The 57,079-nt window shown below is 60.5% G+C and carries 50 protein-coding genes and 2 pseudogenes (2 of these 52 running past the window's edge); 26 read left to right on the top strand and 26 right to left on the bottom strand.

The window, feature by feature from the left end; translation table 11 throughout:
* The 3 genes in view from araA to I6L36_RS03415 are tightly spaced (at most 14 nt apart) and all read right to left on the bottom strand, a layout consistent with a single transcriptional unit that may run on beyond the window.
* On the bottom strand, positions 1–626 hold the start of the coding sequence (gene araA / locus I6L36_RS03425) for an L-arabinose isomerase (protein WP_041211348.1). 874 nt of this gene lie to the left of the window's left edge; 626 of the gene's 1,500 nt are visible here — the first part of the coding sequence; its start codon is at positions 624–626; its stop codon lies beyond the left edge, outside the window.
* A 14-nt stretch (positions 627–640) separates the two neighbouring features.
* Positions 641–1,339 (bottom strand): L-ribulose-5-phosphate 4-epimerase, encoded by a 699-nt coding sequence (locus I6L36_RS03420; RefSeq protein ID WP_042863753.1) that lies wholly within the window; start codon positions 1,337–1,339, stop codon positions 641–643.
* Entirely contained in the window at positions 1,336–3,012 is a 1,677-nt protein-coding gene (locus I6L36_RS03415) for a ribulokinase (RefSeq protein ID WP_109112933.1), read from the bottom strand. The genes I6L36_RS03420 and I6L36_RS03415 overlap by 4 nt, the downstream gene beginning before the upstream one ends.
* 360 nt (positions 3,013–3,372) lie before the next feature.
* Between I6L36_RS03415 and I6L36_RS03410 the strand changes: the two genes are divergently transcribed.
* The 4 genes from I6L36_RS03410 to araC all read left to right on the top strand — a co-directional run bounded on the left by I6L36_RS03410 (position 3,373) and on the right by araC (position 8,013).
* Positions 3,373–4,356, top strand: coding sequence for an arabinose ABC transporter substrate-binding protein (locus I6L36_RS03410; protein ID WP_216986962.1), 984 nt, complete (start codon positions 3,373–3,375; stop codon positions 4,354–4,356).
* 66 nt (positions 4,357–4,422) lie between these two features.
* Complete coding sequence (gene araG, locus I6L36_RS03405; RefSeq protein WP_109112931.1) at positions 4,423–5,919, top strand: L-arabinose ABC transporter ATP-binding protein AraG; 1,497 nt, start codon at positions 4,423–4,425, stop codon at positions 5,917–5,919.
* A gap of 48 nt (positions 5,920–5,967) precedes the next feature.
* The gene (araH, locus tag I6L36_RS03400; RefSeq protein ID WP_124814455.1) at positions 5,968–6,969 is read left to right on the top strand and encodes an L-arabinose ABC transporter permease AraH; all 1,002 of its coding nucleotides are present in this window, start codon (positions 5,968–5,970) and stop codon (positions 6,967–6,969) included.
* A gap of 132 nt (positions 6,970–7,101) precedes the next feature.
* Positions 7,102–8,013 (top strand): arabinose operon transcriptional regulator AraC, encoded by a 912-nt coding sequence (gene araC / locus I6L36_RS03395; RefSeq protein WP_109112258.1) that lies wholly within the window; start codon positions 7,102–7,104, stop codon positions 8,011–8,013.
* Between the two features lie 68 nt (positions 8,014–8,081).
* Here the strand turns inward: araC and ykgO are convergent, their stop codons facing one another.
* Together ykgO and I6L36_RS03385 are read right to left on the bottom strand one after the other, a co-directional pair.
* Positions 8,082–8,207, bottom strand: a complete 126-nt coding sequence (ykgO, locus tag I6L36_RS03390) for a type B 50S ribosomal protein L36 (protein WP_010674479.1) — start codon at positions 8,205–8,207, stop codon at positions 8,082–8,084.
* Complete coding sequence (locus I6L36_RS03385) at positions 8,204–8,473, bottom strand: type B 50S ribosomal protein L31 (RefSeq protein ID WP_039040091.1); 270 nt, start codon at positions 8,471–8,473, stop codon at positions 8,204–8,206. The genes ykgO and I6L36_RS03385 overlap by 4 nt, the downstream gene beginning before the upstream one ends.
* Before the next feature lie 225 nt (positions 8,474–8,698).
* On the opposite strand from I6L36_RS03385, the gene I6L36_RS03380 reads away from it, so the two are divergent.
* Complete coding sequence (locus tag I6L36_RS03380) at positions 8,699–8,953, top strand: DinI family protein (protein ID WP_010674481.1); 255 nt, start codon at positions 8,699–8,701, stop codon at positions 8,951–8,953.
* A gap of 265 nt (positions 8,954–9,218) precedes the next feature.
* Here the strand turns inward: I6L36_RS03380 and I6L36_RS03375 are convergent, their stop codons facing one another.
* The 5 genes from I6L36_RS03375 to dcuC all read right to left on the bottom strand — a co-directional run bounded on the left by I6L36_RS03375 (position 9,219) and on the right by dcuC (position 15,701).
* A complete protein-coding gene (locus tag I6L36_RS03375; protein ID WP_109112259.1) occupies positions 9,219–9,968 on the bottom strand; it encodes a DUF2927 domain-containing protein in 750 nt (249 codons plus the stop codon).
* An 83-nt stretch (positions 9,969–10,051) separates the two neighbouring features.
* Entirely contained in the window at positions 10,052–10,555 is a 504-nt protein-coding gene (locus I6L36_RS03370) for a M48 family metallopeptidase (RefSeq protein ID WP_010674483.1), read from the bottom strand.
* 130 nt (positions 10,556–10,685) lie between these two features.
* Complete coding sequence (locus I6L36_RS03365; protein WP_109112257.1) at positions 10,686–12,329, bottom strand: hypothetical protein; 1,644 nt, start codon at positions 12,327–12,329, stop codon at positions 10,686–10,688.
* A gap of 279 nt (positions 12,330–12,608) precedes the next feature.
* On the bottom strand, positions 12,609–14,258 hold the full coding sequence (locus I6L36_RS03360; RefSeq protein ID WP_109112256.1) for a bifunctional UDP-sugar hydrolase/5'-nucleotidase: 1,650 nt from the start codon (positions 14,256–14,258) through the stop codon (positions 12,609–12,611).
* A gap of 90 nt (positions 14,259–14,348) precedes the next feature.
* Entirely contained in the window at positions 14,349–15,701 is a 1,353-nt protein-coding gene (gene dcuC / locus I6L36_RS03355; RefSeq protein WP_010674486.1) for an anaerobic C4-dicarboxylate transporter DcuC, read from the bottom strand.
* A gap of 323 nt (positions 15,702–16,024) precedes the next feature.
* Between dcuC and I6L36_RS03350 the strand changes: the two genes are divergently transcribed.
* On the top strand, positions 16,025–16,630 hold the full coding sequence (locus I6L36_RS03350) for a DUF922 domain-containing protein (protein WP_109112255.1): 606 nt from the start codon (positions 16,025–16,027) through the stop codon (positions 16,628–16,630).
* Between the two features lie 117 nt (positions 16,631–16,747).
* Here I6L36_RS03350 and mnmC read toward each other — a convergent pair whose 3' ends face one another.
* Positions 16,748–18,763 carry a bifunctional tRNA (5-methylaminomethyl-2-thiouridine)(34)-methyltransferase MnmD/FAD-dependent 5-carboxymethylaminomethyl-2-thiouridine(34) oxidoreductase MnmC gene (gene mnmC, locus I6L36_RS03345; RefSeq protein ID WP_174213879.1) on the bottom strand — a complete coding sequence of 672 codons (2,016 nt, stop codon included), beginning with the start codon at positions 18,761–18,763 and terminating at the stop codon, positions 16,748–16,750.
* Between the two features lie 90 nt (positions 18,764–18,853).
* Here mnmC and fabB point away from each other — a divergent pair, with 90 nt between their 5' ends.
* Positions 18,854–20,065 (top strand): beta-ketoacyl-ACP synthase I, encoded by a 1,212-nt coding sequence (gene fabB, locus I6L36_RS03340; RefSeq protein ID WP_029314417.1) that lies wholly within the window; start codon positions 18,854–18,856, stop codon positions 20,063–20,065.
* 83 nt (positions 20,066–20,148) lie between these two features.
* Here fabB and I6L36_RS03335 read toward each other — a convergent pair whose 3' ends face one another.
* The 3 genes and pseudogenes from I6L36_RS03335 to I6L36_RS03325 all read right to left on the bottom strand — a co-directional run bounded on the left by I6L36_RS03335 (position 20,149) and on the right by I6L36_RS03325 (position 22,465).
* On the bottom strand, positions 20,149–20,673 hold the full coding sequence (locus I6L36_RS03335; protein WP_109112253.1) for a GNAT family N-acetyltransferase: 525 nt from the start codon (positions 20,671–20,673) through the stop codon (positions 20,149–20,151).
* Positions 20,674–20,770: 97 nt separating this feature from the next.
* Positions 20,771–21,085: pseudogene (locus tag I6L36_RS03330) on the bottom strand (DUF4377 domain-containing protein).
* Between the two features lie 93 nt (positions 21,086–21,178).
* On the bottom strand, positions 21,179–22,465 hold the full coding sequence (locus I6L36_RS03325) for a citrate synthase (RefSeq protein WP_010674492.1): 1,287 nt from the start codon (positions 22,463–22,465) through the stop codon (positions 21,179–21,181).
* A gap of 423 nt (positions 22,466–22,888) precedes the next feature.
* Between I6L36_RS03325 and sdhC the strand changes: the two genes are divergently transcribed.
* From sdhC to I6L36_RS03270, 11 genes and pseudogenes are all read left to right on the top strand, one after another.
* On the top strand, positions 22,889–23,278 hold the full coding sequence (gene sdhC, locus I6L36_RS03320; protein ID WP_029314418.1) for a succinate dehydrogenase cytochrome b556 subunit: 390 nt from the start codon (positions 22,889–22,891) through the stop codon (positions 23,276–23,278).
* A complete protein-coding gene (gene sdhD, locus I6L36_RS03315) occupies positions 23,272–23,616 on the top strand; it encodes a succinate dehydrogenase, hydrophobic membrane anchor protein (protein ID WP_010674495.1) in 345 nt (114 codons plus the stop codon). Before sdhC ends, sdhD begins: the two co-directional genes overlap by 7 nt.
* Position 23,617: 1 nt before the next feature.
* Complete coding sequence (gene sdhA / locus I6L36_RS03310; protein WP_042015499.1) at positions 23,618–25,384, top strand: succinate dehydrogenase flavoprotein subunit; 1,767 nt, start codon at positions 23,618–23,620, stop codon at positions 25,382–25,384.
* 17 nt (positions 25,385–25,401) lie between these two features.
* The gene (locus tag I6L36_RS03305; protein ID WP_010674497.1) at positions 25,402–26,118 is read left to right on the top strand and encodes a succinate dehydrogenase iron-sulfur subunit; all 717 of its coding nucleotides are present in this window, start codon (positions 25,402–25,404) and stop codon (positions 26,116–26,118) included.
* 114 nt (positions 26,119–26,232) lie between these two features.
* Positions 26,233–29,043: a 2-oxoglutarate dehydrogenase E1 component gene (gene sucA, locus I6L36_RS03300; RefSeq protein WP_010674498.1), complete on the top strand. Its 2,811-nt coding sequence runs from the start codon at positions 26,233–26,235 to the stop codon at positions 29,041–29,043.
* A gap of 86 nt (positions 29,044–29,129) precedes the next feature.
* A complete protein-coding gene (gene odhB, locus I6L36_RS03295; RefSeq protein ID WP_042863770.1) occupies positions 29,130–30,323 on the top strand; it encodes a 2-oxoglutarate dehydrogenase complex dihydrolipoyllysine-residue succinyltransferase in 1,194 nt (397 codons plus the stop codon).
* Positions 30,324–30,429: 106 nt separating this feature from the next.
* A complete protein-coding gene (gene sucC, locus I6L36_RS03290; protein WP_005300220.1) occupies positions 30,430–31,596 on the top strand; it encodes an ADP-forming succinate--CoA ligase subunit beta in 1,167 nt (388 codons plus the stop codon).
* On the top strand, positions 31,596–32,468 hold the full coding sequence (sucD, locus tag I6L36_RS03285; protein WP_005300222.1) for a succinate--CoA ligase subunit alpha: 873 nt from the start codon (positions 31,596–31,598) through the stop codon (positions 32,466–32,468). The genes sucC and sucD overlap by 1 nt, the downstream gene beginning before the upstream one ends.
* Positions 32,469–32,597: 129 nt before the next feature.
* Positions 32,598–33,938: an IS4 family transposase gene (locus I6L36_RS03280; RefSeq protein ID WP_216986961.1), complete on the top strand. Its 1,341-nt coding sequence runs from the start codon at positions 32,598–32,600 to the stop codon at positions 33,936–33,938.
* Between the two features lie 71 nt (positions 33,939–34,009).
* Positions 34,010–34,150: pseudogene (locus tag I6L36_RS03275) on the top strand (IS1595 family transposase); the annotation flags it as partial.
* A gap of 247 nt (positions 34,151–34,397) precedes the next feature.
* The gene (locus I6L36_RS03270) at positions 34,398–34,865 is read left to right on the top strand and encodes a YcgN family cysteine cluster protein (protein ID WP_109113289.1); all 468 of its coding nucleotides are present in this window, start codon (positions 34,398–34,400) and stop codon (positions 34,863–34,865) included.
* Between the two features lie 654 nt (positions 34,866–35,519).
* Here I6L36_RS03270 and pflB read toward each other — a convergent pair.
* From pflB to ycaO, 3 genes are all read right to left on the bottom strand, one after another.
* Positions 35,520–37,802: a formate C-acetyltransferase gene (pflB, locus tag I6L36_RS03265; RefSeq protein ID WP_010674504.1), complete on the bottom strand. Its 2,283-nt coding sequence runs from the start codon at positions 37,800–37,802 to the stop codon at positions 35,520–35,522.
* 41 nt (positions 37,803–37,843) lie between these two features.
* Positions 37,844–38,692, bottom strand: coding sequence for a formate transporter FocA (gene focA, locus I6L36_RS03260; protein ID WP_160838525.1), 849 nt, complete (start codon positions 38,690–38,692; stop codon positions 37,844–37,846).
* Positions 38,693–39,074: 382 nt separating this feature from the next.
* A complete protein-coding gene (gene ycaO / locus I6L36_RS03255; protein WP_010674506.1) occupies positions 39,075–40,835 on the bottom strand; it encodes a 30S ribosomal protein S12 methylthiotransferase accessory factor YcaO in 1,761 nt (586 codons plus the stop codon).
* A 333-nt stretch (positions 40,836–41,168) separates the two neighbouring features.
* Here ycaO and I6L36_RS03250 point away from each other — a divergent pair, with 333 nt between their 5' ends.
* Positions 41,169–41,852 carry a B3/4 domain-containing protein gene (locus I6L36_RS03250; RefSeq protein WP_109112642.1) on the top strand — a complete coding sequence of 228 codons (684 nt, stop codon included), beginning with the start codon at positions 41,169–41,171 and terminating at the stop codon, positions 41,850–41,852.
* Between the two features lie 226 nt (positions 41,853–42,078).
* Here the strand turns inward: I6L36_RS03250 and sugE are convergent, their stop codons facing one another.
* Positions 42,079–42,393, bottom strand: a complete 315-nt coding sequence (sugE, locus tag I6L36_RS03245; RefSeq protein ID WP_041215293.1) for a quaternary ammonium compound efflux SMR transporter SugE — start codon at positions 42,391–42,393, stop codon at positions 42,079–42,081.
* Between the two features lie 339 nt (positions 42,394–42,732).
* On the opposite strand from sugE, the gene asd reads away from it, so the two are divergent.
* Positions 42,733–43,845 (top strand): aspartate-semialdehyde dehydrogenase, encoded by a 1,113-nt coding sequence (gene asd / locus I6L36_RS03240; RefSeq protein ID WP_042016283.1) that lies wholly within the window; start codon positions 42,733–42,735, stop codon positions 43,843–43,845.
* A gap of 116 nt (positions 43,846–43,961) precedes the next feature.
* Here the strand turns inward: asd and cspD are convergent, their stop codons facing one another.
* On the bottom strand, positions 43,962–44,180 hold the full coding sequence (cspD, locus tag I6L36_RS03235) for a cold shock-like protein CspD (RefSeq protein ID WP_010674510.1): 219 nt from the start codon (positions 44,178–44,180) through the stop codon (positions 43,962–43,964).
* Positions 44,181–44,408: 228 nt separating this feature from the next.
* Between cspD and clpS the strand changes: the two genes are divergently transcribed.
* The gene (clpS, locus tag I6L36_RS03230) at positions 44,409–44,726 is read left to right on the top strand and encodes an ATP-dependent Clp protease adapter ClpS (protein ID WP_005325410.1); all 318 of its coding nucleotides are present in this window, start codon (positions 44,409–44,411) and stop codon (positions 44,724–44,726) included.
* A gap of 60 nt (positions 44,727–44,786) precedes the next feature.
* Positions 44,787–47,039, top strand: coding sequence for an ATP-dependent Clp protease ATP-binding subunit ClpA (gene clpA / locus I6L36_RS03225; RefSeq protein ID WP_109112641.1), 2,253 nt, complete (start codon positions 44,787–44,789; stop codon positions 47,037–47,039).
* 69 nt (positions 47,040–47,108) lie between these two features.
* Here the strand turns inward: clpA and infA are convergent, their stop codons facing one another.
* The 3 genes from infA to aat all read right to left on the bottom strand — a co-directional run bounded on the left by infA (position 47,109) and on the right by aat (position 48,816).
* Positions 47,109–47,327 carry a translation initiation factor IF-1 gene (gene infA, locus I6L36_RS03220; protein WP_005300033.1) on the bottom strand — a complete coding sequence of 73 codons (219 nt, stop codon included), beginning with the start codon at positions 47,325–47,327 and terminating at the stop codon, positions 47,109–47,111.
* A 68-nt stretch (positions 47,328–47,395) separates the two neighbouring features.
* Positions 47,396–48,112, bottom strand: a complete 717-nt coding sequence (locus I6L36_RS03215) for an arginyltransferase (protein ID WP_109112640.1) — start codon at positions 48,110–48,112, stop codon at positions 47,396–47,398.
* Entirely contained in the window at positions 48,109–48,816 is a 708-nt protein-coding gene (gene aat, locus I6L36_RS03210) for a leucyl/phenylalanyl-tRNA--protein transferase (RefSeq protein WP_039039162.1), read from the bottom strand. Before aat ends, I6L36_RS03215 begins: the two co-directional genes overlap by 4 nt.
* A gap of 17 nt (positions 48,817–48,833) precedes the next feature.
* Between aat and I6L36_RS03205 the strand changes: the two genes are divergently transcribed.
* Positions 48,834–49,304 (top strand): glycine zipper 2TM domain-containing protein, encoded by a 471-nt coding sequence (locus I6L36_RS03205; protein WP_109112639.1) that lies wholly within the window; start codon positions 48,834–48,836, stop codon positions 49,302–49,304.
* An 83-nt stretch (positions 49,305–49,387) separates the two neighbouring features.
* On the opposite strand, the gene I6L36_RS03200 is transcribed toward I6L36_RS03205, so the two are convergent.
* Entirely contained in the window at positions 49,388–50,629 is a 1,242-nt protein-coding gene (locus I6L36_RS03200; protein WP_029314438.1) for a diguanylate cyclase, read from the bottom strand.
* A gap of 88 nt (positions 50,630–50,717) precedes the next feature.
* Here I6L36_RS03200 and I6L36_RS03195 point away from each other — a divergent pair, with 88 nt between their 5' ends.
* The gene (locus tag I6L36_RS03195) at positions 50,718–51,680 is read left to right on the top strand and encodes an IS1595 family transposase (protein WP_039039924.1); all 963 of its coding nucleotides are present in this window, start codon (positions 50,718–50,720) and stop codon (positions 51,678–51,680) included.
* Positions 51,681–51,693: 13 nt separating this feature from the next.
* Here the strand turns inward: I6L36_RS03195 and I6L36_RS03190 are convergent, their stop codons facing one another.
* The 3 genes from I6L36_RS03190 to ald all read right to left on the bottom strand — a co-directional run bounded on the left by I6L36_RS03190 (position 51,694) and on the right by ald (position 55,289).
* Entirely contained in the window at positions 51,694–52,896 is a 1,203-nt protein-coding gene (locus I6L36_RS03190) for an ISL3-like element ISAeme19 family transposase (protein WP_081843999.1), read from the bottom strand.
* A 143-nt stretch (positions 52,897–53,039) separates the two neighbouring features.
* Positions 53,040–53,990, bottom strand: a complete 951-nt coding sequence (gene trxB, locus I6L36_RS03185; protein WP_109112969.1) for a thioredoxin-disulfide reductase — start codon at positions 53,988–53,990, stop codon at positions 53,040–53,042.
* A gap of 183 nt (positions 53,991–54,173) precedes the next feature.
* The gene (ald, locus tag I6L36_RS03180) at positions 54,174–55,289 is read right to left on the bottom strand and encodes an alanine dehydrogenase (RefSeq protein WP_109112968.1); all 1,116 of its coding nucleotides are present in this window, start codon (positions 55,287–55,289) and stop codon (positions 54,174–54,176) included.
* A gap of 150 nt (positions 55,290–55,439) precedes the next feature.
* Here ald and lrp point away from each other — a divergent pair, with 150 nt between their 5' ends.
* The gene (gene lrp, locus I6L36_RS03175; protein ID WP_005300047.1) at positions 55,440–55,931 is read left to right on the top strand and encodes a leucine-responsive transcriptional regulator Lrp; all 492 of its coding nucleotides are present in this window, start codon (positions 55,440–55,442) and stop codon (positions 55,929–55,931) included.
* A gap of 189 nt (positions 55,932–56,120) precedes the next feature.
* Positions 56,121–57,079: the 5' portion of a DNA translocase FtsK gene (locus I6L36_RS03170; RefSeq protein ID WP_109112967.1), read on the top strand. Its footprint extends 1,546 nt past the window's final position; the window shows 959 of its 2,505 coding nt (coding positions 1–959); its start codon is at positions 56,121–56,123; the stop codon falls past the right edge of the window.

Below are 57,079 nucleotides of genomic sequence, written 5' to 3'. Positions count from 1 at the left end.
TGGTAGTTCACCTGATAGCCGAACTGGATCTGGGCCTCAATCTTGTCGCCCTCGGTGACCGCCACGTTGCGCATGTTGTCGCCAAAACGGGCGATCTTGAGGTGGCGGCTGTCGTGGATGGCGGCGGCGATGCGCATCCAGTTGCCAATCTTCTGTCTGGCCTCTTCATCCTGCCAGTGACCCACCACCACGGTGCGGGGCAGCCGCAGGCGGGCCCCCATGAAGCCGAACTCGCGTCCGCCGTGGGCGGTCTGGTTCAGGTTCATGAAGTCCATGTCGATCTCGCTCCAGGGGAGATCCCGGTTGAACTGGGTGTGGAACTGCAGCAGGGGCTTTTGCAACTGGCTCAGCGCCGGGATCCACATCTTGGCGGGGGAGAAGGTGTGCATCCACACCATGAGCCCGGCGCAGCGCTCGTCGTGGTTGGCATCCCGGGCCACCGCGCTGATTTCATCCAGGGTGGTACCGGTGGGTTTGAGCACTATCTTGAGGGGCAGGTTCGCCCCCTCGTTGAGCTGGCTGGCGATGGTGTGGGCGTGATCGGCCACCTGCTTCAATGTGGTGGCGCCATACAGGTGCTGGCTGCCGACCAGGAACCACACTTCCAGCTGTTTCATCAATTCCATGAGTTTGTCCTCTTTTAGGCTTTTGTCTGGCCGTAATAGGCGTGTTTGCCATGCTTGCGCTGGTAGTGCTTCTCCAGCAGGTAATCGGGCAGGGGGCGGGCCCCCGGGTTGATCTGGCCGGTGAGCCAGGCCATGCGGGCCACCTCTTCCAGCACCACGGCGTTGTGCACTGCGTCCTCGGCGCTCTTGCCCCAGCTGAAGGGGCCGTGGTTGGCCACCAGCACCCCCGGCATGGTGAGGATGGGGGTCTGCTTGAGGGTTTCGACGATGAGATGACCGGTCAGCCCCTCGTAATCCTCCTCCACTTCGCCCGGGGTGAGCAGGCGGGAGCAGGGGATCTCGCCGTGGAAGTAGTCGGCCTGGGTGGTGCCGAAAATGGGGATGGGGCGCCCCGCCTGGGCCCAGGCGGTGGCGTGGGTGGAGTGGGTGTGCACCACGCCGCCAAGCTCCGGATAGGCGCGATAGAGCACCAGGTGGGTGGCGGTGTCGGAGGAGGGGCGCAAGGCGCCCTCCACCTGCTTGCCCGCCAGATCCAGCACCACCATGTCCTCGACCCGCATCCGCTCGTAGCTGACGCCGCTTGGCTTTATCACCACCAGATTGCGCTCTCGGTCGATGCCGCTCACGTTGCCCCAGGTGAAGGTCACCAGGCCATGGCGCGGCAGATCCAGATTGGCGGCGAGCACCTGCTCCTTGAGGGTCTTGAGGTTCATGCCGACACCCCCCGGTTGTAGAGGGGTTCGGCGGCGGCGCCCCAGGCGAGGTAGCGCTGGTAGAGGCGTTCATACTCGGCGACCCGCTCAGGGTGTGGCTGGTGGGTGCGCTCCACGGCGCTCGCCATGTGGTGCTGGGCCTTGGCCACATCGGGATGGATCCCGGCCGCCACGGCGGCAAAGATGGCCGCCCCCAGGGCGCAGCACTGATCCGAGGCCACCACCTGGATGGGCCTGTTCATCACGTCGGCGCAGGTCTGCATCACGGTGGCGGACTTGCGGGCAATGCCGCCAAGGGCGATCACCTGCTCCACCGGCACCTGCTGACTGGTCATGCACTCCATGATGCTACGGGCACCGAAGGCGGTGGAGGTCACCAGGGCGCCGAACAAGTCGGGGGCATCGGTACCGAGGTTGATCCCCGTGAGGGTGCCCTGCAGGCGCTGGTTGGCATAGGGGGTACGCCGGCCGTTGAACCAGTCGAGCACCACCGGCAGGTGCGCCAGGTCGCGCTGCTGATCCCAGGCGGCGGCAAGGCTGGGTAGCAGGGCCTGCTTGTGGCGCTCGATGGCGGTGCGAAGCTCCGGATACTGGGCGGCGAGGCTGTCCAGGGGCCAGCCGAGCTGGCGCTGATACCAGGCATAGATGTCACCGAACGCGGACTGTCCCGCCTCCAGCCCCACCATGCCCGGCACCACGCTGCCGTCCACCTGGCCGCAGATACCGGCAATGGCCCGATCACCTATGGTGGCCTCGTCGGCGATCAGGATGTCGCAGGTGGAGGTGCCTATCACCTTCACCAGGGCATTGTTGCCGGCCCCGGCTCCCACCGCCCCCATGTGGCAGTCAAAGGCGCCGCCGGCGATCACCACCTCGCAGGAGAGGTGCAGCCGCTCCGCCCACTCCGGGGTCAGGGTGCCGACCGGGAGATCGGCGGTCCAGCTGTCGGTAAAGAGGGGGAAGTCGAGATCCTCCGTCAGCAGGGGATCCAGGGCATTGAGGAAGTCGGCGGAGGGCAGGCCGCCCCAGCTCGGGTGCCAGAGGGACTTGTGGCCGGCGGCACAGCGCCCGCGCTTGAGGGTGGCCGGGGCCTGGGTACCGCTCAGGATGGCGGGTACCCAGTCACACAGCTCGACCCAGTTGCAGGCGGCGGCGCGCACGGCGGCATCGGCGCGGGAGACGTGCAGGATCTTGGCCCAGAACCACTCGGAGGAGTAGATGCCGCCGATGTAGCGGCTGTAGTCGGGGAACTGGCCGCCGTGGCACAGGGCGGTGATGGCCTCCGCCTCCTCGATGGCGGTGTGATCCTTCCACAGCACGAACATGGCGTTGGGGTTGTCGGCAAACTCCGGACGCAGGGCCAGCACGCGCCCCTCTCTGTCGATGGGGGCGGGGGTGGAGCCGGTGCTGTCCACCCCGATGCCGCGCACGGCGGTACGCTGACTCGGCGTGAGCTGGCTCACCACCGCCACCACTGCCTGCTCCATGGACTCCAGATAGTCGAGGGGGTGGTGGCGGAACTGGTTGTTGACCGGTTGGCAGTAGTGGCCTGCCTGCCAGCGCGGGTAATAGACGACATGGGTCGCCAGCTCGGCGCCGTCCTGGCAGCGCACGGCGAGTGCCCTGACCGAGTCGCTGCCGAAATCGAGTCCGATGACGATGTGCTCAGACATAAGTGCTCCTGACCATCAATGAGGGGTGACTGGGGGGAACCATAGGAGATGGGCAGGAGGGGCGGTTAGCCATTGGCTGCTGGAAATATGGATTTTAACGCTGTCAGTGCGACAGGGTGACGGCTCTCTAAAATTCAATATGTGACGAAATTGCTAATTATATAGACGAAATGGCTGCAATCTCATGGCGTGATCCTGCTCTCCATTTTAAATTGTGAAAACGATTACAACTTGGTTCGCTCAACCAGCAACAACAATAAAGTCCTGTTTAAGCATGTTTTTATATGGCTGCGACTTGATTGACTCAACGAGCAGCACTGCGTGAATACATGGATTGATAGAACCGTTGGAGACATTCGCATGAACAAAATCGTTAAAGGCATGATCGCGATGGGGTTCGCCCTTGGTATGGCAAATTCTGCTTTCTCGGCCGAAGCGCTGAAGCTGGGCTACCTGGTCAAGCAGCCCGAGGAGCCCTGGTTCCAGACCGAGTGGAACTTCGCCGACAAGGCGGGCAAGGATCTGGGCTTCGAGGTGATCAAGATAGCCGTCCCCGATGGCGAGAAGACCCTCAATGCCATCGACAGTCTGGCGTCGAATGGCGCCAAGGGCTTCGTCATCTGTACCCCGGATCCCAAACTCGGTGCCGCCATCATGGCCAAGGCCAACAGCATGGATCTGAAGGTCATCACGGTGGATGACCAGTTCGTCAACGCCAAGGGCCAGCCCATGGAGCAGGTGCCACTGGTAATGATGGCCGCCACCAAGATTGGCGAGCGTCAGGGGCAGGAGCTCTACAAGGAGATGCAAAAGCGCCAGTGGGACGTAAAGGCGACCGGGGTGCTCGCCATCACCGCCGACGAGCTCGACACCGCCCGTCGCCGGGTCGAGGGCTCCCTGGGCGCGCTCAAGGTCGCCGGTTTCCCCGAGGGCCAGATCTTCCGCGCGCCCACCAAGAGCAACGACATTCCGGGGGCGCTGGATGCCGCCAACTCCATGCTGGTGCAACACCCCGAGGTCAAGAACTGGCTCATCGTCGGCATGAATGACAACACGGTGCTCGGCGGCGTGCGCGCCACCGAAGGGCAGGGCTTCAAGGCGGAGAACGTCATCGGCATCGGCATCAACGGGGTGGATGCGGTGAACGAGCTCTCCAAGTCCAGCGCCACCGGCTTCCTCGGCTCCCTGCTGCCCAGCCCGGACGTACACGGCTACAAGAGCATCCAGATGCTCCATGACTGGGTCGTCAACGGCGCCGAGCCTGCCAAGTTCACCGAGGTGACCGACGTGGTGCTCATCACCCGCGACAACTTCAAGGCCGAGCTGCAAAAGAAAGGGCTGTGATCCCCATCCCTTGATACCCATGCCGGCATGGCGGAGTGCGCCGTGCCGGCTGGCTGGAGTCATCTCATGAATCAAGTTCCATATCTGGAGTTTTGCGGCATCAGCAAGGAGTTTCCCGGCGTCAAGGCGCTGCAGAACGTCTCCTTCGCCTGCCAGCGGGGCACGGTACACGCGCTGATGGGAGAGAACGGGGCCGGCAAGTCCACCCTGCTCAAGATCCTGAGCGGTTTTCAGGCGCCCACCCGCGGGGTGGTGAAGCTGGCGGGTCAGGAGAAAGTGTTCCAAAACACGGTCGATGCCCTTGAGAGCGGGATTGCCATCATCTATCAGGAGCTGCACCTGGTCCCTGAAATGAGCGTGGCGGAGAACATCTACCTGGGGCAGTTGCCGACCCGGCGCGGCGTCATCGATCGGGAGAAGCTCTATCAGGATGCAGCCAGGCAGCTGGCACGCCTCGGGATGGATGTCTCCCCCGAGACGCCGCTCAAGTACCTGTCCCTGGGTCAGTGGCAGATGGTGGAGATCGCCAAGGCCCTGACCCGGGACGCCAGCGTCATCGCCTTCGACGAGCCGACCAGCAGCCTGTCGTCCCGCGAGATTGAGCAGCTGTTTCGGGTCATCCGCCAGTTGCGTGACGAGGGCAAGGTCATTCTCTACGTCTCCCACCGCATGGACGAGATCTTCGCCCTGTGCGATGCCATCACGGTGTTCAAGGATGGCCAGTTCGTGCGCACCTTCGCTTCCATGGCCGAGGTGGACCGGGATCTGCTGGTCAAGACCATGGTGGGGCGCGAACTGACCGACATCTATGGTTACAGCCCAAGGCCGCTTGGCGAGGCGGGCCTCAAGGTGGAGCACCTGATGGGGCCCGGCCTCAAGGCGCCGGTGTCGCTCGAGGTGAAACGCGGGGAGATCCTCGGCATCTTCGGGCTGGTGGGGGCCGGGCGCAGCGAGCTGATGAAGCTTATCTTCGGTGCCGAGACACCTCGAGGGGGCGAGATATCGGTGTTTGGCAAACAGGTGGTCATTCAGAGCCCCATCGACGCCATTCGCAGCGGCATCATGCTCTGCACCGAAGACAGGAAGGCGCTCGGCATCATCCCCATCCATTCGGTGCAGGAGAACATCAACATCAGCGCCCGCCGCCACCACGCGTGGGGAGGCTTCTGGATCAACCAGCAGTGGGAGGACGAGAACGCGAGGCTGCGGATCCGCGACATGCGGGTCAAGACCCCGTCTCCCCAGCAGGCCATCATGAACCTCTCCGGCGGCAACCAGCAGAAGGCCATTCTGGGGCGCTGGCTGTCGGAAGACATGAAAGTGATCCTGCTCGATGAACCGACCCGGGGCATCGACGTCGGGGCGAAGAACGAGATTTACAACGTGATTTACGATCTGGCCAAGGTGGGCATCGCCGTGGTGGTGGTCTCGAGCGAGCTGCCGGAGGTGCTGGGCATCGCGGATCGGATCCTGGTCATGCGGGAGGGGGAGATCGCCGGCGAGCTTTCCCACGACGAGGCCAACGAGGTCAAGGCGCTCAATCTGGCCATGCCGGCCCGTTGATCTGCTGACCGCAACGAGATAGCACCCGGAATTTTCAGGAGAAATACCATGACAACAACGACCTTGGTCGGCCAAGCCGCCAACGACACCGCGGCGAGCGGTACCCGCCTGCAACTGACCCGCATCTGGGATCAGTACGGCATGCTGGTGATCTTCGCCATCCTGTTCCTGCTCGCCTGCGTGCTGGTCCCCAACTTCGCCAGCCTGATCAACATGCGGGGGCTCGGGCTTGCCGTCTCCATGTCGGGTATGGTGGCCTGCGGCATGCTGTTCTGCCTCGCCTCCGGCGAGTTCGACATGTCGGTGGGCTCCGTGGTGGCCTGCTCCGGGGTTGCCTGCGCGGTGGGCATCAACGCCACCGAGAGCATCCCCCTTGGCATTCTGGCCGGTCTCTCGGTGGGCCTTGTCTTTGGCCTCATCAACGGCCTCGTCGTGGCCAAATTCAAGATCAACGCCCTCATCACCACCCTTGCCACCATGCAGATGGCGCGTGGGGTGGGCTACATCATCTCCGACGGCAAGGCGGTGGGCATCGTGGAGGAGGGCTTCTTCGAGCTTGGCAACTCCGCCCTGTTCGGCATCCCGACGCCCATCTGGCTGACGGCGGTCTGCTTCGTGCTGTTCGGGCTGCTGCTCAACAAGACCACCTTCGGGCGCAATACCCTGGCCATGGGGGGTAACGAGGAGGCGGCACGTCTGGCCGGGGTCAACGTGGTGCGCACCAAGATCATCATCTTCACCATGACCGGGCTCATCGCCTCGCTCGCCGGCATCATCCTCGCATCCCGCATGACCTCGGGTCAGCCCATGACCTCCATCGGCTTCGAGCTGGTGGTGATCTCCGCCTGCGTGCTGGGTGGGGTCTCCATGAAGGGGGGGATCGGCAAGATCTCCTACATCATCGCCGGGGTGCTGATCCTGGGGCTGATGGAGAACGCCATGAACCTGCTCAACATCTCCCCGTTTGCCCAGTACGTGGTGCGTGGCCTCATCCTGCTCGCCGCCGTGCTGTTCGACCGCTACAAGCAGGTGCGCAAAGCCCGTATCTGAGCGATGTCTTTCCTCGTCACCGGGCCGGCCTCGCGCCGGCCCGGTGTTTTCCCCGGCAAGCTGTGAGCCAGTTCAACAATTTCACAACGAACAGCTTGCGAACTTAGGGGGTTCCTACGCCGGATCTCTACAATGGCCCATGTCGACTTTTTTACCGAAACCCTGTTTTCCGCCATGTCCTCGATGCAAAAAGAGAAGCCGAAACAACTCAATCCCCTGCTGCCTGGCTACGCCTTCGACGTCTTCCTGGTCTCGGGGATGACTCCCATCGAGCAGGGGAGCGCGCTGGATTTCACCATCGACAGGCCCCACGGCATGAAGGGGTTCATCGTCAATCTGACCATCAAGGGCAAGGGGCAGATCTTTCAGGGGGACACGGCCTTCACCGTGGAGCCCGGCGACCTGCTGCTCTTTCCACCCGCGGCGGTGCACCATTACGGCCGGGCGCCGGATGCCCGGGAGTGGTATCACCGCTGGGTCTATTTCCGTCCGCGGGCCTATTGGGCTGACTGGCTCAAGTGGCCCCAGGTGACGGAGCAGGTGGGGCGACTGCAACTGGCGGACAACCAGCTGCTCACCGAATTCGACGCCCTCTTCCTCGACATCGAGGAGACCCACAAGCAGCTGCGGCCCATGTCGGAGCAACTGGCCATGAACCTCTTGGAGCGGTTGCTCATCCGCTGCTACGAGGCATCGTCCCAGAATGCCTATCCCGCCATCGATCACCGGGTCCACGAGGCGTGCCAGATCCTGAGCGAGTCCCTCTCGGCCGAGATCTCGGTGGAAGCGCTGGCGGAGCAGGTGTTCTTGTCCCCCTCGCGCCTCGCGCACCTGTTTCGCGAGCAGGTGGGGGTGAGCATAGTGCGCTGGCGCGAGGATCAGCGCATCATGCGGGCCAAGCTGCTGCTGCAGACCACGCCGCTGTCGGTCTCCACCATAGGCCAGCAGGTGGGCTATGACGATCAGCTCTACTTCTCGCGGGTGTTCCGAAAGCGGGTAGGGGTCAGCCCCACCGAATACCGCAAGTGCGCCACCCCGCTATGAGCAGAGCCCAGAGATGACAAAGCCCTCATGACGAGGGCTTTTGTTATCCATGAGGGGCGGATGCGCAATCAGCCCTGACGAGCCTTGAACCTGGGATTGCTCTTGCAGATGACGAACAGCTTGCCGCGCCGACGCACGATCTGACAGTCTGGGTGACGCGACTTGGCGGATTTCAGGGAGGCGAGGACTTTCATTGTTTCTCTTTTCCTTTGCTGAAGAACTGACCGAATCGCTGGCCGAAGCGAGCGACCTGACCTTCCTTGCCGACCTGCTTCTGTTTGCCGGTATAGAAGGGGTGGGACGCGCTGGAGACATCCAGCGTCACATAGGGGTAGGTGTTGCCATCTTCCCACTCTCTGGTGCGATCGGTGGCCAGCGTGGAGCCGATCAGAAAGTAGGTATTGCTGGCGAGATCGTGGAACAGAACCTTGCGGTATTCAGGGTGAATATGGGGGCGCATGATTGCCTCTGTTGTTATGTTATAACAAGGCATGAATAATGCGATGGATGAGAATCAATATCAACTGTTTTTTCCATGATGACAGCGATGGGGGAAAATCGGGGCCGTTCGGCTGCACATCGTCAGCGAGAAGGTGTGAGCGGTGAGGGCCTATGTGCAGCCACCATCTTTACTTTTTAAAATTACTGTATAAAAATACAGTTAATTATCATGGAGACGTACCCTATGCGCCTGGAAATCATCATCGACAGAAAACACCAGATCCCCACCTCGACCATGGAGGCCTTGCGCCAGGAGCTGCTCAAGCAACTGGGTGAGCGCTTTCCCGATCTGCATGTGCGGGTGGCACCGGGTAGTGCCATGGCTCTGACAGTCAGTCGCGCCAGCAAGGAAGACAAGGAGCTGGCCGAAGCCATGGTTCAGGAGGTGTGGGAAAACGCCGATAGCTGGATGCCGGAAGAAGAGGCTCTGGAGGCCTGAAGATAAGCTCTCAGCAGCAAGCATCGTCGTGATCTGCCAGGCCGAGAGGAGGAATCTCCAGCCGGATGATGATCCCTGTACTGGCTTTGCCGAACCGCTCTTCAAAACACGCAGCCATGGGCTGCGTGTTGCGTTGATGGGGGAGGCGCATGACCATGAAGGCGAAAGGCGAAAGGCGAAAGGCGAAAGGCGAAAGGCGAAAGGCGAAAGGCGAAAGGCGAAAGGCGAAAGGCGAAAGGCGAAAGAGTAATGTCTCTGGCTGCGCTCAGAGTCCCGCCCAACGCTTGAGGCTGTCGACCTGCACCCGTTGGGTGGCCTGTGCGATGTCGCCATTGGCACGCAGTGCCTTGAGGGCCGCGGGGAGCGCCGCGCGTACCTCGTCTGATGTCATACCCGGTTGCAATGCCGGGTGGTAGGCAAGCCTGAGCAACACGTAGTCGAGCCCGGTCAGAAAGCTGTCGATGCTGCTGTCATTGAAGATGGAGGGGAACACCTTGTCCGAGTCGTTGGGCAGCCCCATCACCTGGCTCAACTCTTCCACCACGCAATCCAGAAAACGGCCCTTTGCCCGGCTGTAATCCACCGGGATGATGATGGTGGCACGGGTGATCTCGTAGCGAGCGTTGGTGGCGAAATTGGCCAGGCAGATCCCCTCCTTGAGGGCGATGCGCACCGACTCGTCCTGGCGCATGGTGCGTGCAGCCCAGCTCGCCATCTGTTTGTGCCGGGTCATGATGAGGGTGAGATTGGGGTTGTCGTTGACAATCTCGATGGGGTGACCGGTGATCCTGCTCAGGTGACGGGTCTGTACCTTGACGACCTCGGCCTGCAGCGGCTTGTCGCCGAATTCGTTGACGAGCTTGAGACGCACGGGGCCCGGCCAGCGGGAGAAGTGCTCCTGTTGTTCATGGCCATACTCCCGTTTCATGGCGATTTCCATGAAGCTCTGGACAAGGTAGTCATCACGTTGCCAGCGTTCGGTGGCCGACAGCGGCAGGGAGAAGAGCCAGAGCATCAACCCCAGGAGCAACCAGTGCCCATGGCGAACGGGCTGGACAGGTGTGTGCCATGGGCGCATCTTGCCTCCTTGCAAGGGGATCAGCGGGCGGTACGCTCGATATCACGCCAGGTGAGCCAGAGCCTGAGATCGAACTCCAGTTGATGATAGTCCGGTTCCATGTGCTGGCAGAGCTGGTAGAAAGCCTTGTTGTGATCCTTCTCCTTCAGGTGGGCCAGCTCATGCACCACTATCATCTTGAGAAAGGCGGGATGGGCCTCCTTGAACAGGGCGGCGATGCGGATCTCGTTCTTGGCCTTGAGCTTGCTGCCTTGCACCCGGCTGACATAGGTGTGCAGTCCCAGGGCATCCTTGATCACGTTGATCTTGCCATCGAAGATCACCTTGGAAAGCGGCGCCGAGCTTTTCAGGTAGCGGTTCTTCAGCTCCATGGTATAGGCGAGCAGCGCCTTGTCGCTCTGGACGAGGTGGGTTTGCGGGTAGCGTTTGGCCAGCATCTCGCCGAGTTTGCCCGCCGCAATCAACTGCTGTACCTGAGCCTTGAGTGGCTCCGGATAGCCCCCCAGATAAGTCAGCTCCGCCATGATTCTTCCCTCTGCCGCAAAAAAGAGCGCCATTGTAGTCAGGATGGGGCGCCTTGAACATGGTCGGCCCCCTCTTTGTGACGGCAACGAAAAGGGGCCATCACCAGGATGGCCCCTTCTGTGTGCCTGATTAGCGGCGCCGGTACAGGCCCGGGTCCACCTCTTCATACTGACCTGCCAGATACTGGTAGAAGGCAAGGTGGGAGGGGGAGGTCGGCGTCTTGAGCTCCTGTGCCACCCGCTCCGGTTTGGCGATGATGAATTTGGGGTGTTGGCGCTGGATGTCAGCCAGCACCCGCTCGCGCACATCGTAGGGCGGGTTGACGTTGGCAAAGAACAAATAGGCGGAGGCCGGCTGGCGATCGGTCCAGAGGTAGTATTGCGGCTGGATGCCATCGACCCAGATCTTGTCGGTGGGGGTCGTCTCGGCGAGGATACGGTCGACCCTGACCTGGGCGGGGGGATTGAACGGCCTGCCCTTGAGATTGCCTTCCCAGGCGTTGTTGACCAGCAGCGCCAGCATGGCCAGCGAGGCGAGCCAGGGGGTGGCGCTTCGCACGTCCCAGGCGCGCCAGAGCGGGACCAGAATGAGCACGGGCAAGGCCCACAGCAGGCTGTTGCCGAGCACCTCGCGCACCCGCTCCAGAGACCACTCCTTGGTGCTCCAGCCGTAACCGAGCTGCTGGGCCAGCAGCCAGCTGGCGGTCAGCACCACCAGGGAGATGCAAAGCAGCCCCAGGGCATCGGATCGCTGCTCGCTTCTGTCCAGCAGGCAGGCGAGCGGCAGCAGGCCAAGCTGCAGATAAAGCACGTCATAGTGATCGAACACATGGCCGGAGACCGAGTTGGCGATCAGGGTGAACAGCACCCCCAGCAGGGTGGCGCACAGCGCCGGGAGATACCACTCCTGGCGGCGCCCGAGCATCAGCACGAGGAAGGCGGGCAGCAGCATGATGAGGCCGGTGCGCAGCAGACCGACGGCGCCCACCTCAGGAGAGAAGCCGTTGCCGTAGCTCCCTTCAAAGAAGATGCCGAAGGCGTAGTATTTGAACTCTGCCAGCACGTCGTGGTGCTGGAAGTAGGCATAGAGCGGGCCGCCGACGAGAGCCAGTCCAAGCAGGCTGGAAAAGAGCAGGGCAAAGGCGCAGCGCCACTGCTCGCGCAGGCACCAGTGACAGAAGAGCACCAGATACCAGGCCCCCCAGAAGGCGCCGTTGTTGGTGCGCATCCAGGCCACGATGGCGAAGGTGAGTGCGGCGACCAGAGCCGGTCCCCAGCTGAATCGCTTGTCCAGCAGCAAGGTGATGAAAGCCCACTGGGCGATGAGGGCCAGATGGAATGTCCAGTCCTCTGTCATGTTGCCGTAGTAGTAGCGAGTGCTGTAGAGCGCCAGCAGGGCCAGCATGCTGCCAAGTCGCGCCCGCACTGAGAGCCCGAGCTGCGAAAAAGCCTGCCAGCTCGCCATGAGGCCCAGCCAGCAGAGCACCCACTCCAGCAGCCAGATCCCGAAGAAGCCACCAAGGCCATAGCCCAGTGCATCGAGGGCGAAGATCATGGGACCCTTGATGTCGATCATGTCCCGATAGAGTACGCCCCCCTCGCTCCACATCTTGCCCATTACCGCAAACAGGGAGGCATCAAATCCCGGGGCCATGCCGTGGAACAGCGGATTGCGCAGACAGAACAGCAGAGCCATCAGTGCGGTGAGCAAGATGACCGACGGCCTGATCCCGGGATTGTGGCGGTGCGGGGTAAAGCGGATGGCGTGATTCATGGGTGACCTGTTCCTGCGGGAAAGACTGAAAAAGCGGGCTTATCTTGCCGAGCCGGGCTGCACGATGCAATGGAAGAAGTGTAGGCACCTGAAATAATTCGTAAAAGTATCGTTTTCACGCCTCTGGCTGCAGTGGCAGGCCCCATCACAAGACAGGGCCGGCGCAGTCGGGCGTCACAGCCTGAGGTTGCATGGTAGGGGGCCTGCGCCTGGGAGCGGACCAGGATTCCCCTATGCGGCGAAAAGGCGGCACCGACCCGGGATGGGCCGGTGTCAGATTCACTGGCCGTGATACTCCACCAGGGCCGGCAGAGGGCTGAGTTCCGGCAGGTGGCGTGCCCAGCGCAGGAAGGCATCCGCCAGGGTGATGCCGAGCTCCTGATTGTGCTGGGTCAGGGTGCGGGCAAGGGCCGTGTAGCCCTCCTTGCCGGAGGCGGTATAGGCACTGGAGACCCCGCGATAGATGGCATCCGGCTCGACGTGCTGCCACTGATCCGGGCTGGCTTCCCATTCCAGGCGAGTGATCCTCTCCCCTTTGGGCCTGTCGGCCTGATAGCAGAAGCTCACCCCGGCGGTATAGGGGAAGCTGCCGCTGCCATTGCCCGTCACCCCGTTGTTGGTGGCGTTGTCGATGGCCCCCTCCAGCGCCTCGGCCAGTTCATGGCCGTGCACCCGGTAGAGGGTGAGGGGAATGGCAAAGGGCAGCAGGCGTCCGGCAACATCTGCTTCGGTCAGGGGGCCGGGCTCGAGGGAGCAGCGCACGCCCCCGGCATTGTGCAGGGCAAAGTCCACCTGACCCACCTGTTCGCGGGCACTGGCCAGCATGGCACTCGCTACCAGGGGGGCGACCTGGCTGCCGGCGGGCAGGTTGGCATCGGGCAGGCGCTGGTGGTGGAGCGGATCGGCGAGCCGGGTCACCACGCGCCGGGTCATGGTTTCGAGCTCGGGGCGATAGCGTCTGGCCAGATGCTGCTCGAGCTCGGGGGCCGGTTCGCAGAAGTGCAGCCCCGCAGGAGGCGGGGAAGCAAAGGGCCAGGGATCCCAGGGTAACCACTCCAGCTGGCCGCGGCTTTGGCACACGCGTCCCTGCTCGTCGAAGGTTAGTTCGCACACCCCGAGACAGAGGGCGCTGTGGGCGGCGTGCAGGATGGCCACCCCGTTCACCATGAGGGGATAGCTGCCTTCGCTGTCGAGCCCGAGCGGCGCCAGATACCCCAGCAGGCTGTGGGTGTGCCCGCCGACGATGAGGCTGAGCTCGGGGAAGCGGGTCGCCAGTCGCTTGTCCTGCTCCAGACCCAGGTGGCTCAGCAATATGATGTGGTTGATCCCCTCGGCCTTGATCTCTTCGAGGGCGCGGCTCAAGGTTTCTTCGATACCGTGGAAACGGGTGTGGGGATCGGGGCTCGCGATGGCGGCCATCTGCGGCAGCGTTATGCCGAGCAGGGCGAAGGGCACGTCGTCGATGACGCGCTTGTGCCAGGGGCGGCTCGCGTCAAACAGCTGCGGCAGTCCCTGCAGCCGCAGCGGGGCATCGGCGGGCTCCTGACGGTTGTCGATGTTGGCGGCGAGCACCGGGAAATCGAGCTGGCGCAAAAACTCCACCAGCGGCCCGTTGCCCAGATCGAATTCGTGGTTGCCGATCACCATGGCATCCGGTCGCAAGAGGGCCAGCAGGTCCGCATTGGCCCGCCCTTTGAAGCGGTTGAAGTAAAGTGACCCCTGGAAGGTATCGCCGCCATGCAGCAGCAGGCAGGTCTGGCCGGCTGCCTCGGCCTGTTGGCGCAGGGCGGTGAGCCGGGTCAGGATGCGACCATAGCCGCCGCACTGGGTGCGCCATTCGGACTTGCCATCGGGGGAGAAGCGCATGGGAGCGCCATCGAAATGGGAGTGGCAGTCGCTGAAGTGGGCAAGTTGAACCGTCATACTCAAGGCTCGGTCCTCCTTAGGAAAAAAGAGCACCGAGTCTACTGCATGGGGTGGGGGGGATACCAGCCCGGCGGCAGCCGGGCCGGTAAAGAGTCAGGCGGGAACCATGATCTGGGTGGCGAGGATCACTACCAGCAGGCCGACGGCCACCGGCAGCGAGGTACGTTTGACCACCTCGAACGGAGAGAGATTGCCCATCCCCGCACAGGCGACCACCACCCCGGAGACCGGCGAGATGGTGCGGCCGAGGTTGGATGCCTGCAGCATGGGGATCACCAGATAGGCCGGGTTGACGCCGAGGCTGGTGGCCAAATGGGGGATGAGCTCCACGAAGGCGTAGAAGGGGGCGTTGCCGGAACCCGTGGTGAAGGCCGCCAGGGTGGTGATGACCACCAGCACCAGCATGATGACGATGCCGCCGGTACCGAAGCTCTGGGCCAGATCCAGGAGGTTGGCGATGAAACCAAGCCCCATCAGACCCTGGGCAAAGACCCCGGCACCCACCAGCAGCATCACCACGCCGGCGAAAGCGTCGGCCATGTTGCGCCAGCACACCTGCAGCCCGTCCAGCAGCTCGCGGCCGTTGCGCTTGCGCACCAGCTCCAGCAGGGCGGCCAGCACCAGGCAGATGACGATGATGGTGACGATGTCGAGCTTGGGCCCCAGTTTGCCGTCAAACAGCAGCACACCGATGATGGGGGTGAAGGGCAGGATGGCGTAGAAGCCGGGGGCGTCGGTGACGAGATCGCTCGGGGCGACCGCGGCGTTGTGCTCCCCGGCCTTCTGATCCAGATAACGCTGCCAGAAGAAGTGGGTCACCGCCATGGCGGCGATGGCCACCAGGGAAATGGGCAGGGTCAGCTTGAAGGCAAACTCGATGAGCTCCATGTTCGCGGCCTGGGCTGCCATCACCACGTCCCCCGAGGTGGGGGAGAGGATGATGGCGGCCGGCGAGGCGCACACCGCCGCCGCCGCGCCACGGGAGATCCCCATGTTGACCATCAGCGGGAAGAGGGTGGCCATCAGCAGAACCCCGAGGCCGGTCGCGGAGCTCACCGCCAGCGACATGGCGCAGGCGACCAGATAGGCGGCCACCAGCAGGATGTAGGGGGACTTGATGACACCGAGGGGTTTGCTCGCGAGCTTCACCAGTATGGTGTTGGCGCCGATGTGGCTCATGTAGCCGGCAAAGCCGCACAGCACCATGATGAGCATGCCGAGGCCACCCCCCCTGTCGACCAGCAGGAAGCGCACGTATTCGAAGATGTCGGTGGCCATGTGGCCGGTGGAGGGGACGCTCGCCGGCAGCACCGCCTTGCCCATCAGGGCGGTGATCGCCAGCAGCAGCAGGCCGCCGCTGAGCAGTACCCCGGTGGCGGAGTAGCCCTTGAAGATGTAGCGACCCACGGCCAGGGTGACCAGGGTGCCGATCAGGAGTTCTATCATAAAACCTTCCCAAGAGTTGAAATGAGGGGGTGGCCTGCCAGGGCTCACCAGAGGGTTGCGCTGGACTATCCGGCATCGGCCAACAAAAACACTGTGGATATTACCCACTAAGGAGTGTTTCACCATCCGTTCGATGGCAGCTTGTGATCTCGACTGCAAATCCCCGCCTGAGCCGGGGTGATGACTCGCACGTTTGCAGCAACCGGGTGCCAAGAGCGGATGACAGGGGGCTGGATCAGGGGTAATCTCCCAATCGGGTTATTAATTCATTGATTATTAATTGAAATTAAGCCGGGACTCACAAGGAGCAAAGCCGCGGACAGATGGGACTCTTCAGCAAGACAGGGGTGACGGTGGCCCTCATTTATGCCGCCTCAATCGGTGCTGTACCTTCCCACTATGCCGGTGTGAAGGTCGCCCCCGATATCAAGGTCGACTTCCAGTTCTATCGGGTCTCCGGGGCCGATGTGGGGGCCGTGATGCGCCAGATCACCGCCTTGTCGCCCACCCAGGCGGACGGGCACATCGGCAAGGCCAGTTATCAGCTCTCCTGGCAGTTGCAGACGAAGGCGACGGCGACACGCTGCGAGCTGGAGCAGGCCAGCGTTCGTGCGCGCATCCAGGTCAGGGTCCCCAACTGGATGGACAAGTCCCGTGCGCCCGCGAAGGAGCGCCAGAAGTGGGACAAGCTGGTGGCCGCCATGTTTGACTACGAGAGCCGTCACAAGGATATCCTGCTGGAGAGCGTGAGCCAGCTTGGCACGCGCCTCGCCCAGTTGCCGGTGACCCGGGATTGCCCAACCCTGGAGCATCAGGGCTGGCAGGCAGGGCAGGCGGTGCTGGAGGCCACCCGGGCGCGGTTCGACACCCTGGCCAGCCAGACCGATCAGGGGCGCAAGCTGGGGGTCGTCTGGCCCAGGGCTGGCTGATGACACGTGTACAGGCCCATGGCCGCTCATGGGAAACATAAAAAACGGGCTGACTGAGCCCGTTTTTTGTTGGTGCGCCAAATGGTGTGGAGGCGGGCAGCCCCGGCTCCTGGGGAGTTAGTCGCGCAGTGGCTTGCCCTTGCGCAGTCTTCGCACCCAGTAGCGGGCGGGATGGATCGCCTCCAGCAGATCGGAGGCCAGCGGCAGGGGATCGCCGCAGATCTCGCTGGCGACCAGCTCGCCGCACAGGGGCGCCGAGCACAGACCTCGGGAGCCGAGCGCCCCCAGCACGTAGAGGCCGGCGTGCAGGGGCAGCGCGCTCTGCTGATCCGCGGGGGCGTTGACGTCATGATCCGCCAGCGCCGTCAACCGGGCGACGGGTCCGGCGACCGGCAGGTGATCCCGGCTGGCGCAGCGCACCCCGACGCGGGCCTGAGCGCCGCTCACATCCACCTCGGCGGGCCAGCGCTGCTGGGGCACACAGGCTTGCAGCCGTGCCCTGTTCTGCTCCTGCTCGTCGGCGCGGTAGGCAAGGTCGGTCTGGTTGCGGCCATAGCTGGCCCCGATACAGTGCGCGCCGTTGTGGGCCGGGGTGAGGTAGCCATCGTAGCAGAGCACGGTCTTGAGCTGGCTCAAGCCAGCCGTGGTCGGCACATGGCTCACCTGGCCGCGCACCGGATAGAGGGGCAGCTCGGCAAAGGGGAGAAGGGCTGGCAACTGATGCCCGGCTGCCACCACCAGATTGGGGGCGTGCCACTGGCGGCCATCCCGGCTCTCCAGGTGCCAGCCATCGACCTCTTCGGCAATGTGGGTTACAGCGGCATTGAACTCCACCTCCAGCCGCCCGCTGGCCTGCGCCTCCCTGATGGCGGCGCGGGTGAGATCCGCCGGACAGAGCCAGCCCCCCAGGGGATAGCTCACACCATCCGCATCGCAGGGCAGGCCGACCACCTGCTCAACCTCCGCTGCCGAGAGTGGGTGCATCAGCTCAGGGGGGAAGGGGCCCTGGCTCATCTTGGCAAGCTTGGCGGCGGATTTGTCGTCGTAGCCGAGTTGGGTGACGCCACACAGCGAGAAGGCGACGGGGTGGTGCTTTGCCAAAGCCAGCAGCCGGTTTCTGGCAAAGCCGAAGGCCAGCGAATAGAAGCGCGACAGGGCATCGTGCTCGCCGTTGAGCAGGGGGTAGAGGGCTCCTTGTCGATTGCCGGAAGCGCCGCTGGCCGGTTCGCCGTCTTCGCACAGCAAGGTGACGTGCCGACCCCGCTCCACCAGAGAGAGCGCCGTCATGGCGGAAGCGATGCCGCCACCGATGATGAGCACCTCTCCCTCCCGCCCTGCGGGGCGGGCATACCAGGGGGCGATGCTCTGCTGCGGCACTTTGCCTTCCCGAACACCCGCCAGCATCTCCCGCTTGCTGCCGTGGCCCTTCACCTTCTTCATGGCAAAGCCGGCGGCAATCAGCCCCCGTCGCACGAAACCGGCGCAGGTAAAGGTCGAGAGGGTGGCATCGGGGCGGGCGAGGCGAGCGAGATCGTCGAAGAGATCCTGGGTCCACATCTCTGGGTTCTTGGCAGGGGAGAAACCGTCCAGATACCAGGCGTCCACCAGACCAGTTGCCGGATGGGGCACCTGGGGCAGCATCTCCTTGATGTCGCCAAACCAGAGATCGAGGCGGATGCGGCCATCGGCAAAGAGCAGGCGATGGCAGCCGGAGACCGGCAGCGGCCACTGGTCAATCAGGTCCTGGCTCAGGTGGGAGAGCTCGGGCCAGGCGGCCAGGGCCTTGCACAGATCGGCCTGGGTAAGGGGGTATTTCTCGACGCTGATGAAGTGCAGCCGGGATCCGTTGCCGGACAGGGGGGCCTGTTCCAGAAAGGCGGCCATTGTGGCCAGAAAGTTAAGTCCTGTACCGAAACCTGTTTCACCAATCACGAAACTGTCACTATCGTGGTGCGAAAATCGCTCTGGCAGTCGATTTTGCTGCAAAAAGACGTAGCGGGTTTCACTTAGACCGTTATCATTGGAAAAGTACACATCCCCGAACTCACTGGAGACTGGAGTTCCCGCTTCGTTCCAGTCCAATCGGGCATGATGTAAGGATGTTTGACTCACGTTTTCCTCGGCTCGCGTCACAAAATCGCGGGCATTCTACGTGAAAGCAGACCAGTTTGGCAGCCGAAAGCGGGTAGACTCGGTGCCAGTTTTTCCAGACGAGATGAATTAATGAGAAGAGCAGTGATCACCGGTATCGGCGTCATCTCCAGTATCGGCAACAACAAGGAAGAGGTGCTGGCCTCCCTGAAAGCAGGCAAATCCGGCATCACCTATTCCGAGCAGTTCGAGCAGTACAACCTGCGCAGCCGTGTCTGGGGTAACATCAAACTCGATCCGTCTGAACTGATCGACCGTAAAGTCATGCGTTTCATGGGTGACGCTGCGGCCTACGCCTACCTCTCCATGCAGCAGGCCATCGAAGATGCCGGCCTGCCGGAAGAGATGGTCTCCAACGAGCGTACCGGCATCGTGACCGGTTCCGGCGGCGCCTCCGGCAAGAACACCTCCGAGTCTGCCGATATCGCCCGTGAAAAGGGCGTCAAGCGGGTGGGTCCCTACATGGTGCCGCGTACCATGTCCTCCACCACCTCCGCCTGTCTTGCCACCCCGTTCAAGATAAAAGGTGTCAACTACACCATCAGCTCCGCCTGTGCGACCTCTGCCCATTGCATCGGTCACGCCCTGGAACTGATCCAGCTTGGCAAGCAGGACATCATCTTTGCCGGTGGCGGCGAGGAGCTGGACTGGTCTTCCACCATCCAGTTCGACGCCATGGGCGCGCTCTCCACCAAGTACAACGACAACCCGGAAAAAGCGTCCCGCACCTATGATGCGGACCGCGACGGCTTCGTCATCTCCGGTGGTGGCGGCATTCTGGTGGTCGAGGAGCTGGAACACGCCCTGGCCCGTGGTGCCCACATCTACGCCGAAATCACCGGTTACGGTGCGACCTCCGACGGCTACGACATGGTGGCCCCGAGCGGTGAAGGCGCCGTGCGTTGCATGAAGATGGCGATGCAGGGTGTCGGCAAGGTGGACTACATCAACACTCACGGTACCTCTACTCCGGTTGGTGACACCAAGGAGCTGGAAGCCATTCAGACCCTGTTTGGCAGCAATGCCCCCAAGCTCTCCGCCACCAAGGCGATGACCGGCCATGCCCTGGGCGCCGCCGGCGTGCACGAGGCCGTCTACTCCCTGCTGATGATGGAACACGGCTTCATCGCCCCCAGCATCAACATCGAGAATCTGGACGAGAAAGCCGTGGGCCTGCCCATCGTGCGTGAATACGAAGCGGCCGACCTCAATACCGTCATGTCCAACAGCTTCGGCTTTGGCGGGACCAACGCCTCTCTGGTGTTCAGCAAGTTCAAGGCTTGATCTCCCCGTCGGGAGCACAACGCGGAATAGAAAAAGGCGCCGAAAGGCGCCTTTTTTATTGAACTCTTTTTATTGAATTCTTTTTATTGAACTCTGCTGATGGTTCCCGGTTTGGGTCCGCTGTCTGCCAGGGGCAACCGCATATAGACAGCCCCGTCACCATACTCCACCAGCGATTTGCCGGTGTCGGCGGGCACAAACCCCTGCTTGCGCCAGAAGGCGGGGGCATCCTGAACCGCCACCAGGCCTGCATGGCGATATCCTGCATGGCTCGCGAAAGCGAGCGCCCTTGCCAGCAGTCGCTGTCCGATACCCAGGCCGCGTGCCTTGCTCGAGACAGCGAGATCGTGCAGATAGAACTCGTCGTGGCCGGCCAGCGCCTTCATCGGCACCGAGAGGGGCGGGGGCTGGTGGGCACGCCAGGGGTGGCAGAGCAGGTAACCCAGCACCTTGCCCTGACGCTCGGCCACCCAGCAGCAGGCGGGGGCCAGCTCGGTCTTGTTCTGCATCACCTCGAGGGGCTCGGGTTCGAACTGGTGATAACACTCGTGCTGGATGGCCATGATGGCGGGCCAGTCTGGCGTGCGGATGGTGCGGATGGTGATCATGATGCGGGTCGGGTCCGTACTCAAACCGTGGCAAAAAGGGGTGACAGCATACCCCAGAGAGCACACAAACGAAACCGGGTTACCTGTCAGCGACTCGTCAGCGAACCGGCTCCTTGCTCACGACCTTGATCAGCTGGTAGCGCAAGGAAGGGGCATCGGCCGGCACATCGGCAAGTTGCTCCTTGCTCACTTCCAGTTGATAGCGAAAGCCCGGTTCAAAGGTGAAGCCTTCGATCTGCTGATAGAAGAGGCTCCAGTTCTCTCCCGGCTGACTGCGCACCTGCATGCACTTCATGGGGGCGACACCGACGCAGTCTGCCAGTTTGTCCTGGATATAGAGGGTTTAGGTGGTCGGGGCGCTCTGGCAGGCGCTGAGCAGGAGGGCGGAGCTGAGGAGCAGGGGAGATTTCATGATGAGTGTCCTTGGCGTAAAAGGGCGCGATTAAACCTGCAAAAGAAAAGGCGGTCAATGACCGCCTTTGTAACAAACCATGACAGATCGGGCTCAGCGCTGGTCGAGGGGCACGAACTCGCGCAGGGGCTGACCGGTGTAGAGCTGACGGGGACGGCCGATCTTCTGATCCGGGTCTGAGTGCATCTCGTTCCAGTGGGCAATCCAGCCGATGGTACGGGAGATGGCGAAGATCACGGTGAACATGGACATGGGGATACCGATGGCCTTCATGATGATGCCGGAGTAGAAGTCCACGTTCGGGTAGAGCTTCTTCTCGATGAAGTAGGGGTCGGACAGCGCGATGCGTTCCAGCTCCATGGCCACGTCCAGCAGCGGATCCTTGATCTGCAGCTCGGTAAGCACCTCGTGGCAGGTTTCACGCATCACGGTGGCACGGGGATCGTGGTTCTTGTAGACCCGGTGACCGAAGCCCATCAGACGGAACGGATCGTTCTTGTCCTTGGCGCGGCCGATGTACTCGGGGATGCGATCCACGGAGCCAATCTCTTCGAGCATCTTGAGGCAGGCTTCGTTGGCACCGCCGTGGGCCGGGCCCCACAGGGAGGCGATCCCCGCGGCGATACAGGCAAACGGGTTGGCACCGGAAGAGCCGGCCAGACGCACGGTGGAGGTGGAGGCGTTTTGCTCATGGTCCGCATGCAGGGTGAAGATGCGGTCCATGGCGCGCTCGACGATGGGGTTGACCTTGTACTCTTCGGTCGGCACGCCAAACATCATGTGCAGGAAGTTGCCTGCATAGGAGAGGGCGTTGCGCGGCTGCATGAAGGGCTGGCCGATGGAGTACTTGTAACACATGGCGGCCAGGGTCGGCATCTTGGAGAGCAGACGGAAGGCACAGATCTCGCGATGCTCCTCGTTGTTGATGTCGAGGGCGTCGTGATAGAAGGCGGACAGCGCGCTGACCACGCCGCACATGACGGCCATGGGGTGGGCGTCGCGGCGGAAGCCGCGGAAGAAGAAGGCGATCTGCTCGTGCACCATGGTGTGGCGGGTGACCAGACGTTCAAATTCCGCATATTGGGTCTTGGTGGGGGCCTCGCCGTACAGCAGGATGTAGCAGACTTCGAGGTAGCTGGCCTGGGTGGCCAACTGGGCGATGGGGTAACCGCGGTGCAGCAAGACACCCTGGTCGCCATCGATGTAGGTGATGGAAGATTTGCAAGAACCGGTGGCCATGAAGCCGGGGTCGAAGGTGAAATATCCTTGCGTGCCCAGCTTTCTGACATCGATCACATCGGGTCCAACGGTACCGGAGAGGATCGGCAGTTCAACCGGCTCTTTTCCGGGCAGATGTAGGGTGGCTATCTTATCAGCCATAGCACGTCTCCTTTGCTCTTTTATAATTTGGTTCCAGCCCTACTTTATTACGACTGTTATGACGCTGGCAAAGGTTCTTACCCGTACCACGGCGGCTGGAGCGCCTTATTTGAACCAGAGAACCATGTCTTTGTCAATTTTGCTGGATGATCATTAATGAATTGTTAAAGCTGTTGTGAGATCTGGTTTACGGTTTTGGATTTTCTGTGTAGCTATTTGATTGTCATTGGTTAAGGCCGCCGATATACTGCGCCACGTGGGTGATGGTCGTCGGTGTTTGAAACGCTTTCGCAAAGCCAGATGTGATATCGAAAATGTTATTTTTGGCTTTCCTGAGTTGTTTTGGTAACAAAAACCTAACAAATGCCACTCCTCGCCCTCAAAGCGTGTGAAAACAATAACTAACGTGCTCAATGGAGCTGAGTGGGCAAAGCCGTGAAAAACAAACAGAGACCTGTAAACCTCGACCTACAGACGATCAGCTTTCCTGTCACCGCCATCGCTTCCATCTTGCATCGTGTCTCAGGGGTCATCACCTTTGTGGCATTGGCCATCTTGCTGTGGATGCTTGGTACTTCACTCGCCTCTCCCGAAGGATTTGAATCGGTCGTTGCCATCATGGACAACTTCCTGGTCAAGTTCGTGCTGTGGGGGATCCTGACCGCGCTGGCTTACCACATCGTGGGCGGTCTGCGGCACCTGGTCATGGACATGGGCTATTGGGAAGAGCTGGAATCCGGTAATCAGAGTGCCCGTGTGGCCTTCGTGATCACCGCGGTTTTGGCGGTATTGGCGGGGGTACTGGTATGGTAACCAATTCTGCAACTTTCGGGCGCAGCGGTGTTCATGATTACATCCTGATCCGCGCCACCGCCCTCATCATGACGTGCTACGTCCTCTATCTGGTTGGCTTTGTCGCGTTCAACGACATCACCTACGAGGTGTGGACCGGCTTCTTCTCCAACACCTTCACCAAGGTCTTCACCCTGCTGACGCTCGTATGCGTCTTGATCCACGCCTGGATCGGTCTATGGCAGGTGCTGACCGACTATATCAAGCCGGTCGGACTGCGCGGTGCGCTGCAGTTTGTGCTGGTGGTGGTGCTGTTTGTCTATGTGATGACTGGTTTCGTCGTGCTGTGGGGTGTGTAAGGTGACTATTCCAACTCGTGAATTTGATGCGGTCGTGATCGGTGCCGGTGGCGCCGGTATGCGCGCCGCGCTGCAGATTGCCCAGTCCGGCAAGAGCTGCGCCCTGTTATCCAAGGTTTTCCCGACCCGTTCCCACACGGTCTCCGCCCAGGGCGGGATCACGGTCGCCCTGGGCAATGCCCACGACGACAACTGGCAGTGGCACATGTATGACACCGTCAAGGGCTCCGATTATATCGGTGATCAGGAAGCCATCGAATACATGTGCAAGACCGGCCCCGAGGCCATCTATGAGCTGGAGAACATGGGCTTGCCTTTCTCCCGCTTTGACAACGGTACCGTCTACCAGCGTCCGTTCGGCGGTCAGTCCAAAAACTTCGGCGGCGAGCAGGCTGCCCGCACTGCGGCGGCAGCCGACCGTACTGGTCACGCCCTGCTGCACACCTTGTATCAACAAAACGTCAAGAACAAGACCACCGTCTTCTCCGAGTGGTATGCCCTGGATCTGGTGAAGAACCAGGATGGTCATATCGTCGGCTGTACCGCCATCGACATGGAGAGCGGCGAGGTCGTCTACTTCAAGGCCAAGGCCACCGTGCTCGCCACCGGCGGCGCCGGTCGCATCTACCAGTCCACCACCAACGCACACATCAACACCGGTGACGGCGTCGGCATGGCGCTGCGCGCCGGGGTCGGCGTGCAGGACATGGAGTTCTGGCAGTTCCACCCCACCGGTATCGCCGGGGCAGGGGTACTGGTGACCGAAGGTTGCCGTGGTGAAGGCGGCTACCTGCTGAACAAGGACGGCGAGCGCTTCATGGAGCGTTATGCGCCAAACGCTAAGGACCTGGCCGGTCGCGACGTGGTGGCCCGTTCCATCATGATCGAGATCCGCGAAGGCCGTGGCTGCGACGGTCCCTGGGGCCCGCACATCAAGCTCAAGCTGGATCACCTCGGCAAAGAGGTACTGGAATCCCGTCTGCCGGGTATCTGCGAGCTCTCTCGCACCTTCGCACACGTGGATCCGGTCAAAGAGCCCATCCCCATCATTCCGACCTGCCACTACATGATGGGCGGCGTGCCGACCAGCGTGAACGGCCAGTGCCTGACCCAGGACAAAGATGGCAACGACGTGCCGGTGGTCGGTCTGTTCGCGGTGGGCGAGATCGCCTGCGTCTCCGTGCACGGTGCCAACCGTCTGGGCGGCAACTCGCTGCTGGATCTGGTGGTGTTCGGTCGTGCTGCCGGCATGCACCTGGTGGAGACCCTTGGCTCGATGGAGCACGGCGCGGAAGCCACCGACGCCGACATCGCCAAGGCGCTGGAGCGCTTCAACCGCTGGGAAAACAACCGTGACGGGGAAGACCCGGCCCAGATCCGCAAGGATCTGCAGCGCTGCATGCAGAACAACTTCTCCGTGTTCCGGGAAGGGGATGCCATGGCAGAAGGGCTGGCCGAGCTGAAACTCATCCGCGAGCGTCTCAAGAACGCCCGTCTGGACGACACCTCCAAGGAGTTCAATACCCAGCGCATCGAGTGCCTGGAGCTGGACAACCTGATGGAGACCGCCTATGCCACCGCGGTGGCAGCGAACTTCCGTACCGAGAGTCGTGGCGCCCACAGCCGCTTCGACTTCCCGGAGCGTGACGATGAGAGCTGGCTGTGCCACAGCCTCTATCATCCGGACACCGAGTCCATGACCCGTCGCGCTGTCAACATGTCACCCAAGACCCGTGAGGCGTTCCCGCCCAAGGTCCGGACTTACTGATTGCGGAGCCAAGCACAATGAACGTCACATTCTCTGTCTACAGATACAATCCGGACGTTGATAACGTCCCGTATATGAAGGATTATCGTCTTGATATTCCTGAAGGTTCCGACATGATGGTGCTCGACGCACTGATCCAGCTCAAGGAGCTGGATCCCACGCTCGCCTTCCGCCGCTCCTGCCGCGAAGGGGTCTGTGGATCTGACGGTCTCAACATGAATGGCAAGAACGGTCTGGCCTGCATCACGCCGCTCTCCGATCTCTTGAAGAAGGGCAGCAAGGTCGTCATTCGGCCCTTGCCCGGTCTGCCGGTGATCCGGGATCTGGTGATCGACATGACCCAGTTCTACACCCAGTGGGAGAAGGTCAAACCCTTCCTCATCAACGACGAAAAACTGCCGCCCGTGCGTGAGCACCTGCAATCCCCCGAAGAGCGCGCCAAGCTGGATGGCCTGTACGAGTGCATACTCTGTGCCTGCTGCTCCACCTCTTGCCCCTCCTTCTGGTGGAACCCGGACAAGTTCATCGGTCCGGCCGGCCTGCTCGCCGCCTATCGCTGGCTGGCGGACAGCCGCGACACTGCGGCCAGTGAGCGACTGGGCAACCTGGATGACGCCTTCAGCGTGTTCCGCTGCCACGGCATCATGAACTGCGTGAACGTCTGTCCCAAGGGCTTGAACCCGACCAAGGCCATTGGTCAGATCAAGTCGATGTTGCTCAACCGGGCCGTGTAGTATCGGGGCCAGGGCGCCTTGCGCCGGGCCCGACCTCTGGATAGCCATCCCGCCCCGGGATGGCTATGACCCTACAAGCTGCAGTGCAGCGAACAAGATGTACAAGGGATAGAAATGCATAACGGCGTGATGAAGGCCTGGTTGGAGTCATCTCACCTGGCTGGTGCGAATGCAAGCTACATTGAGGATTTGTACGAATCCTTCCTGGAAAACCCCGACTCCGTTGCCGACGAATGGCGCAGCCTGTTCCAGTCGCTGCCCCAGGTCAACGGACATGCAGTAGAACAACCCCACTCCCAGGTTCGCGACTATTTCCGCCGCCTGGCCAAGGACTCCTCCCGTTACAGCGCTCCCGTCTCCGATCCCCAGGTGGATGCCAAACAGGTTCGCGTACTGCAACTGATCAACGCCTTCCGTTTCCGCGGTCACCAGAACGCCAACCTGGACCCCCTGGGTCTGTGGCAGCGCGAGCCGGTCGCCGAGCTGGACCCGGCCTTCCACAATCTGCAAGGTGCAGACATGGAGGCCACCTTCAATGTGGGCTCCTACGCCATCGGTCGCGAGACCATGGTGCTCTCCGATCTGTATGCCTCGCTCAAGAAGACCTATTGCGGCAGCATCGGCGCCGACTACATGCACCTCACCTCCACCGAGGAGAAGCGCTGGCTGCAAGACAGGCTGGAATCCATCGAAGGGAAGGGCAACTATACCCTCGAAGAGAAGACCCGCTTCCTCGAGAGCCTGACCGCCGCCGAAGGGCTGGAAAAATACCTGGGTGCCAAGTTCCCGGGGGCCAAGCGTTTCTCCCTGGAAGGGGGCGATGCCATGGTGCCCATGCTCAAAGAGTTGATCCGCCGCGCCGGTGAGCAGGGTTGCAAGGAAGCCGTCATCGGTATGGCCCACCGCGGTCGCCTCAACGTGCTCATCAACGTACTGGGCAAGCGCGCCCAGGACCTGTTCGACGAGTTCGCCGGCAAGCACGGCGAATCCTGGGGCACAGGGGACGTGAAGTACCACATGGGCTTCTCCTCCGACTTCGCCACCCCGGGCGGCAACGTCCACCTGGCGCTGGCGTTCAACCCGTCGCACCTCGAGATCGTCAACCCCGTGGTCATCGGCTCCGTGCGTGCCCGTATGGACCGCCGCGGTGACAAGGACGGCTCCAGTGTCCTGCCCATCACCATACACGGTGACTCCGCTATCGCGGGGCAGGGGGTCGTTGCCGAGACCTTCAACATGTCCCAGACCCGTGCCTATGGAGTGGGCGGCACGGTGCGCATCGTCATCAACAACCAGGTGGGCTTCACCACCTCCTATATCCGTGACCTGCGCTCCACCGAATATTGCACCGACATCGCCAAGGCGGTGCAGGCCCCTGTGCTGCACGTCAACGGGGATGACCCGGAAGCCGTGGTGCTGGTGACCCAGATTGCCCTGGATTACCGCAACACCTTCAAGCGCGACGTGGTGATCGAGCTGGTCTGCTACCGTCGTCACGGCCACAACGAGGCTGACGAGCCGAGCGCGACCCAGCCCCTGATGTACCAGAAGATCAAGCAGCACCCGACCCCGCGCAAGATCTACGCCGATCAGCTGATCGCCGAAGGAGCCATCGCGCCGGAGCTGGCCACCACGCTAGTCAACGACTATCGCGACACCCTGGATCGGGGCGAGCGGGTGAGCAAGGAGTGGCGCCCCATGGAGCTGCACTCCGTGGACTGGACGCCGTATCTGGGTCACGACTGGGCCATGGCCTATGACAGCACTGTGCCCATGGATCACCTGAAGGCCCTGGGTGAGCGCATCAGCCAGTACCCGGCCACCCATGTGCTGCAACGCCAGGTCGAGAAGATCTACGAAGACCGTCGCCTGATGGCCGCCGGTGAGAAGCTGGTGGACTGGGGCTTTGCCGAGACCCTGGCCTACGCCACCCTGGTGGACAAGGGATCCCGCATTCGCTTCACCGGGGAAGACTCCGGCCGCGGTACCTTCTTCCATCGCCACGCCGTGCTGCACAGCCAGACCGATGCCAGCACCTACACCCCGCTGTGCAACTTGCACGACGAGCAGGGCCCGTTTGAAGTCTATGACTCCGTGCTGACCGAGAACGCGGTCCTGGCGTTCGAGTATGGCTACGCCAGCGCAGAGCCGGCCGGTCTCACCATCTGGGAAGCCCAGTTCGGTGACTTCGCCAACTGCGCCCAGGTGGTGGTGGATCAGTTCCTCTCCTCCGGCGAGCAGAAGTGGGGCCGGATGTGCGGCCTGACCATGCTGCTGCCGCACGGTTACGAGGGTCAGGGCCCGGAGCACTCCTCCGCCCGTCTGGAGCGTTACCTGCAGATGTGCGCCCAGCACAACATGCAGGTGTGCGTGCCCTCCACCCCGGCGCAGGTGTTCCACATGCTGCGTCGTCAGGTAGTGCGCCCCATGCGCCGTCCGCTCATCGTGATGACGCCCAAATCCCTGCTGCGCCACCCGCTGGCGGTGAGCAAGCTCGAAGAGCTGGCAGAGGGCACCTTCCAGAACGCCATCGGCGAGATCGATGCGCTGGATCCCAAAGGCGTCAAGCGCGTGGTCTTCTGCTCCGGCAAGGTCTACTACGACCTGCTCGATGCCCGTCGCAAGGCCGAGCAGCAGGACGTGGCCCTGGTACGGATCGAGCAGCTCTACCCCTTCCCGGAAGAGGAAGTGCGCGCCATCCTGGCCGATTACAGCCATGTCACCGACTTCGTCTGGTGTCAGGAAGAGCCGCAGAACCAGGGCGCCTGGTACAGCACCCGTCATCACTACGACAGCGTGCTGCCAAGCCATGCCCGTCTGCGTTATGCCGGTCGCCCGGCGTCGGCCTCACCGGCCGTCGGTTACATGTCCGTCCACGCCAAGCAGCAAAAAGCCCTGGTGGAAGACGCCCTTACCCTGGAATAACGAGTTGTGGATGAGAGGGCCCGTGTCGGGACCCTCTCTGACCTGGAACAAGCCTGCTGGCCAAGAAGTAACAAGGAACTGATTACATGACTATCGAGATCAAGGTACCGGACCTGCCGGAATCAGTGGCGGATGCCACCATCGCGACCTGGCACAAGAAACCGGGTGATCTGGTTGCCCGTGACGAAGTGCTGGTTGACATCGAAACCGATAAAGTCGTGCTGGAAGTGCCCGCGCCGGAAGCCGGCGTACTGGGCGACATCCTGCAGAGCGAAGGGGCGACCGTGCTCTCCCGCCAGCTGATCGCCATGCTCAAGCCGGCCCCCGTTGCCGGTGAAGCGACCAGCGAGAAGCCGGTGGAAGCCGTGGCCGATGACGCTGCCGATGGCCTGAGCCCTTCCGTGCGCCGCATGGTGGCCGAGCACGACATCGACGTCGCCAAGCTGACCGGCACCGGCAAGGGTGGTCGTGTCACCAAGGAAGACGTGGAAGCCTTCATCAAGAATCTGGGCAAGGCTCCGGTGGCTGCACCGACTGCTGCCGCTCCCGTGGCTGCCGCACCGGTTGCGCCGCTGGCTGGTCGCACCGAGAAGCGCGTGCCCATGACCCGTCTGCGCAAGCGCATCGCCGAGCGTCTGCTGGAGGCCAAGAACACCACCGCTATGCTGACCACTTTCAACGAGATCAACATGGCGCCCATCATGAAGCTGCGCAAGCAGTACGGCGAGATCTTCGAGAAGAAGCACGGTATCAAGCTCGGCTTCATGTCCTTCTATGTGAAGGCCGTGGTCGAATCCCTCAAGCGCTACCCGGAAGTGAACGCAGCGCTGGACGGTGACGACATCGTCTACCACAACTACTTCGATGTCAGCATCGCCGTCTCCACCCCCCGTGGTCTGGTGACCCCGGTGCTGCGCGACTGCGACAACATGAGCCTGGCGGACATCGAGAAGGCCATCAAAGACCTGGCCGGCAAGGGCCGTGACGGCAAGCTGACCGTGGATGAACTGACTGGCGGCAACTTCACCATCACCAACGGTGGCGTGTTCGGCTCCCTGATGTCCACCCCCATCATCAACCCGCCCCAGAGCGCCATTCTGGGCATGCACAAGATCCAGGACCGCCCCATGGCCGTCGACGGCAAGGTCGAGATCCTGCCGATGATGTACCTGGCGCTCTCCTACGATCACCGCATCATCGACGGCCGCGAGTCCGTGGGCTTCCTGGTCTCCATCAAGGAGCTCCTGGAAGACCCGACCCGTCTGCTGCTGGATGTCTGAGCAAGCGTGACTGAAAGATAACGAGGGGCCGCCCAGGCCCCCATTCACAGGGGATTGAGAAACACGAGCCCCGGACGGAAATACCTACAACACGGATAGAGCATCTATGAATCTGCATGAATATCAGGCAAAACAGCTGTTTGCCGAGTATGGCCTGCCGGTCTCCGAAGGTTATGCCTGTGCTACCCCGCAGGAAGCGGCCGAAGCGGCCGACAAGATTGGCGGCAACACCTGGGTCGTCAAATGCCAGGTCCACGCCGGTGGCCGCGGTAAAGCGGGCGGCGTCAAGCTGGCCAAGAGCAAGGACGAGATCCGCGCCTTTGCCCAGAACTGGCTCGGCAAGAACCTGGTGACCTATCAGACTGACGCCAATGGTCAGCCGGTTACCAAGATCCTGGTGGAGTCCTGCACCGACATCGCCAAGGAACTGTACCTGGGCGCCGTGGTCGACCGTGGCTCTCGCCGCGTGGTCTTCATGGCTTCCACCGAAGGTGGTGTGGAGATTGAGAAAGTCGCCCACGAAACCCCGGAACTCATTCACAAGGCTGCCATCGATCCCCTGGTAGGCCCGCAGCCTTATCAGGCCCGCGAGCTGGCCTTCAAGCTGGGTCTGGTCGGCGATCAGATCAAGCAGTTCACCAAGATCTTCATGGGCCTGGGCCAGATGTTCCTGGACTGCGACTTCGCCCTGCTGGAGATCAACCCCCTGGTCATCACCGACAAGGGCAACCTGCACTGCCTGGACGGCAAGATCAACATCGACGCCAACGCCCTGTACCGTCAGCCCAAACTGCGCGAGATGCACGATCCGTCCCAGGATGACCCCCGCGAAGCGCACGCCGCCCAGTGGGAGCTGAACTATGTGGCCCTCGATGGCAACATCGGCTGCATGGTCAACGGCGCGGGCCTGGCCATGGGCACCATGGACATCGTCAACCTGCACGGCGGTTCCCCGGCCAACTTCCTGGACGTCGGCGGCGGCGCCACCAAGGAGCGCGTGACCGAGGCCTTCAAGATCATCCTCTCCGACAGCAAGGTACAAGCCGTGCTGGTCAACATCTTCGGTGGCATCGTGCGCTGCGACATGATCGCGGAAGGCATCATCGGCGCCGTCAAGGAAGTGGGTGTGAAAGTGCCCGTGGTGGTGCGTCTGGAAGGCAACAACGCCGAACTGGGTGCCCGTAAACTGGCCGACAGCGGCCTCAATATCATCGCCGCAACGAGTCTGACTGACGCAGCTCAGCAAGTGGTAAAAGCAGCGGAGGCCAAATAATGAGCGTTCTGATCAACAAAGACACCAAGGTGATCTGCCAGGGCTTTACCGGCGGTCAGGGTACCTTCCACTCCGAACAGGCCATTGCCTACGGTACCCAGATGGTTGGTGGCGTGTCCCCGGGCAAGGGTGGCACCACCCACCTGGGCCTGCCGGTGTTCAACACCGTCCGTGACGCCGTGGAAGCCACCGGCGCCACTGCCTCCGTCATCTATGTGCCGGCGCCGTTCTGTAAGGACGCCATCCTGGAAGCCATCGATGCCGGCATCAAGCTGATTGTCACCATCACCGAAGGCATCCCGACCCTGGACATGCTGGACGTCAAGGTGAAGCTGCAGGAAACCGGCGTGCGGATGATCGGCCCCAACTGCCCGGGTGTCATCACCCCGGGTGAGTGCAAGATTGGCATCATGCCGGGCCACATCCACAAGCCGGGCAAGGTGGGCATCGTCTCCCGCTCCGGCACTCTGACCTACGAAGCGGTCAAGCAGACCACGGACGAGGGCTTCGGCCAGTCCACCTGCGTCGGTATCGGTGGCGACCCCATCCCGGGCTCCAACTTTATCGACATCCTCGAGATGTTCCAGAATGACCCGCAGACCGAAGCCATCGTGATGATCGGCGAGATCGGCGGCAACGCCGAAGAGGACGCGGCTGCCTACATCAAGGCCCACGTCACCAAGCCGGTGGTCTCCTACATCGCGGGTGTCACCGCACCGGCTGGCAAGCGCATGGGTCATGCGGGCGCCATCATCGCCGGTGGTAAAGGCACCGCGGCCGAGAAATTTGCCGCCCTGGAAGATGCCGGCGTGAAAACCGTGCGCTCCTTGGCCGATATCGGCAAGGCCCTGCGTGAAGTGACCGGCTGGTAATTCCTTCAAGCCAGTTATCTCTGATAAAAATGCCGCCCAATGGGCTAATGCCGATCAGTTAAGGATCCATTGACCGATCCTCAGGCTGTGTAAGAATCCGAAACTCCTTGTTGGGTTTCGGATTTTTTTATGCGTATCGACCAAGCTCTCGACTTCATTCACGCCTGTCCTCCCGGAAAGTTTGAGTCCCTGTCTGACCTGCTGTCACCTGAACTGGTGCAGGCTTGCTTGGCCGAGACGGGCTCCGTCTCCTTGCGCCGACGGCGCATGCCCATGGAGCGGGTGCTATGGGCCATTATCGGGATGTCCTTGTTTCGTCATGTCCCTATGGCCCAGCTGGCCAACCAGCTCGATATCCTGTTACCCGGCGACCGGCCGTTTGTCGTCCCCAGCGCCTTCATCCAGGCGCGCCAAAAACTGGCTGACCAAGCCGTTCGACAGGTGTTCCAGCAGACCGCCACACTCTGGCATCAGCTGTGTCAGCACCCCACCTGGGCCGGCTTGCAGCTGCTGGCCGTGGACGGGGTGGTCTGGCGCACGCCCGATACTCCGGACAATGCCGGCGCCTTTGCCAAGTCGAAAACCGTCCAGGGGGAGACGCAATATCCCCAGGTCCGCATGTTGTGTCAGATGGAGCTGACCAGTCATCTGCTGACCCAGACAGTGATGGACTCCTGTGCGGTAAACGAGATGGTGTTGGCAGAGCAACTGATTGAAAAAACACCCGATAATAGCCTGACCCTGTTCGATAAGGGCTTCTACTCACTGGGGTTACTCCATGCCTGGCAACGCCAGGGCGTAGCGCGTCACTGGCTTATTCCGCTGAAAAAGGGGGCTCAATACGAGGTCATCCGCAAGCTGGGGCGGCAGGATGTGCTGGTACGCCTCAGAGCCAGTCCGCAGGCCAAGAAGAAGTGGAGCGAGTTGCCGGAGCAGTTCGAAGCCCGGCTGCTGACCCGGACGGTAAACGGCAAGGAGCGGCAGGTGCTGACCTCGCTCACCGACCCGCTGCGCTTCCCGGCCAGCGAGTTGATGGAGCTATACCAGAATCGCTGGGAAATCGAGCTGGGCTATCGGGAGATGAAACATAGCCTGCAACAGCACCGGCTGACGCTGCGCAGCAAGAAACCCGATGGAGTAAGGCAGGAGCTATGGGGCTTGGTATTGGCCTATAACCTACTGAGATATCAGATGGTTAGGATGGCGGCGAGCTTAAAGGGCTATACGGCCAGCCAGTTGAGCTTTCACATGGCATCGGTGTATCTGCTGCATGAACTCAGTTGCCTGCCGTTTGTGTCACCGGGCATGGTTCCAGGGCGTGTCGCTGAGTTGGACAAACAGGCAGAGCAGTTCAAGTTACCCGCCCGCCGAGAACGAAGTTACCCAAGGTGCATCAAAGCCAAACCACAGAAGTATGCGACGAGAAAACCTAGGGAAAGTGCGAACAAGTATCCCACGAACAAAAAATGAAAATTTTAGTCATTTAATATCAATGGGTTACCAGTAAATGCTCTCGTGCCATATGACTTATTCGCACCTTCCCAAGGCATCTTGCTGAATACTGCTTCCGGTTTAATCATCGTTTTGACCTCAAGAGTATGTTTGTTGAATTGGGGCATGCAGTCGTGGCAAGCCCGCCGATGCCATATCGGCTCTTGAAGCTGGCTGAGGGTCATGGGTAATCAGGAAAACATTTTACAAATATAGATTTGCTCGTAGCTGATAAATCGTTACGTTTGTCTTATCGACTGATTTTCATTGGGTAAAAACAGTTTGCCTGAGAAAAACGATGTGGATGACTGTGGTATCGCAGATTTGCTCCGGAGTGTCTGTCTGAAGCTAATAGGTGAAACTGCCGCCAACCTTGAAAAATCGGGCCATAGGGCGTATAACCACGCGCTTGTCAGCGTATTGAGTGAGCCCATTGCCATGCAGCAAAAAGTGCCGCAGTTAAACGAAGTGCAGACCGCCCCCTTCTGGCAGATAAAAAGCCTGCAACAGATGACCACAGCCGAGTGGGAGTCCCTGTGCGACGGCTGCGGCAAGTGCTGCCTGAACAAGCTGATCGACGAGGACACCGAGGAGCTGGTGTTCACCAACGTGGCCTGCAACCTGCTCAATACCAAGACCTGCCAGTGCTCCGACTATGGCAACCGCTTTAAGAAAGAGCCGGACTGCCTGCAGATCACCCACGACAAGATTGCCGAGTTCAACTGGCTGCCCTCTACCTGTGCCTACCGCCTGCTGGCGGAGGGGCAGAGCCTGCCAGAGTGGCATCCCCTTATCACCGGCAGCCGCAGCGCCATGCACCAGGCCGGTCAGTCGGTGCGCGGCAAGGTGATCCATGAGGTACATGCCGGCGACTGGGCCGACCATATCATTACCTGGGCGAGCTAAGCCTTAAACCACCGTTTATTGCTTACTATAGGGGCAGGGGAGTGAGACTCCGCTGCCCTTGTAGTTTTTGGCATATAAGTGATCAGTTTTTTGCGATAAAGGCAGTTTGAAACTTCATGGTGAGATGAAAGCATCGTGAAGTCGTGAGAGGTCGCCTCTGACGCAGCCAGCACCCGTTAAACCGCATCCATGACACAAGGGCTGCAGAGTTCACACTCTGCAGCCCTTGTTGCTTTCTGGCGCTTGCTAGCGATGTAGAGTGGTTTCCCCTCACCCTGACCCTCTCCCAAGGGGAGAGGGAATATATCGAGGTTGCTATGCAAAACTCGTGGTGGTCGAGCATGGTTCTGCTCTGCTTTTCTGAGTACCTGAGTACCTGAGTACCTGAGTACCTGAGTACCTGAGTACCTGAGTACCTGAGTACCTGAGTACCTGAGTACCTGAGTACCTGAGTACCTGAGTGCCGATGAGCGCATCCTTGCATCAAGTGCGGGAGGGCAGTGGAGAGGCGTGATGGGGGCCAATGTCTGGCGGAGGGGGCGGCTCAGAGCCCACGAGCCAGCGGGCCTGGGAGGTGGGAAGCGGCTTGCACACTGCCAAACAGCCATAAAAAAACCGGCGCCTGGGCGCCGGTTTTTGTTCTCCGAGACTCTATTACAGAGAAGCGGTGAAGGTACGGGTGATGACGTCTTGCTGTTGCTCCTTGGTCAAGGAGTTGAAGCGAACGGCATAACCGGATACGCGGATGGTCAACTGCGGATATTTCTCCGGGTTTTCCATGGCGTCCAGCAGCATTTCACGGTTCATCACGTTGACGTTCAGGTGCTGACCACCTTCCAGGTTGGCTTCATGGTGGAAGTAACCATCCATCAGGCCGGCCAGGTTGGCTTTCTGGGCTTCCATGTCTTTGCCCAGCGCGTTTGGCACGATGGAGAAGGTATAGGAGATACCATCTTTGGCGTAGGCGAACGGCAGCTTGGCGACGGAAGTCAGGGAAGCAACGGCACCCTTCTGATCACGACCGTGCATCGGGTTGGCACCCGGGCCGAACGGCGCACCGGCGCGACGACCATCCGGGGTGTTACCGGTCTTCTTGCCGTACACCACGTTGGAGGTGATGGTCAGCACGGACTGGGTCGCCACGGCACCGCGGTAGGTGTTGAGCTTCTGAATCTTCTTCATGAAGCGCTCGACCAGGTCGCAGGCGATGTCATCGACGCGAGCGTCGTTGTTGCCGAACTGCGGGTACTCGCCTTCGATTTCGAAGTCGATGGAGACGCCATCGGCATCACGTACCGGCTTGACCTTGGCGTACTTGATGGCAGACAGGGAGTCAGCGGCGACTGACAGACCGGCGATACCACAGGCCATGGTGCGATAGACGTCACGGTCGTGCAGCGCCATCAGGGAGGCTTCGTAGCTGTACTTGTCGTGCATGTAGTGGATGATGTTCAGGGCGGCGACATACTGCTTGGCCAGCCAGTCCATGAAGTGATCCAGTCTGTCCATCACGTCGTTGTAGTCGAGGTACTCGGAGGTGACCATTTCGGTCTTGGGACCGACCTGGATCTTGAGCTTCTCGTCCATACCGCCGTTGATTGCATACAGCATGGTCTTGGCCAGGTTGGCACGCGCGCCGAAGAACTGCATCTGTTTGCCGACGATCATCGGGGACACACAGCAAGCGATGGCGTAGTCATCGTTGTTGAAGTCCGGACGCATCAGGTCGTCGTTCTCGTACTGAACGGAAGAGGTCTCGATGGATACCTTGGCACAGTACTTCTTGAATCCGACCGGCAGCTTCTCGGACCACAGGATGGTCAGGTTCGGCTCAGGGGACGGGCCCATGGTGTACAGGGTATTCAGCATACGGAAGCTGTTCTTGGTGACCAGGGTACGGCCGTCAACGCCCATACCGGCCAGGGTCTCGGTGGCCCACATCGGGTCGCCGGAGAACAGTGAATCGTATTCCGGGGTACGCAGGAAGCGAACCATACGCAGCTTCATGACCATGTGGTCCATCAGCTCCTGGGCTTCTTGCTCGGTGATCAGACCCTTTTGCAGGTCACGCTCGATGTAGATGTCCAGGAAGCTGGAGGTACGACCGAAGGACATGGCCGCGCCGTTCTGGGACTTGACCGCCGCCAGGTAGGCGAAGTAGGTCCACTGGACGGCTTCTTTGGCGGTCTTGGCCGGTACGGAAATGTCGCAGCCATATTTGGCAGCCATCACCTTCATCTGGGCCAGGGCACGGTGCTGCTCGGAGATCTCTTCGCGCAGACGGATGGTGGCTTCCAGGTTGACACCGTTTTCCAGATCGGCCTGCAGGGACTTGAACTGGGCCAGTTTGTCGGCCATCAGGAAGTCGATACCGTACAGGGCAACACGACGGTAGTCACCGATGATACGGCCACGGCCGTAGGCATCCGGCAGACCGGTGATGACGCCGGACTTGCGGCAGTTCAGGATGTCTTTGGTGTAGACGTCGAACACGCCCTGGTTGTGAGTCTTGCGGTACTCGGTGAAGATCTTCTCGACCATGGGGTCAAGCTGGCGACCGTACACTTCGCAAGAGGTCTTGACCATCTTGATACCGCCGTTGGCGATGATGGCGCGCTTGAGCGGTTTGTCGGTCTGCAGACCAACGATTTGCTCCAGGCTCTGGTCGATATAGCCGGCATCGTGAGCGGTAATGGTGGAGGGCAGGTCGGTATCAAAATCGACCGGCGCGTGGGTGCGGTTCTCGATCTTGATGCCTTCCATGACCTTGTCCCACAGCTTGGTGGTAGCTTCGGTCGCGCCAGCCAGGAAGGACTCGTCACCTTCATACGGGGTGTAGTTCTTCTGGATGAAGTCACGGGTGTTGACAGAGGTCTGCCATTCACCGGCTGCGAAGCCTTCCCATGCTTTTTGGAACTGTTCGTTAAGTTCTGCCATTTTCATTACCTCTCAAGGTATTTATGTGTCTGCCGCCATCCTTAATGATGGCGACGGAAGATAAACCAGTAAGTCAGCCCAACCATGACGCCACCACCAATGATATTACCGATGGTGACAGGGATGAGGTTGTGCAGGACAAAGTTGGACACGGTCAGGTCGGCAAAGGTCGCCGGATCCTGGCCGATGGCCTGCCAGAATTCCGGGCTCGCGACGCTGTGGATGGCGATACCGACCGGGATCATAAACATGTTTGCAATGCTGTGCTCAAAACCGGAGGCCACGAACATGGCGACGGGAAGCAGCATCACCATCACCTTGTCGGTGGCGCTGCGGGCGCCGAAGGCCATCCACACGGCGAGACACACCATGAGGTTGCAGAGGATGCCAAGGGCCACGGCCTCGAAGAAGGTGTGATGGATCTTGTGCTGGGCCACTTTCATGGCGTTCAGCCCCCACTGGCCATCCGCTGCCGTGTATTGTGCCGACATGATGATGAGGCCGACGATGATGAGACCGCCGATGAGGTTGCCGAAGTAGACCAGTCCCCAGTTCTTGAGCAGCTGGGCCCAGCTGATGCGATTCGCCGCCTTGGCTACCAGGGTGAGGGTAGTGGAGGTGAACAGTTCGGCGCCGAGCAGCACGCAGAGGATGAGACCGAGGGAGAAGCAGATGCCGCCCACCAGCTTGGACATGCCCCAGGCCATGCCGCTTGAGCCCGTGGTGACGGTGATATAGAAGACGAAGGCGATGGAGATGAAGGCGCCAGCGGTGATGGCCAGGGGAATGACCTTGTATGCGGGCTTGGTGGCCTTGGCATAGGTAATGTCTTCGGCCAGGGCGGCGATGGCTTCGGGCTTCAGACAATCAAAGGGAGATTCTGCTTTCAATTCTCAGTACCTGCATATTTTGCCTGTGGAAATCATAACAAAGGGGCTGATCCCCAAAATTGACTCCGATCAAGAATTACAGATTGTGAATGTAATTTTACTACAGGATTTTTCACCATCCGGAAGCGTTTCTTTACACCAGGTTTCAGGTGAAACAGAAATGAGTCTGTTATTAATTTTATGATTTTTAAGAACTTATAAAGGACACCCTTAAAAAAGTACCGGCCAGGCACCTTTGCGGCCGCACTGCACCATGAGTGCCAAATTAACAACCCCCTAAGAGGTATTTTTTGTCTTTTATTTCATCTTTGTGGCACGGCCAGCCAAAGCGTAGACCATAAAACAGAAGGGGCCCTCAGGGCCCCTTCGTCATATCAGCATATCAGTTCCAGGTGTGGATTCGTTTGGCTTTTTGCAATTTCTCGTAAGCGGCCAGCAGTTTCTGGTGCAGCGGGAACTGGGAGAGGGAGAGATCGGCGGCTTCCAACCCGTGGAAGCGCGCCTCGCCGCGGGCGTTGGCCCACGCCTGTGCCAGGGTCTCTTCCCCGAACATGCGGGCGAACACCGGACGGTACTGCTCGGGGTCGCGTTCCTCGTCGAGGAAAAGCTCGACGCAGGCGCGCAGGGCGCGGTAGTAAGCGGCGCGATCCGCCGGGAACACCGACTGGTTGAACTCCATGGTCCAGTCGATGAGGTCGAGGGCGCTCTCCAGGTCGCCTGCGGCCAGCGCCAGCATGGCTTTGAGCTCACCGACGCGCAGGGTGTGCAGGGCAGTGCCCTTGGCGGCGGCGATGCCGAGCAGCTCGCGCACCCGGGTCCGCTCGTCGTGACCCTCTTCATCCAGCTGGTCGAACAGGGCCATGTACTGCTCTGCGTCCCACTCGAGCGCCGGCAGCGCCAGGATGGTTTCCCGCAGGTGGGCCCCCATGGTGTTGTTGGCCAGCAGCAGATCTTCCACCGGATAGATGTCGGACATGCCGGGCACCAGGATACGGCAGGCGTAGACACCCAGGTGCTCGTAGTCGGCGATGTAGACCGGCTGCTCCAGCTCGTGGAAGATGCCGATCAGGTGGTCGAACTCCTCTTGTGAGGTGCCACGGAAGTCCCAGTCGGCAAACTCGAAGTCGGACTCTTCCTTGAACAGATCCCAGCTGATGAGGCCGGAGGAGTCGATGAAGTGGGTCTCCAGATTGTGGTGATCCGCCACCTGCTCGTTGTCAAACGACGGCGGCACGAAGACGTCCAGATCCTTGAGACTGCGCCCTTGCAGCAGTTCGGTGACGGTGCGCTCGAAGGCGACCTCGAAGCGCGGGTGGGCGCCGAAGGAGGCAAAGCAGGTGCCGTTGCTCGGGTTGAGCAGCACCACGCAGATGACCGGATAACGGCCGCCGAGGGAGGCATCGAAGCTGTAGATGGGGAAGCCTTCGGCCTCCAGTGCATCGATGGACGCCTTGATGCCGGGGTAACGGGCGATGACCTCGCCCGGGATCTGGGGCAGGCTGATGGCCTCGGCGATGATCTTGTTCTTCACGTGGCGCTCGAACACCTCCGACAGCCCCTGGGTGCGGGCCTCGGTGCGGGTGTTGCCGGCGCTCATGCCGTTGGAAACATAAAGGTTGCCGACGATGTTCATCGGGATGTAGACGGTCTGGTGGTCGGACTGGCGCTCGAAGGGCAGGGCGACGATGCCGCGCTCCTCGTTGCCGGATTGCAGGTCCACCAGCATGTCGGCGGTCACTTCACCGTCCGGGTTGTAGAACTTGCGGGTGAAGCTGTCGAGCAGACCGGCGGGCAGCTGATCCCCCTCGATGGGGAACCACTTCTCGTTCGGGTAGTGGACGAAGTCGCCATTGGCGACCTGCTCGCCCAGGTAGAAATCGGCGAAGAAGTAGTTGGTGGAGAGACGCTCGAAATACTCGCCAAGGGCGGAGGCGAGCGCCGCCTTCTTGCTGGCACCCTTGCCGTTGGTGAAGCAGAGGGCGCATTCCTTGTCCCGGATGTGCACGGACCAGACGTTGGGCACGGGGTTGAGCCAGGAGGCCTCTTCGATATCAAACCCCAGGGCTTGCAGCTTGGTCTGGAAGCGTTCGATGGAGTCTTCCAGCGCTGCGTCCTTGCCGGGAATAAAAGTGTGGTCGGTCATCACAATGTCCTGATTTTATGGGCTCATGTTTGGACGCAGATAATAGCATGAGTGACGGGGAAAGCGGCCAGGGCAATGGTGTGGGCTTGCCCAGGCCTGCATTGGATGGGCGGGGTGTGGTAGTGGGACCGGGCGGTGCGCTGCGGGGCGGCGATTTTTCATGGGAAAGAGGGTTGGGTCATCAGTTTTACTTAACATAATTAAGATAAAGTAAATTTTATTATGACCCTGTGCCCTTCATCATGGCGTCAACCGTTGGCGGGGGAAGGAAAAGAGGGGAGCGCCCGTGCCCGTTCCCCCCCCGTCTTGATGAACCTTGACCAGGAGTGCTGAATGTTCCCGATGATCCCCCGTATAGACCCCGAGATAGCCAGGTTGGCGCCGGGCTTTTGTGCCCTCAGCATCGTAGTGGAAGCCGCCCCCGTGATTGACACTCTGGTGGGGGAGCGGGCCCTGGCCCGGGCATGTGCGGCCCTTGGCACCGACGAGGCCCCCTGGGCCCTTGAACATCTGGCCGCCTGGGATCAGGTGTTCAAGGGGTTTGGCGCCAAGCCTGCCCGCACGCCCTGCTCGGCCCAGGCACTGCGCAAGCGGATGCTGCGCGATGGCGTCTTGCCCGCCATCGATCCCGTGGTCGATCTCTACAACGCCATCAGCATCGAGTATGCCATTCCCGTGGGCGGGGAGGATCTGGCGGCCTATGTGGGAGCGCCGCGCCTGGTGATTGCCGATGGCAGCGAATGCTTTGACACCCTCAAAGAAGGGCTGCCAACCCAGGAGGCACCGGCTCCAGGAGAGGTGGTGTGGCGGGACGATCTCGGCGTCACCTGTCGCCGCTGGAACTGGCGCCAGGGGATCCGCACTCGCCTGAGCCTCTCTTCCCCCCGGATGTGGTTCATTCTGGAGTGTCTGCCGCCGATGCCGCGCACAGCCTTGTGGGAGGCCGGCGACAGGCTGATTGCCGGTCTCACGCAGATGATGCCTGGGGCCCGCATCGAGCAGACGCTGGTGGAGTGATTGAAGGAGCAGACGGAAAGATAAAAGGAGGCGCCCCATGCTCGCCCGGGCGGTCATGGGGCGGATCTTGCTCGCCATCACGCGCCATGCCACGTCTGTGCCACCCGCCTTTCCCCACCGCCTGTGAACACATCTGCAAGCAGAGGAACACAGCAACACGCCGGGCTGACATCGCCCCCTGGAGCTTGCCACGTCGGGGCCGGTGTACCCGGCCCTTTCATCGCGCCTAACCGATGAACTTCAACCCCAGAATGCCGACGATGATGAGCAGCAGGCAGAGCACCCGGGCCAGGGTGGCCGGTTCGTTGAACAGCCAGATCCCCATCAGCACGGTGCCGACTGCGCCGATGCCGGTCCAGACCGCATAGGCGGTGCCAAGGGGCAGCTGTTTGACCGCCATGGCGAGCAGCAGCACGCTCACGGCCATGGCGATCAGGGTCAGCAGGGTGGGGAGGGGACGGCTGAAACCGTCGGTGTACTTGAGGCCGATGGCCCAGGCGACCTCGAACAGGCCGGCCAACAGCAATAGCAACCAGGACATAAGGCAGATTCCGCAGGAAGCAGGGTCGTCCCTGCGTATCAGGAGGCCTCGGGGCCGTCCCCGAGGGGCAGCGGGGCTGCCGGTCGGTCTCAATGATGCCCCAACTGGAGGCAGGATGCCAACCGGCTGCCCGCAGGTCGGCCAGGCCGACGGATATTGCAGCGAATGGCACAGAATATTGCGCAATTCGACTTGCGCCCGCCGTCACAATCCGTAATGTGGACAGACGCATTTTTTGCAACTCATATATTGTGAATCCCTTGTAAACGGCTGGCGCCAAGGCAGGGGTCACGGGTACCACACACGATTTCTATAAGCAGCTATCCAGGGTAGGACAATATGAAAAAAGTAGGTTTGGTCGGTTGGCGTGGCATGGTGGGTTCGGTGTTGATGAGCCGGATGCAGGAAGAGAAGGATTTTGCCCGCATTCAACCCACCTTCTTCACCACCTCCCAGGCCGGTGAGGCCGCCCCCAATTTTGGCGTCGATGCCGGCACCCTGCAGGACGCCTTCGATCTCGAGGCGCTGGCCGCGCAGGACGTCATCATCACCGCCCAGGGCGGCGACTACACCAAGGATGTCTATCCGCGCCTGAAAGCCGCCGGCTGGCAGGGCTACTGGATTGATGCCGCCTCCTCCCTGCGCATGGAGAAGGACGCCGTTATCATTCTGGATCCGGTCAACGGCGACGTCATTGAAGATGCCCTGAACAACGGCATCAAGACCTTCGTTGGCGGCAACTGCACCGTCAGCCTGATGCTGCTGGCCCTGGGTGGCCTGTTCAAGGCCGATCTGGTGGAGTGGGTGAGCGTGGCCACCTATCAGGCGGCCTCCGGTGGTGGTGCCCGCCATATGCGCGAGCTGGTCACCCAGATGGGCATGCTGCGGGATGAAGTGGCGGTGGAGCTGGCGGATCCCGCCTCCGCCATCCTCGACATCGAGCGCAAGATCACCGAGAAGACCCGCTCCGGCACCCTGCCGGTGGATAATTTCGGCGTGCCACTGGCCGGTGGCCTCATTCCCTGGATCGACACCAAGCTCGACAACGGCCAGAGCCGTGAAGAGTGGAAGGGCCAGGCCGAGACCAACAAGATCCTGGGTATCGAAAACGCCGCTATCCCGGTGGATGGTCTGTGCGTGCGGATCGGGGCCCTGCGCTGCCACAGCCAGGCCTTCACCATCAAGCTGAAAAAGGATGTGCCGCTGGCCGAGATCGAAGCTCTGCTGGCCGCCCACAACGACTGGGTCAAGGTGATCCCCAACGATCGCGACATCACCGCCCGCGAGCTGACCCCGGCCGCCGTCACCGGCACCCTCAGCATCCCGGTCGGTCGTCTGCGCAAGCTCAATATGGGCCCGGAGTACCTGGCCGCCTTTACCGTGGGTGACCAACTGCTGTGGGGCGCCGCCGAGCCGCTGCGTCGTATGCTGAACATCCTGCTGGCCCGCTGAGGTAGCGGCAGCAGGGAACAGGGAAGGCTTGGCCTTTCTTGTTCCCCTCTTCGTGCCTGTCCATAAAAAAGCGGCATCCCTTGGGATGCCGCTTTTTAATTTATCCAGTTTGACTCTTAGATGTTCTGTGCTTCGTTTGGCACGATGACAGAGGCATGATTTCCTTTCGGCCCCTGCTGCAGTTCAAAGTTGACTGCCTGACCTGCTTTCAAGGTCTTGTAACCTTCCATTTGAATCGTGGAGTAGTGAGCGAAGATGTCTTCACCACCGCCTTCCGGACAGATAAACCCAAATCCTTTTGCGTTGTTGAACCACTTGACTGTTCCGGTTGCCATACATCTACATCCTTTTATTGATTACCCTGAAGTCGTTGAGTAACCTGCGCCAGCCTTATATAACTAGGGCATGACCCCGTAGCAGACGGGCGCCGATTAGCAAGTAACCAATCTAGTCCAACTTTTAAGCGAGTCAAGAAGTTGTTAACAACCGATGTGATCTGATTAACAAGTCTATTGACAATCTTGAGCGATACGGTAGTAATCTAGAGGTACCAAAGCGCAACTATGAGCAAGCAGAAAGAACTCTTTGCTAATGAAGAGATTGCAGAGGCAGAGAAAACGAAGCTGCAACCGCCACCCATGTACAAGGTCGTCCTGAACAACGACGACTACACACCGATGGAGTTCGTGGTGGAGGTGCTGCAAAGGTTCTTTGGTATGGATCTGGAGAAGGCCACTCAGGTGATGCTGAGCGTGCATTATAGTGGTAAGGGAGTCTGCGGCACATTTACCGCCGAGATTGCCGAGACCAAAGTGGTCCAGGTCAACACCTATTCACGTAACAACGAACATCCACTGCTATGTACCATGGAAAAGGCTTGAATCTGATGACTTGATGGCGATAACGACACCGCATTGTTGCTGTACTGAGGGGAGGTGCCTATGTTGAACAAAGATCTAGAAAAGACGCTGAACGAGGCTTTCAAACTGGCCCGTGAAGAGCGCCACGAATTCATGACCGTCGAGCACCTGTTGTTGGCCCTGCTGGATAACAGCTCAGCCCATGAGGCGCTGAGTTCATGTGGTGCGGATGTGGAACAGATGCGCAAAGAGATCCGCGCCTTCATCAATCAAACGACCCCGCTCATCCCCCGTGACGACGAAGACAGGGAAACCCAGCCGACGCTGGGCTTCCAGCGCGTGCTGCAACGTGCCGTCTTCCATGTCCAGTCGTCCGGCAATACCGAGGTGAGCGGCGCCAATGTCCTGGTCGCCATCTTCAGCGAACAAGAGTCCCAGGCCGCCTACTTCCTGAAAAAAGCCGAAATAAGTCGCCTGGATGTGGTGAACTTCCTGTCCCACGGGGTGCGCAAGGACAACAAGCCCGAGAGTGGTGGCAACAATGCTGAATCTGATGACGAGGTATCCTCTGCCCAGATAGAAAGCTTTGCCACCAACCTCAACCAGCTGGTGCTGGAGGGGCGTATCGATCCGCTCATCGGCCGTGATCAGGAGCTCAATCGCACCATTCAGGTATTGTGCCGCCGCCGTAAGAACAACCCCTTGCTGGTCGGGGAAGCCGGTGTGGGCAAGACCGCCATCGCCGAAGGGCTTGCCTACCGTATCGTCAAGGGGGATGTGCCCGAGGTGATTGCGGGTAGCACCATCTACTCCCTGGACATGGGCTCCCTGCTGGCGGGCACCAAGTATCGTGGTGACTTCGAGAAGCGCCTCAAGGTGCTGCTCAAGCAGATCGAACGTCAGGAGGGGGCCATCCTCTTCATCGACGAGATCCACACCATCATTGGCGCTGGTGCGGCTTCCGGTGGCCAGCTGGATGCGGCCAACCTCATCAAGCCGCTGCTCTCCAATGGTTTGCTGCGCTGCGTGGGCTCCACCACCTACCAGGAATATGCCCAGATCTTCGAGAAGGACAGGGCTCTGGCTCGTCGCTTCCAGAAGATCGACATCGTCGAACCCACAGTAGACGACACCACTCGCATTCTGATGGGACTCAAGAGCCGTTATGAGTCTCACCATGGCGTGCGTTACACCGTCAAGGCGATCCGGGCGGCGGTGGAGCTATCCGCCAAGTACATCAATGATCGCCATCTGCCTGACAAGGCCATCGACGTCATCGACGAAGCGGGTGCAGGGCAACGCCTCTTGCCCGTCAGCAAGCGCAAGAAGGTGATCAATGTGCCGGAAATCGAGGCCATTGTTGCCAAGATTGCCCGTATACCAGAGAAATCTGTCTCCTCCTCCGACAAGGAGGTGCTGAAGAACCTGGAGCGCAATCTCAAGATGGTGGTGTTCGGGCAGGACAAGGCCATCGAGGTGCTGACCGATTCCATTCGGTTGTCACGTTCAGGGCTTGGCAACGAACGCCGACCTGTGGGCTGCTTCCTGTTTGCTGGCCCGACCGGGGTGGGCAAGACCGAAGTGACCCAGCAACTTGGCAAGGCGCTCGGGGTCGAGGTATTGCGATTTGACATGTCGGAATACATGGAACGCCATACCGTGTCCCGGTTGATCGGGGCTCCTCCCGGTTACGTGGGATTCGAGCAGGGAGGGCTGTTGACCGACTCCGTTCTCAAGCATCCGCACTCCGTCGTGCTGCTTGACGAGATCGAGAAGGCGCATCCGGATGTCTTCAACCTGCTGCTGCAGGTGATGGACAACGGCACCCTGACGGACAACAACGGGCGCAAGGCAGATTTTCGCAATGTGATCCTGGTGATGACCACCAACGCAGGGGTTCAGGAGACCCAGCGCAAGTCCATCGGTTTCCAGCAGCAGGACATGAGCCACGATGCCATGGCGGTGATCAACAAGACGTTCAGTCCGGAGTTCCGCAACCGGCTCGATCACACCATCTGGTTCAACCATCTCGACATGGGAGTGATCCATCAGGTGGTCGACAAGTTCATCGTCGAGTTGCAGGTTCAGCTGGATGCCAAGGGCGTTTCACTGGAGGTGTCTGAAGAGGCGCGCCACTGGTTGGCAGAGAAAGGGTATGACAGGGCAATGGGGGCAAGACCCATGGGCCGGGTCATTCAGGAGCACCTCAAGAAGCCCCTGGCCAACGAGATCCTGTTCGGTTCCCTGGTCGATGGCGGCATCGTGAAGGTCGAGCTGGTGAACAACAGCCTCAGCTTTGATTTTCAGGTCAACGTTGAAGCTGTCTCTCACTGACTGTGAGCAAGGCCGGAAATGACAAAAAACCCCAACCGAGAGGCTGGGGTTTTTTGCTGAATTCCTGGCTTAGCGAGAGCGGAAAACAATACGTCCCTTGGAGAGATCGTACGGAGTCAGAGCCACCGTTACTTTGTCCCCAGTCAGGATACGGATGTAGTTTTTGCGCATCTTGCCGGAAATATGAGCGATAACCACGTGACCATTTTCCAGTTCCACACGGAACATGGTATTGGGCAAGGTTTCGAGAATGGTACCCTGCATCTCAATACTGTCTTCTTTAGCCATTGAATCCTCTTGATAAGCCACAACAAAAAACCGCTGGATCATGCCGGATTTAAGGCTATGTGTAAAGTTTACTCGGGCTTGGTGTCGATTTTTTTCCATTCGCCCTGTACCAGCAGCTCATGGGGCAGGTATTGGCGCTTGTAATTCATCTTGCGGCACTCCTCCACCAGATACCCCAGATAGAGCCACTGACGACCGGTACGTCTGGCCAGTTCCAACTGGCTCAGGATGGCGAAGGTGCCGAGCGACCGGTCGGCATAGTCGGGGTCGAAGAAGGTGTACATGGCGCTCAGAGAATGGGGAAGCAGGTCCGTGGTGGCCACGCCGATGAGGCGTCCCTCCTTGCGCATCTCCAGATAGAGGGGGGGCATCCAGTCGCAGTGCAGGAATCCCTTGTATTGGGTCCGGCTCGGTGGATACATGCTGCCATCCCGATGACGTTCACGGATATAGCGTTCATAGAGCTGGTAATACTCGGGCTTGTCGTCATAGCTCAGTACGAGTTCGAGATCTCGGTTCAACTGGCGGATGCGTTTCTGCCCACGGCTCGGGGTGAAGCGTTCACTGTGTATGCGCAAGGATTGGCAGGCGCTGCAGGCGGGGCAGTGAGGACGATAGATGTCGTTGCCACTGCGCCGGAATCCTGCCGTCAGCAGCCGTTCGTACCCGGCGGCGTTGAGCAATTCATGGTCCATCAGGACCAGCAACTGCTCCTGCTCGTGACTGAGGTAGCTGCACGGGTGCCTGGGGGTCAGCCCGACCTTGAGGATCACTTCTTCACTCATAGGCTGATTCTCCTCGGTTGCCAGCATCCCTCTTGCAACGGTTGCCGGGTCAGGGTGGCCAGGGTGGTCAGAAAGCGCTGCCTTGGCCACTCCTGAACGCCCAGTGTGGCCAGAAAGTCGTTTTGCATCTGGCAGTCGATGAGGGCACCGCCGTGCCCTGCAAAGTGGCGACAGAGGGCCACCATGGCCAGTTTGGCGCCATTGTCGATGCGGCTGAACATGGATTCACCACAAAAGAGTCGGCCCAGGGAGAGGCCATAGAGACCTGCCTGCAACTGATCATCCTGCCAGATCTCGATGGAGTGGGCATGACCGAGGCGATGAAGGCGCCGATAGGCGTCGATCATGGGGGCACTTATCCAGGTGCCGCTGGCGGTGCGACGGGGGGCGGCGCAGGCTGCAATGACGTCATCAAAGGCGCGATTGATGTAAATCTCGAAGGGGGTGCGGCGCAAACACTTCTGCAGGCTGCGGCCGATGTGGAGTTCCTCGGGCACGATGACTCCCCTGGGGTCCGGTGACCACCACAGCAGTGGCTGATGGGGTTCATTCCACGGAAAGATCCCGCTGTGGTAAGCTGCCAGCAATCGAGCGGGGGAGAGATCTCCCCCAATCGCGAGCAGCCCGTTGGGCTCTTCCAGCGCATGGCTGGGGGAGGGAAACCAGCACAGCTCATCATCCAGTTCGGTAAGATAGCGAGACATAAGGCAGAGGTTCATAGATGAAGGCCATTATCCTGATAGTATCCAGCTTGCTTGGCTTTGTCACGGCGCCGGCCTGGAGTGCGGTGTATGAACGCAACACGGCGCGTCCGGTGGAGCAGGTGGTCTTCGGCCAGGTGGATGCGGTGCGCAACATCACCCAGCGCCAGATGGTGGAATCAGAGCATTCCGGCTGGAAAACTCTGGGAGGGGCCGTGCTTGGCGGGCTGCTCGGCAACCAGTTTGGCGGTGGGCACGGGCGGGAGGTTGCCACTGCGGTCGGGGCACTGGCGGGAGCGGCGGCGGTGCAGCAGTTTCAGTCAGGGGGCAGTGTGGTGGAGAACAAGCTGGTGGAGCTGCTGATCCGCAACGAGCAGAACGGGCTCATCAACGTGATCCAGGATTACGATCCGGCCATGGTCTTTGCGCAGGGCGACAAGGTGCGCATCCTCTATTTCAGCGATGGGGTGCGAGTCGACAAGACCTATTGAACGGTGAAGAAGGGATTGACCCGGCGGCCGCCACACAAGGGGCGCCGGGCGGTACTACACGGAGTGCCTCTGCTGATGCTTGCTCAGACGTCCTGACAGACTATCTTGTCTCGCCCGGTATTCTTTGCCTGATACAACTGGCGATCTGCCTCGCTCAGCGCCTCGTCCATGGAGAGCCGCCCGACATTGATGACGCCGAAACTGGCGCGCACAAAGAGCGATATCTCCCGCGACAGCGGTTGCTGACGCATTTGCAGACGAAGCCCTTCCAGTCGCTTGAGCAGCACGGGAACGGGGCAGTGGGGCACCATCAGGGCAAATTCTTCACCACCGAATCGGGCTATCATGGCATCCGGGAAGAACTGGGTGAGCAGCCTGGCCAGATGACAGAGCAGCTGATCGCCGATGGCATGCCCCCAGTGATCATTGACCTGCTTGAAGTGATCCACATCGAGCACGCACAGGGAGAGCTGCGCCTGATGGCGCTGATGCTCCTCGAACCACTTTTGACCCTCGTTGAACCAGTAGCGTCTGTTGTAAAGTCCGGTCAGGTAGTCTCGGTTGGCCGATTCCTGGATGTTGTTGAACTGCTCAAGGGCCTCCAGGTTGTGGCTGACCCGGCACTGCAGCTCCTCGGGTTCAAAGGGCTGATTGAGAAAATCATTCGCCCCTTGCTTGAGGTAGCGTGCCGAGAGGCCGTGTTTGTCCGATACCGAGATGCCGATGATGGCGAGCTGCTGCTTGCTGTAGCGCTCGCGCAGCATTCGCACCAGGCTGATGCCATCGATCTCCGGCATGTAGTAGTCCACCAGCATCAGGCGAATGGCGGGGTGCTGCTCGAGCTGCGCCAGCGCATCGCGGGCTGAATTGGCCTCGTGCACCTGCAACAACTGCTTGCGCAACTGGGCCGCGGTGCGGTGACGGGAGGTGCGTGAATCGTCGACCACCAAGACTTCGATGGCCTGGTTGAGGTAGAGGCGGTGCACCAGACCGACGGCATATTGCAGGGAGTGACGTGAATCCTTCATCACATAGTCCAGCACCCCGGCCTCCAGCCAGGCTTCCCGCTTCTCTTCGCTGATGTCGGCCGTCAGGATCACCACCGGCAGCCCACGCTCCCTCAGCACATTGACAGCCTCTCCGCCGGGGGCGTCCGGCAGGGTGAGATCCACCAGGGCGACCACATAATCTTCCCCATGGCAATCGCGAGCCCCTTCAAGGGTATCGAACGCGTCGATTTCCAGCCCGGTCTGCTGCGCAATGGCCTGGGTCAGCATGCGGCGTACCGTCAGGCTGTCTTCCACTATCATTATTTTTCGTTTCATCCTGCTCCTTGCAATAAAAAAGGCGCTGTCCCAATTACATGTTGAAAGGCTAACCTTGAAGTAGGTCATCACCCTGAGGGCCTCCATCATGGATACCCAAGCCTTTCAACATCTACTGTCTCTCTTTCCACAGCTCACCATGCGCCAGCGTCGCCTCGCGCAACATGAACTCACTACCCCTCACCCAATCACCTCGCTGGCCGCTCAACTCCCCGCTTGTCGATGTTGCCCTCACTGTCAGGCCGAGGCTACGCAGTTGGCTCCCTGGGGTTGGAGTCGAGGGCTGCGTCGTTATCGCTGCAAGCAGTGTCTGCGCACCAGTTCCGTTCTCACCAAGACGCCTCTGGCTCGACTTCGCAAGGCACAATGCTGGGAAGACTACGCCCAGGCCCTCATCGACGGTCTGACCGTCCGACAGGCTGCCGTCCGCTGCGGAGTCTGTAAAAATACCGCCTTCTTGTGGCGTCACCGCTTCCTGAAAGCCATGGCGAGTCACCAGGCGGCACGGGAAGGGGGTATCGTCGAGGTTGATGAGACCTTCTTCTTGGAGTCGTTTAAAGGGCAACGTGGTTTGCCCCGCCCGGCCCGCCACCGTGGGGGCAAAGGCCGTACCCGAGGCACAGGGCCGGATTACATCCCGGTGATGGTGGTTCAGGACCGGGCTGGTCACCATGCGGATTTTCAGTTGGAGAAAATGAATGCCGAGACGGTGATAGCTGTTTTGACACCCCTTGTCTCGTCAGATGCGGTGTTGTGTAGCGACGGCGCCGGGGTGTATGCCAGTTTCAGCAAAGCGCAGGGAGTGACCCATCAGGTCGTGCGCAATCGCCAAGGCGAGCGTGTGGTTGGCGCGTACCATATCCAGCATGTAAACGGATATCACCGTCGGTTGAAAGAGTGGATGGAGCGGTTCCATGGGGTAGCGACCCACTATCTGAGAAATTATCTGGGTTGGCGAAGGATGTTGGAGCGCTACGGGCGGGAAGTGAATGTACCACGTTGCTTGCATGAGGCGCTGGGGCGCCCCATGCAACACGTAATTGGGACATAGCCATAAAAAAGGTTCATCGCGGCTTTCCGGGGAAGGCCGCCTTGATTTTCAGAAAAAAGTATTCTGAGTCCCTAAATCCATATGCCATGCGCTTTATCACTTTGATCTTGTTGTTCACCCCTTCCAGCACACTCGTGTGCATCGGGTAGTTTGCACTCGCCAGGATCCCCCGCATATATTTCGATAAATTTCGACCAAATCGTTGCAGCGGCGCTAGCCCGCTTTCCTTCACCTGCCGCATCCAGCTCCGCCATCGTCGCCATCCTTCCCACACGCTCGGCGCATACCAGATGCCCTTCAACGCCTCTTTCAGCACGTACACCATCGCCAGCGGTTGATTCGCCGCCAACAGCTCCTGCAACTTCACATCCTGTTTTTCACTCAGCTTCGCCCGATTACGTAGCAGCAACCAACGCGCACTTTTGACCACTTTTCGCGCCGGTTTATCGCTTTTCAGTGCATTCGCCTGCTCCACTCGCACCCGGTCCACCACCTCTCGGCCATAGCGAGCCACCACGTGGAACAGGTCGTAGACCACCTCCGCCTGCGGGCAGTGTTGCTTCACCTCCAGGTCGAACGCCGTGTTCATGTCCATCGCCACCGCCTCAATCTGCTGGCATCGCTCGCCGAGCTGCTCGAAGAAGGGACGGATAGCGGCCCGGCTGTTGCCGTGCCCCACCCACAGGACGCGGGTTCGCTCGGCATCCATGATCACGGTGGCATAGCGGTGTCCCTTGTGCAGGGCAAACTCATCCATCACCAGCCGCCGCACCTCCCCAAGTTCGATGGTGCCCACACTGGTCTGCAAACGGCGCTTGTCGATCTCCTTGATGGTGTGCCAACCGACCCCGGTGAGCTGGCTGACATGGCGGATGGGGAGGTACTGAACGAGCGCTTCAATCCAGCACTGCATGCGCCGGGTGAGGCGGGAGCCAGAGGGGAGCCAGTCGATATGTTCACTGACGCGACCACAGCGCAGACAGTCGACGCGGCGAACAGGCAGTTGTAACCAGACTTGTCGGTCAAATAGGTCTCGCTCACGCACCCGGCGGATACGTTGGTCGTGGATCAATGGCGTGGGTTGCAGGCATCGGCGACAACGGGGCAAGAAGTCGGCGCGAGGCTCAAGGGTAAACAGGGTGTGATGGTTGGCAGAAAGCGCTTGGGCGATGACGGTATAACCTGGCCAGAAGGAGGCAATATCAATATGATGCACGGCGACAGCAGGGTGATGGTGGTGGTGTGTTTGGCGACAACCAGTTTACCAGCACCCTGTCTGTCAACTTCCACTTTCCCAGGATCCCGCGAAGAACCATAAAAAAGGGCATGCCAACTGGCATGCCCTTTATATCCTTCCGATTATTGTGCGTCCAGATATCGCTCTGCATCGAGGGCGGCCATGCAGCCGGTTCCTGCGGAGGTGATCGCCTGGCGGTAGACGTGGTCGGCCACGTCGCCGGCGGCGAACACGCCCGGGATGCTGGTCTGGGTGGCGAACCCTTCCAGTCCGCCACGCACTTTCAGATAGCCGTTTTCCATCGCCAGCTGCCCTTCGAAGATCTGGGTGTTGGGCTGGTGACCGATGGCGATGAAGACCCCCATCAGCGGCAGCTCGGAGGTGGTGTCATCCCGGGTGCTGCGCAGGCGCACGCCGGTGACGCCCATGTCATCACCCAGTACTTCGTCCAGGGTCTGATGGGTGTGCAGGACGATATTGCCGCTCTCGACCTTGTCGTTGAGGCGCTTGATCAGGATCTTCTCGGCGCGGAACTCGTCGCGGCGATGGATGAGGTGCACCTTCCTGGCGATGTTGGCCAGATAGAGTGCCTCTTCCACGGCGGTGTTGCCGCCACCGACCACGGCCACTTCCTGGTTGCGGTAGAAGAAGCCGTCACAGGTGGCGCAGGCGGAGACGCCGCGGCCCTTGAAAGCCTCTTCGGAGGGCAGACCCAGGTATTTGGCGGAGGCGCCGGTGGCGAGGATCAGCGCATCGCAGGTGTATTCCCCGTTGTCGCCCTTGAGGCGGAAGGGACGCTCGGTCAGCGTCACTTCATTGATGTGATCAAAGAGGATGCGGGTATCGAACTTCTCTGCATGCTCTTTCATGCGCTCCATCAGGGCCGGGCCGGTCAGCCCTTCCGCGTCCCCTGGCCAGTTTTCCACTTCGGTGGTGGTGGTCAGCTGACCACCTTGCTGCATGCCGGTGATGAGCAGGGGATTGAGGTTGGCGCGAGCGGCATAGACGGCCGCAGTGTAACCTGCCGGACCGGATCCCAGGATCAGCAGTTTGCTGTGAGTGACTTGGCTCATGATGTGATTTCCGAGACGTGATGAGTTTGCGCGATTGTAGGTAATTCGTGATCCGTGGTCAAAGGCCAGCGCATCGATTGGGGTAATCGCCAACAAGAGGGGTGAGCCGGGGATGGCAGGCATAAAAAAACCGCCCATCGCGGGCGGATTTTCACTCATCTACCTCCCTTTGCAGGGACGCGATCAGTTCAGCAGGGTCAGGGGATCCGTGTAAGCCAGGTTGTGGGCCACGGCAACCTCCTTGCAGGTGATTTTGCCCGCCATCACGTTCAGGCCGTGCAACAGGTGGGGATCGGCGAGCAGTGCGTTGCGATAGCCCTGTTCGGCCAGCTTGATGATGAAGGGGAGGGTGGCGTTGTTCAGGGCCACGGTGGAGGTCCGCGCCACGGCACCCGGCATGTTGGCCACGCAGTAGTGCACCACCTCGTCGACGATGAAGGTGGGATCTTCATGGGTGGTGGCATGGGAGGTCTCGACACAGCCGCCCTGATCGATGGCCACGTCCACGATGGCCGCACCGGGTTTCATGCGAGCAATGTGGTCACGGCTGACAAGTTTTGGCGCAGTGGCGCCAGGCACCAGCACGCCGCCGATGACCAGGTCTGCCGCCAGCAGATGGCGCTCCAGGGTCTCGCGGTTGGAGTAGACCACCTTGGCAGCCCCTTGGAACTCGCTGTCGAGACGGCGCAGGGTATCGACGTGGTTGTCGAGGATGGTGACGTCGGCACGCAGGCCGACGGCCATGCGGGCTGCGTTGGAGCCCACCACACCACCACCGATGATCACCACCTTGGCCGGTTCCACACCGGGCACACCGCCGAGCAGCACGCCGCTGCCGCCACGGGATTTCTCCAGTGCCTGGGCTCCGGCCTGAATAGACATGCGTCCGGCCACTTCCGACATGGGGGCCAGCAGGGGCAGACCGCCACGACCGTCTGTGACGGTTTCATAGGCGATGCAGACGGCACCACTGTCGATGAGATCCTGGGTCTGGGCCAGGTCCGGCGCCAGATGCAGATAGGTAAAGAGGGTCTGGCCGGGACGCAGCATGGCCCGTTCCACTGCCTGGGGTTCCTTGACCTTGACGATCATCTCCGCCTTGGCGAAAACTTCGGCAGCGGAGGCCAGGATCTCGGCTCCGGCAGCCAGATAATCTGCGTCACTGAACCCAATGCCATTTCCTGCGCCGCTTTGGACGAAAACAGTATGGTTTCGTGCTGTCAGTTCACGTACACTGGCCGGAACCATGCCTACGCGATATTCATGGTTTTTTATTTCCTTAGGTACACCGATAATCATGCTATCCCTCGTCTATCGATTGGTGGTTTATGTTGCCTAGATGTTAAGCGGCATTTGCGCCTAGTATATTCAGGTATTGACAGGATTTGTGACCATTATTATAAAATGACTGGTGATTCTTACCAAAAAATAGCCAAAGGATGGAATTAAATGATGGAAGCTAAGAGTCGGCTAAAGGATTTGGACAGGATTGACCGCAACATTCTGAATGAACTGCAAAAGGATGGCAGGATTTCGAACGTTGAGTTGTCCAAACGAGTTGGCCTGAGTCCCACACCGTGTCTGGAACGGGTTCGTCGCCTGGAGCGACAAGGGTATATCGAAGGATATGCCGCCATTCTGAACCCTCATTATCTGGACGCGTCTCTGCTGGTGTTCGTGGAAATTACCCTCAATCGTGGCGCCCCCGATGTGTTCGAGCAGTTCAACAAGGCTGTTCAGGTGCTCGAAGAGATCCAGGAATGTCATCTGGTGTCCGGTGATTTCGACTATCTGCTCAAGACCCGCGTCAGCGACATGTCCGCTTACCGTCGCCTGCTGGGTGAAACCCTGCTGCGTCTGCCGGGCGTCAACGACACCCGCACCTACGTGGTGATGGAAGAGGTCAAACAGAGCAGTCGTCTGGTGATCAGCACCCGATAAGCGGGGTTGTGCTGTGACTTGCAAGTTCCATGACGAGTCACGATAGTCAGAAACGAGCGGCCGGTCCGCTCGTTTCTTCTTATAGAGAGTTTCAGGCCCGCCCTCAGGCACTGGCTGACAATCGGTGGGCTTTTCAGGGATACTAGGCCCCCTATCCCCGCATTCATGTTTTCACAAAGGAGCCGGAGTTTGGCCGATAAAAAGCTGTTTACTCCTTTATCAGGTACACAACGGATCTTCGAGGCCGTCTTGATCGCCATCACCCTGATGGCTGCCTATCTTTTGCTTGCGCTGCTGACCTACCATCCCGCCGATCCCGGCTGGTCGCAAACCTCCTGGCAAGGGGAGGTGAAGAACCTCGCGGGCAGCGCCGGTGCCTGGCTCGCCGACATCACCATGTTTACCTTCGGGGCCTTCTCCTATCTGGTGCCCCCTCTGGTGGTGCTGCTTGGCTGGAGCCTGTTCTGGCGCCCGAGCAAGCTGCTGGAAGTGGATTTCCTCACCCTGTCGGTACGGATCATCGGCTTCGTACTGACGGTGCTCGGCATGTCCGCCATCGCCAGCATGAACTTCAACGACTTGCAGAACTTTTCCGCCGGCGGCCTGGTGGGGGATGTGATCGCCTCAGCCGTGGTGCCGCTGTTTGGCGGCGTGGGGGCCAACCTGATGCTGCTCTGCTTCGTGGCGACCGGCATCACCCTCTTTACCGGCTGGTCCTGGCTCACCATTGTCGAGCGCATCGGTGCCGCCTGCACCGGCTCTGTCAGCGCCATCTACCATTTCCCCACCACCCTGGGCCGCTGGCTCACAGGTGGCTGGCGCCAGCCCCGCTATGAGGGGCCGGATCCCCTGCTGGAAGGGGGCGTGGGCAGCTTCGATCAGGAAGAGGATGACGAAGACCCCCACGGCAGCTGGACACGCAACCCCAAGGCGAAGAATCGCGCTCAAAAGACAAAAGCTGACGAATGGCTGCCGGAGCTTGACGAAGACACCTTCCAGTTCGATCCGCAGTTTGACGACGAAGAGGACGATGCTCCGGCGCCTGCCGCCAAGGGCAACCGCGTGGCCAATGGCCGTCCGCGTCCCGCCGTGCGCCAGGAAGAAGATGACCTCGACTTGCCCTGGGCGGAGGGGGATGACGAACCCGA

The sequence above is a fragment of the Aeromonas sp. FDAARGOS 1406 genome, from assembly GCF_019048565.1.
GTDB lineage: Bacteria > Pseudomonadota > Gammaproteobacteria > Enterobacterales > Aeromonadaceae > Aeromonas > Aeromonas caviae.
The sequence above is the reverse complement of the archived record's forward strand: the minus strand, read 5'-3'. Positions and strand labels throughout refer to the sequence as shown.

Excerpts from the sequence above, each read along its gene's own strand:
- I6L36_RS03420 (WP_042863753.1), bottom strand. The coding sequence starts at position 1,339 with ATGAACCTCAAGACCCTCAAGGAGCAGGTGCTCGCCGCCAATCTGGAT.
- I6L36_RS03415 (WP_109112933.1), bottom strand. The coding sequence starts at position 3,012 with ATGTCTGAGCACATCGTCATCGGACTCGATTTCGGCAGCGACTCGGTC.
- I6L36_RS03410 (WP_216986962.1), top strand. The coding sequence starts at position 3,373 with ATGAACAAAATCGTTAAAGGCATGATCGCGATGGGGTTCGCCCTTGGT.
- araG (WP_109112931.1), top strand. The coding sequence starts at position 4,423 with ATGAATCAAGTTCCATATCTGGAGTTTTGCGGCATCAGCAAGGAGTTT.
- araH (WP_124814455.1), top strand. The coding sequence starts at position 5,968 with ATGACAACAACGACCTTGGTCGGCCAAGCCGCCAACGACACCGCGGCG.
- araC (WP_109112258.1), top strand. The coding sequence starts at position 7,102 with ATGGCCCATGTCGACTTTTTTACCGAAACCCTGTTTTCCGCCATGTCC.
- ykgO (WP_010674479.1), bottom strand. The coding sequence starts at position 8,207 with ATGAAAGTCCTCGCCTCCCTGAAATCCGCCAAGTCGCGTCACCCAGAC.
- I6L36_RS03385 (WP_039040091.1), bottom strand. The coding sequence starts at position 8,473 with ATGCGCCCCCATATTCACCCTGAATACCGCAAGGTTCTGTTCCACGAT.
- I6L36_RS03380 (WP_010674481.1), top strand. The coding sequence starts at position 8,699 with ATGCGCCTGGAAATCATCATCGACAGAAAACACCAGATCCCCACCTCG.
- I6L36_RS03375 (WP_109112259.1), bottom strand. The coding sequence starts at position 9,968 with ATGCTCTGGCTCTTCTCCCTGCCGCTGTCGGCCACCGAACGCTGGCAA.
- I6L36_RS03370 (WP_010674483.1), bottom strand. The coding sequence starts at position 10,555 with ATGGCGGAGCTGACTTATCTGGGGGGCTATCCGGAGCCACTCAAGGCT.
- I6L36_RS03365 (WP_109112257.1), bottom strand. The coding sequence starts at position 12,329 with ATGAATCACGCCATCCGCTTTACCCCGCACCGCCACAATCCCGGGATC.
- dcuC (WP_010674486.1), bottom strand. The coding sequence starts at position 15,701 with ATGATAGAACTCCTGATCGGCACCCTGGTCACCCTGGCCGTGGGTCGC.
- I6L36_RS03350 (WP_109112255.1), top strand. The coding sequence starts at position 16,025 with ATGGGACTCTTCAGCAAGACAGGGGTGACGGTGGCCCTCATTTATGCC.
- fabB (WP_029314417.1), top strand. The coding sequence starts at position 18,854 with ATGAGAAGAGCAGTGATCACCGGTATCGGCGTCATCTCCAGTATCGGC.
- I6L36_RS03335 (WP_109112253.1), bottom strand. The coding sequence starts at position 20,673 with ATGATCACCATCCGCACCATCCGCACGCCAGACTGGCCCGCCATCATG.
- I6L36_RS03325 (WP_010674492.1), bottom strand. The coding sequence starts at position 22,465 with ATGGCTGATAAGATAGCCACCCTACATCTGCCCGGAAAAGAGCCGGTT.
- sdhD (WP_010674495.1), top strand. The coding sequence starts at position 23,272 with ATGGTAACCAATTCTGCAACTTTCGGGCGCAGCGGTGTTCATGATTAC.
- I6L36_RS03305 (WP_010674497.1), top strand. The coding sequence starts at position 25,402 with ATGAACGTCACATTCTCTGTCTACAGATACAATCCGGACGTTGATAAC.
- sucA (WP_010674498.1), top strand. The coding sequence starts at position 26,233 with ATGCATAACGGCGTGATGAAGGCCTGGTTGGAGTCATCTCACCTGGCT.
- odhB (WP_042863770.1), top strand. The coding sequence starts at position 29,130 with ATGACTATCGAGATCAAGGTACCGGACCTGCCGGAATCAGTGGCGGAT.
- sucC (WP_005300220.1), top strand. The coding sequence starts at position 30,430 with ATGAATCTGCATGAATATCAGGCAAAACAGCTGTTTGCCGAGTATGGC.
- sucD (WP_005300222.1), top strand. The coding sequence starts at position 31,596 with ATGAGCGTTCTGATCAACAAAGACACCAAGGTGATCTGCCAGGGCTTT.
- I6L36_RS03280 (WP_216986961.1), top strand. The coding sequence starts at position 32,598 with ATGCGTATCGACCAAGCTCTCGACTTCATTCACGCCTGTCCTCCCGGA.
- I6L36_RS03270 (WP_109113289.1), top strand. The coding sequence starts at position 34,398 with ATGCAGCAAAAAGTGCCGCAGTTAAACGAAGTGCAGACCGCCCCCTTC.
- pflB (WP_010674504.1), bottom strand. The coding sequence starts at position 37,802 with ATGGCAGAACTTAACGAACAGTTCCAAAAAGCATGGGAAGGCTTCGCA.
- ycaO (WP_010674506.1), bottom strand. The coding sequence starts at position 40,835 with ATGACCGACCACACTTTTATTCCCGGCAAGGACGCAGCGCTGGAAGAC.
- I6L36_RS03250 (WP_109112642.1), top strand. The coding sequence starts at position 41,169 with ATGTTCCCGATGATCCCCCGTATAGACCCCGAGATAGCCAGGTTGGCG.
- sugE (WP_041215293.1), bottom strand. The coding sequence starts at position 42,393 with ATGTCCTGGTTGCTATTGCTGTTGGCCGGCCTGTTCGAGGTCGCCTGG.
- asd (WP_042016283.1), top strand. The coding sequence starts at position 42,733 with ATGAAAAAAGTAGGTTTGGTCGGTTGGCGTGGCATGGTGGGTTCGGTG.
- cspD (WP_010674510.1), bottom strand. The coding sequence starts at position 44,180 with ATGGCAACCGGAACAGTCAAGTGGTTCAACAACGCAAAAGGATTTGGG.
- clpS (WP_005325410.1), top strand. The coding sequence starts at position 44,409 with ATGAGCAAGCAGAAAGAACTCTTTGCTAATGAAGAGATTGCAGAGGCA.
- clpA (WP_109112641.1), top strand. The coding sequence starts at position 44,787 with ATGTTGAACAAAGATCTAGAAAAGACGCTGAACGAGGCTTTCAAACTG.
- infA (WP_005300033.1), bottom strand. The coding sequence starts at position 47,327 with ATGGCTAAAGAAGACAGTATTGAGATGCAGGGTACCATTCTCGAAACC.
- I6L36_RS03215 (WP_109112640.1), bottom strand. The coding sequence starts at position 48,112 with ATGAGTGAAGAAGTGATCCTCAAGGTCGGGCTGACCCCCAGGCACCCG.
- aat (WP_039039162.1), bottom strand. The coding sequence starts at position 48,816 with ATGTCTCGCTATCTTACCGAACTGGATGATGAGCTGTGCTGGTTTCCC.
- I6L36_RS03205 (WP_109112639.1), top strand. The coding sequence starts at position 48,834 with ATGAAGGCCATTATCCTGATAGTATCCAGCTTGCTTGGCTTTGTCACG.
- I6L36_RS03200 (WP_029314438.1), bottom strand. The coding sequence starts at position 50,629 with ATGAAACGAAAAATAATGATAGTGGAAGACAGCCTGACGGTACGCCGC.
- I6L36_RS03195 (WP_039039924.1), top strand. The coding sequence starts at position 50,718 with ATGGATACCCAAGCCTTTCAACATCTACTGTCTCTCTTTCCACAGCTC.
- trxB (WP_109112969.1), bottom strand. The coding sequence starts at position 53,990 with ATGAGCCAAGTCACTCACAGCAAACTGCTGATCCTGGGATCCGGTCCG.
- ald (WP_109112968.1), bottom strand. The coding sequence starts at position 55,289 with ATGATTATCGGTGTACCTAAGGAAATAAAAAACCATGAATATCGCGTA.
- lrp (WP_005300047.1), top strand. The coding sequence starts at position 55,440 with ATGATGGAAGCTAAGAGTCGGCTAAAGGATTTGGACAGGATTGACCGC.